The following is a 55,879-nucleotide window of genomic DNA, read 5'->3' as shown; positions in this document are numbered from 1 at the left end:
GCTCCATCGCCTGGCGGATGCCCTGCGCGGACTCGCGCACGGCCAGGCTGAGGCTGGCCGTGTCGTCGCCGCTGTGGTGGTCCAGCCAGTCCAGCGCGAGGCGGTGGGCGAGCAGGGCGGCGCGGTGCATCGCCTCGGCCTGCCGGCGCGCCTCGGTGCCGCGGCGCTGCAAGGCGCCCAGCGCGGCCTGCGCGCCGGTGGCGCGGGCGTGCTGGGCGTCCTGGCTGCGCTGCAGCACGGCGACCCGCTCGCTGGCCAGGCGCACCGCGCCCTCGCTGTCGCGCTGGGTGGCGCCGGCCTGGTCCAGCCCGGCCTGGGCGCGCTCGAGCCGGCGCAGGCCCTGCTGCACGTCGCCGTCCAGCTGCAGCGAGAAGTCGCCGATGGAGCCGGTGACGGTCTCGATCTCGGTGGTGGTCTGCGCGGTCTTCTCGGCCAGCTGCTTGACCTCGTCGGCGACCACCGCGAAGCCGCGGCCGGCCTCGCCGGCGCGCGCCGCCTCGATCGCGGCGTTGAGCGCGACCAGGTTGGTCTGGTGGGCGATCTCCTGCACCGCGCCGGTGAGCTTGCGGATCTGCTCGACCCGCTCGGCCAGCCGGCTCTGGTTGCGGTTCATCGCCGACAGCGCGCTGCGCAGCAGGCGCAGCTGGCCGTCCAGCTCGCTGATGCTGGCGCCGCTGGCGTGGCTGGCCTGGCCGGCGTTGCCCAGCGCGGCGGCGACCTGGGCCAGCGCCGTCGAGATTCCGGCGCTGCCGTCCGTCAAGCGGCCGACGCTGTCGCGGCTTTCCTGCGCCGACTTGTCCAGCGCGGCCTGCTCGCGGGCCAGCTGCCCGGCGGCGTTGAGCACCAGCGCCTGCTGCTCCAGCGCGTGCAGCGCCACGGCGGCCGGGCCGCGCGGGGCGACCGCGGCGAGCAGCGGCGCCAGCGCCCGCGCCGCGGCGGGATGGCGGCGGGTCAGCGCGGCGAGCTGCGCCTCGTCGCCGGCGGCCGCGGCACGGGCGATGGCGGCGATGTGCTGGCTCCAGATCAGGCTCATGCAGGGAAAGGTCTCTGGCTGTGCGGTCCTGCACGGGATCGGCGGCAGGGGGCGAAACTTGAGAAGCAAGGCGTGTGCCATGGGGGCTTTGTCGCGGGGCCTTTTGAATAGTGGTTCTTGCGGCGCCTCCGCACTCGTTCGTCGCCCCGGCGCGGGCCGGGGCCCAGGGCGACATGGCTCGATTGTCGCCTGGCGTTCCGGTTTGCTTGTTCAAGCGCTGCGGCACGGGTCCGCCTTCGGCGGGGTTTCGCCCGCCCGCCTGCCGGCGGGCGGGCTACTTCTCTTTGCTTGCCCACGCGCGCGCTTGGAGCGCGAGCGAACGGCGAAGCCGGCCCGAAGGGCGGAGGGCAGGATGCCCGGAGTAAAGATGCAGTAGCCAAGAGAAAAGGCCCCCCGATGGCGCGCCTCCCGGGCGTCCCCGGATCAAGTCCGGGGCAGGCTCTGCCCGGAAGGTGCGCGGGTGGGCGGCGGGGTTTTTCGACGGGGCTCCTGCCCCGACGAAAAACTGGCCCGCCTCCCTGCGGGCCACCCTCCGGGCTGGTCCGCCGCCCACCCGCCGCGGCATAGGGGCCCCGAAAGAGCAGCGTGCTTCCTTGCGCGCACTCCTCACGCTCGCTGCGCGAGCGAGAAGCGAGGGGTGGGCGGATCAGGGCGGGACTTTCGGATGCGCCGCGCCTTGCCCCCTCTCCCCTCCGGGGAGAGGGCCGGGGTGAGGGGCCGGGTGTGCGACAAACGCTCAAGCCCACCGCCCGCCCGGCCGATATGCCGGCGTGCCCGCACCGCGGGCGATGGAGAGGAAAGGGCATGAGCAGTGCCGCGCTGCTGGACAACGTGGAGCGCCAGACCCGCCTGGCCGGGCACAACCGGGTGGCGATGCTGCTGTTCCGGCTGGGCGACGCGCAGCTGTTCGGCATCAACGTGTTCAAGGTGCGCGAGGTGATGCGCCGCCCGCCGCTGGAGCGCATGCCCGGCGCGCACGCGCTCGTCGCCGGCAGCTGCGACTACCGCGGCCAGACCATCCCGGTGATCGACCTGGCCGCGGCGGTGGGCTACCCGCCGCTGCGCGACGAGCCGGGCGCGCACCTGATGGTCACCGAGTTCAGCCGCTCGGTGCAGGGTTTCCTGGTCGCCGACCTGCAGCGCATGGTGCATTGCGACGGCGACTCGCTCAGCGCGCCGAGCGCGGCGCTGGGCTTCGGCCCGCGGGTGAACGCGGTGACCCGGGTGGACGGCGCGCTGGTCGCGGTGATCGACGTGGAGCACGTGCTGGCCAGCATCGACGCCGCGCCGCGCGAGCTGTCGGCGCAGATGCAGCGCAGCGCCAGCGCGCACCCGCTGCATCCGCGCCGCGTGCTGGTGGCGGACGACTCGCTGATCGCGCGGCGCCAGCTGGTCAACCTGTTCAAGCAGATGAACATCGAGTGCGTGGTGGCGCAGGACGGCCGCGAGGCGCTCGACCGGCTCAACGCGCTGGCCGACGCGCCGGAGGACGAGCGCGTGAACCTGGTGGTGTCCGACATCGAGATGCCCCAGCTGGACGGCTACGCGCTGACCCGCGCGATCCGCGAGACGCCCGCGCTGCGCCGCCTGAAGGTGGTGCTGCACAGCTCGCTGAGCGGGGTGTTCAACGAGGCGATCGTGCGCGAGGTGGGCGCCGACCGCTTCGTCGCCAAGTTCCAGCCGGATGTGCTGGCGCAGGCGGTGATCGAGTTGTTGCCGGTGCCTTCGGATTGATGCTGGTGGGGGGGCCTAGGGTTCGATAGGGCTTGTGCGGGCGGTTTCCGGTGGGCTTTTGGCGCCTGCCGGTGGGGCTTGCCGCGGTTGAGTCGCCTGCGGCGGGTTTCGGTCGCCTGCCGGCGACCCAATCACTCTCGATGGGTTTACGCCGCCGAACGGTGAGTGCCGATGCTTGCGCCCCGCATTCCATGCGAGCGTGCCGCGGCTGGGTCGCCTGCGGCGGGTTTCGGTCGCCTGCCGGCGACCGAGCTACTTTTCTTTGGGCCAGCAAAGCAAGGAAACTCGCTGGCCGGCAGGCCAGCGAAACCCGCCGTAGGCGTCCCAATCGCGGTAGTCCCCATTCAGGGCCGGCCCTGAACCGGCTCCCGAGCGAACCCGGCCCCCGGACGAGCGCGCCGGAAAACCGTCGCCGAGGCGTCACGCCGCCGCCACGGCAACCGCCAGCGCCCGCGCAAAGCGAGGCGCGGCAAGGCCTCGCGGCCCCGTGGCACACAACTTGCTCCAGCCCCCGTGCGGACCGTTATCGGCCACGCGGAGGCAAACATGAGCGCATCCCTCGACAACCTGTTCGGCATCCATACCGCCGCGCTCGACCTGTGGCAGCGGCGCAGCGAGGTGCTGGCCGACAACCTGGCCAACGCCGACACGCCAGGCTACCTCGCGCGCGACATCGATTTCCGCAAGGCGCTGCAGTCGGCGAGCGGGCAGGGCGAGGGGCTGGCGCTGGCCGCGCCGACGTCCGGCCGGACGATCGACCCCGCCGCGCAGGCCGCCGATGCGCTGGCCTGGCGCGTGCCGACCCAGCCGAGCATGGACGGCAACACCGTCGACGCCCAGGTCGAGCAGGCCGCCTTCGCCGGCAACACGGTGCACTACCAGGCCAGCCTGAGCTTCATCACCGCGCAGATCCACATGCTGCGCACGGCCCTGAGCGGAGACCAGTGATGTCCCTGTTCAAGATCTTCGATATCGCCGGCAGCGGCATGGCCGCGCAGTCGCTGCGGCTGAACACGGTGGCCAGCAACCTGGCCAACGCCGACAGCGTGAGCGGCAGCGCCGACACCGCCTACCGCGCCAAGGAGCCGCTGTTCGCCGCGATCCACCGCCGCGAGCTGGGCCAGCCGCGCAGCGAGGCCGAGGCCGAGGCCGGCGACGGCGTGCGGACGGTGGGCATCACCGAGAGCCAGCTGCCGGTGCAGTCGCGCTACGAGCCGGGCAACCCGCTGGCCGACGCCGACGGCTATGTCTACGGCAGCAACGTCAACCCGGTGGACGAGCTGGTGAACATGATCTCCGCCTCGCGCACCTACCAGAACAACGTCGAGGTCATGAACAGCGCCAAGCAGCTCATGCTCAAGACCCTCGACCTCGGCAAGTGAGCGCAGGCGCCATGACCACAGTGAACAACACCACCGGCAGCACCACGGGCAGCGCCGCGAGCGCCACCGCCGCGGCGCTCGGCAGCACGATGAGCCAGGCGGACTTCCTGAAGCTGCTGACCACGCAGCTGCAGACGCAGGACCCGACCAACCCGCTGGACAACTCGCAGTTCGTCTCGCAGCTGGCGCAGTTCAGCCAGCTCGCCTCCACACAGGACCTCAACACCAGCGTCAACAACCTGGCCAGCCAGATCACCAGCGCGCTGCAGACCTCGCAGGTGCTGGGCTCGGCCGGGCTGGTCGGGCGCCAGGTGCTGGTGCCCGCCGACAGCATCGGCTACGCCGGCAGCGCGGTCGGCGGAGCGGCCAGCGTGGTCGACGCGGGCGACGTGCGTGTGGTGATCAAGGACGGCACCGGCAAGACGGTGCGCACGCTGGACCTGGGCGTGCAGCAGCCGGGCCTGGCGCAGTTCAGCTGGGACGGCAAGGACGACGACGGCAACCCCGTCGCCGCCGGCACCTACAGCATGAGCGCGAGCGCCGGCGACGGCGGCAGCGCGCTCTCCACCTACCTCGCCGGCACGGTCAGCGGCGTGGGCTACGGCGGCAGCGACGTGGGCACCTACGTGCAGGTCGCGGGCGTGGGCGGCGTGCCGCTCAGCGCGATCGCGCAGATCAACTGACCACCGCGTCCATCCAACCTTCCGAGGAACCCGAAGCATGGCTCTCAACCAGGCGCTCAGCGGCATCAACGCGGCCCAGTCCGACCTCAACGTCATCGCCAACAACATCGCCAACGCGAACACCACCGGCTTCAAGGGCTCGCGCGCCGAGTTCGCCGACATCTACGCCGTCACCGGCATCAACCTGGGCGCCACCGCGGTGGGCAGCGGCACGCGCCTGGCCGACGTGGCGCAGCAGTTCGCCCAGGGCGACATCGAGACCACCGGCAACAGCCTGGACCTCGCGCTGAGCGGCAACGGCTTCTTCGTGGTGAACACCGGCAACGGCTACGCCTACACGCGCGCCGGCGCCTTCCACCAGGACAACGCGGGCAACGTGGTCACCACCGAGGGCTACAAGCTGCAGGTGTACCCGTACAGCGCGGCCAGCGGCGGCTTCGACAGCAGCACGCTGACCAGCCTGAACCTGGTCACGCCGCAGAGCTCGGCCAAGGCCACCACCGGCGCCACCATCGCCTCCAACCTGCCGGCCGACGCCACCGCGCCGACCAATGCGTTCAGCACCACCGACCCGGCCAGCTACAACAACTCCACCACCTTCACCGTGTACGACTCGCTGGGCACCGCGCACCAGGCCACCGCGTACTACGTGAAGACCGGCACCAACGCCTGGGACGTGCACCTGTACGTGGACGGCCACGACGCCGGCACGCAGGCGCTCACCTTCACCTCCGCCGGCGCGCTGGCCACGCCGGCCAGCGGCAGCCTGGGCTTCGCCAGCGTGGACTACGGCAACGGCGCCGACCCGCAGGCGCTGACCATCAACTTCGCCAAGACCACGCAGTACGGCGCCGACTACGCCGCCGGCACGATCAGCCAGGACGGCTACACCGCCGGCGCGCTGGCCTCGATCGACATCGACAGCACCGGCATCGTCACCGCCAACTACTCCAACGGCCAGAGCAGCAAGATCGGCCAGCTGGCGATCGCCAACTTCCAGAACCTGCAGGGCCTGCGCCAGCTCGGCAACGCCAGCTGGATGTCCAGCACCGAGTCGGGCACCGCGGTGATGGGCACGGCCGGCTCCGGCCAGTACGGCACCATCCAGTCCGGCGCGCTGGAGGAGTCCAACACCAGCGACACCACCGAGCAGCTGGTCAGCATGATCAAGGCGCAGCGCGACTACCAGGCCAACGCGCAGGTGCTGTCCACCGACAACACGCTGGCCTCCACGCTGTTCAACGCCGTCTCCAGGTAAGCGCACGGGTAGCCGCCCATGGACCGTTCCGTCTACATCGCGATGACCGGGGCCACGCAGATCATGCGGGCCCAGGACGTGGTGAGCCACAACCTGGCCAACGCCTCCACCACCGGCTTCAAGAGCGAGCTGGATGCGTTCCGCAGCCTGCCGGTGCTCGGCCCCGGCAGTCCCACGCGCATCAACGCGGTGGCGCAAGGGCTCGGCCGCGACGACGCGCAGGGCTCGATGCAGCACACCGGGCGCGCGCTGGACGTGGCGGTGCGCGGGCCGGGCTGGATCGCGGTGCAGGCGCCCGACGGCAGCGAGGCGTACACCCGCGCGGGCGACCTCAGGCTCACCGCCGACGGCATGCTCACCGACGCCGCCGGCAACCCGGTGCTGGGCAACGGCGGGCCGATCAACATTCCCGACAGCACGCAGATCAGCATCGGCGACGACGGCACCATCTCCACCGTGCCGCTGGGGCAGGGGCCGAACACGCTGACCCAGGTGGACCGCATCAAGCTGGTCAACCCCGACCCGGCGCAACTCGCCAAGGGCGCCGACGGCCTGATGCACCTGGCCGGCGGCGGCGTCGCCGATGCCGACGCCACGGTGCAGCTCGCGCCGGAGACGCTGGAGGGCAGCAACGTCAACCCCTCGTCCGAGCTGGTGCGGATGATCGCCCTGTCGCGCCAGTACGAGATGCAGGTGCGCTCGATCAAGACCGCCGAGGACGACGCCGACGCCGGCGCCAAGCTGCTGCAGGCGAGCTGAGTCCATCCATATCTAGCGGAGCCATCCGATGTTCTCCTCCCTCTGGATCGCCAAGACCGGCCTCGATGCGCAGCAGACGCGCATGGACGCCATCTCCAACAACCTGGCCAACGCCAGCACCACCGGCTACAAGGCCTCGCGCCCGGCGTTCCAGGACCTGATGTACCAGAACAAGGGCCAGCCCGGCGGGCAGACCACCGAGCAGACGCAGTCGCCCTCGGGCCTGCTGATGGGCACCGGCGTGCGCGTGGTGAGCAACGAGAAGCTGTTCACCCAGGGCTCGGTGACGCAGACCGGCAACTCGCTGGACGTGGCGATCCAGGGCCGCGGCTTCCTGCAGGTGTCGATGCCCGACGGCACGGTGGCGTACACCCGCGACGGCTCGCTGCACACCGACTCCAACGGCCAGCTGGTCACCGCCGACGGCTACCCGATCGAGCCGGCGATCACCCTGCCGGCCAACGTGCAGAGCATCACCATCGGCAGCGACGGCACGGTCAGCGCCACCGCCAGCGGCTCCACCACGCCGGTGCAGGTGGGCACGCTGCAGCTGGCCGACTTCGTCAACCCGGCCGGCCTGCAGTCGATGGGCCAGAACCTGTACCTGGAGACCGCCGCCAGCGGCACCGCGCAGACCGGCCAGGCCGGCCTCAACGGCATGGGCACGCTGCTGCAGGGTTCGCTGGAGTCCTCCAACGTCAACGTGGTGGAGGAGATGGTCAACATGATCGAGACCCAGCGCACCTACGAGATGAACTCCAAGTCGATCAGCGCCGTCGACGACATGCTGCAGACCATCACCAACAAGACCTGAGCCCTCGCCATGCGCATCCTTCCAGCGATCATGCGTCTCGCCCTGGCCGCCGCCGCGGCCGCGCTCGCCGGCTGCGCCGGCATGCCGGCGGCGCGCGACGACGCGCAGTGGGCGCCCACGCTGCCCGCCGAGGCCGCCGCGCCGCCGCCGGCCGATGGCGCGATCTACCACGAGGCGCAGAACATGGAGCTGTTCGCCGACCCGCGCGCGCACCGCGCCGGCGACATCCTCACCATCGTGCTGGTGGAGAGCACGCAGGCCAGCAAGAAGGCCAGCACCAGCACCAGCAAGACCGACAAGACCGCGCTGGACGCGCCGACCATCCTCGGCCACACGCTGCACGTGGGCGGCAAGGACGCGGACATCGCCACCGGCGGCGACCGCAGCTTCGACGGCACCGGCTCCAGCAGCCAGAGCAACCAGCTCACCGGCGAGATCACCGTGACCGTGGCGCAGCGCCTGGCCAACGGCAACCTGCTGGTGAAGGGCGAGAAGTGGCTGACCATCAACCAGGGCCAGGAGCTGGTGCGCATCGCCGGCATCGTGCGCCCGCAGGACATCGGCCAGGACAACACCATCGAGTCGACGCGGGTGGCCGACGCCAAGATCACCTACACCGGCCGCGGCACCCTGGCCGACGCCAACACGCAGGGCTGGCTGTCGCGTTTCTTCAACTCCAAGTGGATGCCCTTTTGAATGAAGCTCCCTAGGACAAAGCTCCATAGGACCATTCCGCTCATGGGCGCGTGGGAGCCGGAGCGTGCGAACCCGCACGGCGCGTTCGCCCCTTCTCCCCGCCGGGGAGAGGGTTGGGATGAGGGGGCGCCCTCGCGCGGCCCCGCTTCCGCTCCCTTTCCCCTGCGGGGAGAGGGCCGGGGTGAGGGGCCGGTCGTCGCGTCCGGTCCCACTCTCGCGCGTCGCGCTTTTCCTTCCCCCTTGCGCCGCCTGTCCGACCTCTTGCGCAAGCGCCGCCCCTCGGCCCAGCCCGCTCCCCGCAGGGGAGAGGGCGCAAGGCGCGCGGCGGCGCTGGCGCTGTGCGCGCTGCTCGCCGGCGCCGCCCACGCCGACAAGATCCGCGACCTCGCCTCGGTCGGCGGCGTGCGCAGCAACCAGCTGATCGGCTACGGCCTGGTGGTGGGCCTGGACGGCTCCGGCGACCAGACCACGCAGGCGCCGTTCACCACGCAGAGCCTGGAGAACATGCTGCAGCAGTTCGGCATCACCGTGCCGGCCAGCGCGCGGCCGCAGCTGAAGAACGCCGCCGCGGTGACCATCACCGCCGAGCTGCCGCCGTTCGCCAAGCCGGGGCAGGTGATCGACGTCACCGTGGCCTCGATCGGCAACGCCAAGAGCATCCGCGGCGGCGAGCTGCTGATGGCCCCGCTGCGCGGCGCCGACGGCAACGTCTACGCCATCGCGCAGGGCAGCGTGGTGGTCGGCGGCGTCAGCGCGCAGGGCAGGAGCGGCTCCAGCGTGCAGGTGAACATCTCCGCCAGCGGGCGCATCCCCAACGGCGCCACGGTGGAGCGCAGCGTGCCGTCCTCCTTCGCCGGCGGCGGCGACCTGACGCTCAACCTCAACACGCCCGACTTCACCACCGCCGCGCGCGTGGCGCGGGCGATCAACCAGGCCTACGGCGCCGGCACCGCGCAGGCGGTGGACGGCGCCACCATCGCCGTGCGCGGCCCGCAGGACCCGGCGCAGAAGGTGGCCTGGCTGGGCGCGATCCAGGACCTGGACGTGACGCCGGGCGAGGCCCCGGCGCGCGTGGTGGTCAACTCGCGCACCGGCACGGTGGTGATCGGCTCGGACGTGCGGGTGACCGCCGCCGCGGTGGCGCACGGCTCGATCCAGGTCTCGATCAGCGAGCAGCCGCAGGTCAGCCAGCCGGCGCCGTTCTCGCGCGGGCAGACCGCGGTGGTGCCGAGCAGCGACGTGCAGATCAGCGAGAACGGCGGCCACATGTTCAAGTTCGGCCCCGGCGTGAGCCTGGACACCATCGTGCGCGCGGTGAACCAGGTGGGCGCCGCGCCCAGCGACCTGATCTCGATCCTGCAGGCGCTCAAGCAGGCCGGCGCGCTGCACGCGGAGCTGGTGGTGATCTGACGATGGCCACGCCGCTGGACAGCGCCCTGCAGAACGTCGGCACCTGGACCGAGCTGTCCGGGTTCAATGCGTTGCGCGGCGCCGCCCGGAACGACGGCCAGGCCGCGCTGCCGGCGGTGGCCAGGCAGTTCGAGTCGATCTTCACCCAGATGATGCTCAAGTCGATGCGCGAGGCCAACGCGAGCTTCGGCGACGGCATCGGCGACAGCCAGGCCGGCGACGCCTGGCGCGACATGTTCGACCAGCAGCTCGCGCTCAACCTGTCCGGCGCCGGCAAGGGCCTGGGCATCGCCGAGATGCTGGTGCGCCAGCTCGGCGGCAAGGTGGCCGGCGCGCTGGGCGGCCAGGACGGCGCCGCCGGCGCCCCGGTCGCCGCGTCCGGCACGTCCGCCTCCGGTGGCGCGGCGGCGGACGGCGACGACGGGCTCGGCGACCTCGACGCCATGCCGGCCAGCGCCGACCAGTTCCAGCGGCGCCTGGCCGCGGTGGTCGAGGCCGGCAAGGCGGTCGGGCAGAGCGCGATGAAGTGGCTGCCGCAGGACGCGCAGGAGTTCGTGCACGCGCTGGCGCCCTACGCGCAGATCGCGGCGAGGAAGCTCGGCCTTTCCGTGCGCACGGTGCTGGCGCAGGCCGCGCTGGAGACGCAGTGGGGCAAGCACATGCCGCGCGCGGCCAACGGCGCCACCAGCTTCAACCTGTTCGGCATCAAGGCCGGCGGGAGCTGGGACGGCAAGAAGGTGAGCGTGCCCACGGTGGAGTTCGAGGACGGCGTGGCGGTGCGCCGGCGCGCGCAGTTCCGCGCCTACGACTCGCCGGCGCAGGCCTTCGCCGACTACGCCGAGCTGATCGGCTCCAACCCGCGCTACGCGCAGGCGCGCGGCCACGGCGACGACGTGCGCGGCTTCGCCCACGCGCTGGTCAGGGGCGGCTACGCCACCGATCCGGCCTACGCCGAGAAGATCACCGCCATCGCCAACAGCGATGCCATGCGCGAGGCGCTGGCCTCGCTCAAGGACGCTTCGCTCAAGAACGCGGCCGGCCTGCCGACCGAGTGACCGTCACCCGAGGAATCCCCTTCGCATGTCCAGCCTGTTCAGCATCGGCACCTCCGGCCTCACCGCCGCGCAACTGGGCCTGAAGACGGTGGGCAACAACATCGCCAACGCCGGCACCGACGGCTACAGCCGGCAGAGCATCGTGCAGGTGGACCGCCTCGGGCAGAGCAACAGCCGCTACACCATCGGCAGCGGCGTCGACGTGGTCGCGGTGCAGCGCGCCTACAGCCAGTACCTCACCACCGCGCTGTGGAGCGGCAACAGCAGCCTGCAGGGCGCCACCACCTACAACGACCTCGCCACCACGCTCAACGGCCTGCTGAAGAACAGCGGCGACCTGCAGGGCGCGCTGGACGACTTCTACGCCGGCTTCAGCGACGTGGCCAACGCGCCCAGCGACAAGGGCTCGCGCCAGGCGCTGCTCGGCGACGCGGCCGCGGTCTCGATGGTGTTCAACACGCTGGGCAGCCAGCTCGACCAGCAGCGCGGGCAGATCAACACGCAGATCGCCAGCACCATCGACGGCATCGACACCACGGTCAAGCAGATCGCCGCGCTCAACCTGAAGATCAGCCAGGCCGGCGGCACCTCGCCGAACGACCTGCTCGACCAGCGCGACAGCCTGGTCAAGCAGCTGGCCGGCTACGTCGGCATCACCACCGCCAGCCAGCCCGACGGCACCCTCAGCGTCTACGCCAGCTCCGGCCAGGTGCTGGTCAGCGGCGGCTACTCTTACGGCTTCCAGGCCGGCACCGACCCCTACGACGCCAGCCGCACGGTGGTGCTCGACCCGAACGGCAACGACATCTCCGCCCGGCTCAGCGGCGGCACCCTCGGCGCGCTGCTGGACTACCGCAGCAACGTGCTGGACCCGGCGCAGAACAAGCTGGGCCAGGCGGCCATCGCGCTGGCCGGCAGCGTCAACGCGCAGCAGGCCAGGGGCCTGGACCTCGACGGCAACCAGGGCGGCGCGATCTTCGGCGTGCCCGCGCCGCAGGTCGGCGCCGCCAGCGGCAACGCCGGCAACGCGACGGTCGGCGCGGCGATCAGCGACATCGGCGCGCTCACCGGCGCGGACTACGTGCTCAGCTACACCGGCAGCACCACCGCGCCCTCGGCCAACGGCTGGACGCTGTCCACCACCGGCGGGCAGAGCGTGGCGCTGACCGCCAACCCCGACGGCACGCTGTCCGCCGACGGCCTCACCCTGACCGTGTCCGGCACGGCCCAGGTCGGCGACAGCTACCAGATCCGCCCCACCCGCGGCGCCGCCGGCGGGCTGGCGGTGACGATGACCGACCCGTCCGGGATCGCCGCCGCCGCGGCGCTGAAGGCCGGCGCCGCGAGCGGCAACGCCGGCAGCGCCGCGGTGGCCGCGGTGGGCGTGCAGGACGGCGGCGACGCCGACCTGTTCGCCGGCGCCACCATCGCCTTCACCTCGGCCACCGACTACACGATCACCGACGGCGCGGGCAACACGGTCAGCGGCACCTACGCCAGCGGCACGCCGATCGTCTTCGACGGCTGGAGCCTCACCCTCACCGGCACGCCCGCCGCCGGCGACGGCTTCACCGTGGGCAGGAACAGCGACGGCCTCAACGACAACAGCAACGCGCTGGACCTGGCCGCGCTGGCCGACCAGGGCGTGCTGGACGGCGGCAAGACCTCGGTGGTGCGCGCCTACGCCGACCTCACCAACCAGATCGGCACCGCCGGCAGCATCGCCAGCAGCAACCTCGCCACCCAGACCAGCCTGTACGACCAGGCCGCCGGCGCGCAGCAGAGCGCCGCCGGCGTGAACCTGGACGAGGAGGCCGCCAGCCTCATCAAGTACCAGCAGGCCTACCAGGCCTCGGCGCAGGTGATCGCCACCGCGCAGACGCTGTTCGCCAGCCTCATCACCGCGATCCAGGGGTAACGCGCATGATCCGCCTGTCCACCAGCTGGATGTACCAGCAGTCGCTGACCACCATGCTCGGCCAGCAGAGCGCGGTGAACGCCACGCAGAACCAGGTGACCAGCGGCAAGCGCATCGACCTGGCCTCGGACGATCCGGGCGGCGCCGCGCAGGTGGTCTCGCTCGACCACGTCATCGCCAGCACGGCGCAGTACTCGGCCAACATCGATGCCGCCAACACGCGGCTGTCCACCGAGAGCAACACGCTCACCTCGTTCAACGCGCTGCTCGACCAGGCGCGCTCGCTGGCGGTGCAGGGCATCAACGGCACGCTGTCGGCCTCCGACCGCAAGGACATGGCCACCCAGCTCACGCAGATCCGCGCGCAGCTGGTGCAGCTGGCCAACACCACCGACGCCAGCGGCATCGCGCTGTTCGCCGGCACCAGCAGCACCACCCAGCCGTTCGTGCTCAACGCCGACGGCACGGTGAGCTACGTGGGCAACGGCACGGCGCAGATGAGCGCGATCGGCAGCGGCCTGCGCCTGCCCAACAGCGATCCGGGCGACGCGCTGTTCATGGACCTGCCGATGGGCAACGGCGCCTTCGTCGCCGGCGCGGCCGCCGGCAACGCCGGCACCCTGCTGGTGGGCGCCACCAGCGTGAGCGACAGCGCCGCCTGGCAGGCCGCCAGCGCGGCCGGGCCGGTGGACTACCAGATCAGCTTCGATGCCGCCGGCAACTGGACCGCCACCGACGCCAACAACGGCAACGCGGTGGTCGCCAGCGGCAGCTACCAGGACGGCGGCAGCATCAGCTTCAACGGCCTGTCCATCGCGCTCAGCGGCACGCCCGCCGCCGGCGACACGGTGAGCGTCGAGTCCGGGCAGACCCAGGACGTGTTCGCCACGCTGGGCAACATGATCGACGCGCTCAACGACGACAGCCTGGGCAACACCCAGCTCAGCAACGCGATGAGCCGGCAGATCGAGTCGATCGACCGCGCGCAGGACAGCGTGCTCGCCGCGCAGACCGACATCGGCGGCCGTCTGGACCGGCTGAGCCAGCAGAAGAGCACCTACGCCGACCTCACGCTGACCTACCAGACCACGCTCTCCAGCGTGCAGGACACCGACATGGCCAGCGCCATCAGCAGCCTGATGCTGCAGTCCACGGCGCTGCAGGCCTCGCAGCAGACCTTCGCGAAGGTGCAGTCGACGAGCCTGTTCGATTACCTGAAGTGATGGGGACCGCATGACGAGCGCCGCCAGCCTCCCCGATGCCGTCCGTGCCGCCGCGCCGCTGCCGGACGTCGTGCCGGTCAACGATCTGGGCCGCCACATCGCGCCCTTGCGGCCGTGCCTGCAGGAAGCCGCCGGGCAGGTGATCGCCAGCGGCCATTTCGTGCTGGGGCCGCAGGTCCGCGCCTTCGAGGCGGCGTTCGCCGACTACTGCGGCGTCGCCGAGGTCGTCGGCGTGGCCAACGGGACCGATGCGCTCGAGCTGGCGCTGCGCGCGCTCGGCGTCGCCGGAGGCGACAAGGTGCTCATGGTTGCCAACGCCGGCATGTACGGCGCCACCGCGGCGCTGGCCTGCGGCGCGGCGCCCTGCTACGTGGACGTGGATGCGGCGACCGCGACCATGAGCCCGCTGCATCTGGAGCAGCGGTTGCGGCGGGGTGGCGACAGGCCGGCGGCGATCGTCGTCACCCACCTGTACGGTCGCCTGGCCGACATGCCGCGCCTGCTCGACGTGGCGCGCGCCTACGGCGTTCCCGTGGTCGAGGACTGCGCGCAGGCGCACGGCGCCCGGGGCGAGGACGGCCGCCGCGCCGGAAGCTACGGCGACGCGGCCTGCTTCAGCTTCTATCCGACCAAGAACCTCGGCGCGCTCGGCGACGGCGGCGCCGTCGCCACGAACGACCCGGCCCTGGCCGGGCGCGTGCGCCGGCTGCGCCAGTACGGCTGGTCGTCGAAATACCGCAACGAGCTGGGAGGCGGGCGCAACAGCCGGCTCGACGAGCTGCAGGCGGCCTTCCTGCGCGTGATGCTGCCCCTGCTGGACGGCTGGAACGCCCGCCGCCGGGGGATCGCGCAGGCGTACTCCCGCGGCATCGTCCACCCGGAGATCCAGGTGCCGGCCATCGATGGCCCCGGCCACGTCGCGCACCTGTACGTGGTGCGCTGCGCCCGGCGCGCGGAACTCCAGGCGCATCTCGCGCGCTGCGGCGTCGCCAGCGAGGTGCATTACCCGCTCGCCGACACGCAGCAGGCGGTGCTGGCGCATGCCGGGCCGATGCCGGCGCTGCCGGCCACCGAGGCGCTGTGCGGCAGCGTGCTGTCGCTGCCCTGCTTTCCCGAGCTTGACGACGCGGAAGTGGCGAAGGTGATCGAGGCCTGCAACGCCTGGTGAGGGCGGCGGGTCGCCCGCGGGCTCCCCGGCTAGCGGAGCAGGCGGCGGAAGACGTGCTCGGCCTTGCCGTACTGGTAGCCGAGCTTTTCCCAGGACCGGATCACGGCGTTGTTGGTGGCCTGCGTGACGAGGAAGGCGTGCTCCGCGCCGATCCCGCGCAGGTGATGGTTCACTTCCGCGATCAGCCGCACGTACCAGCCGCGGTGCCTCGGCGCCACGACGCTGAGCACCGGCTGCGCGAGCCGCAGGCCCCAGCCTTGCCAGTGTTCGCGGTGGTAGCGGACCGTGCAGAACGCCTCCGGCGACGCCACGTCGGGCACCAGCGTGGCGTCGGCGAACCCCCCGGCGATCGACGCGCGGACCCAGGTTTCCATCAGGCGGTCCGCGTCCTCGGGCGGAATCGCCGGGTCGGCGTGGAAGCGGTCGAACGGGTTCACGGTGTCGCGCGCGGCGCGGGCGAGCGAGGGCATGTCGGCCGGCGTGGCCAGCCGGGCGGGGTGGCGGTCGCCTTGCCAATCGGCCAGGGCGAGGTGGTAGTGGCAGCGGGTTTCGATCAGCTCGAAGCCGCTGGCGCAGAGGCTGCGGATGCCGGGCAGGTCGCGGGCATCCACCGTGCCGAACACGTAATCGATGCCGTGCTGCGCCGCCAGCGCCAGCGCGGCGCCGATGGCCGCGACCGCCGCGCCGGTGTCGGCCCGCGGCGGCGTGGGGCCGCGCGGGTCCACGCAGGCATGCAGGCGGGCCACCCCGCGGCCGAAGAACGCCGAGTCCCAGGGCAGGCGTTCCAGCAGCACCCAGCGTTCGTCGGCGCCCTTGCCGTGGCCGATGCGGAAGTCGTCGCGCGCATCCAGCGGACGCAGCAGGTGGTCGAGGTGCACGGCCAGGTCGTAGCGCCTGTCCACCTGCCGGATGAATCCATGCGGGGGCTCCAGGCCCGCGCGTTCGAGCCCCGCGCGGACCCCGGCGGCATCGCGCCTCTCCAGCAGCCGGCTCATGCGGCCGTGCTCCGGGAGGCGCCCGCCAGCCGCATGAACTCCCCGTAGTCGCGGATGTAGTCGTCCGGGTCGTAGTACTCGGAGGCGAACACGAGCAGCACCGCGTCGGCGGAATACTTGTACTGGATGCCCCAGACGCGCGGCGGCAGGTACAGCCCTAGCGACGGATCGTCGAGCAGGAATTCCTCGCGGTTGGCGCCGTCGTCGGCCACGATGCTGCAGCGGCCGCGCGCGCAGATCAGGAACTGCTTGCAGCGGTGGTGCGCGTGCTCGCCGCGCACCTCGGCGTTGGGCACGCCGAACACCATGAAGTAGCGCTTGGGCCGGAACGGCAGGTCGCGCTCGAATTCGCCGACCGTGAGGTTGCCGCGCAGGTCGATGACCTTGGGCAGGCGGTGCAGCGTGACGCCGTCCACGTGCGAGGCGAATGCGCCGGCTTCCGGCGCGGGCCGCGCGCCGGAAGCGGCGGGCGGCTCCGATGCGTGGACGAGGGTGTAGCCGGTGATCTGCGCCGGATTCCCCGACACGATGGCATGGGCGGGCACCGGGCGCAGGATGGTGGTGCCGGCCTGGATCAGCGCGCCGCGCGCGACGGTCACCGGCGCCAGGATCGACGCCGTGGCCGAGACGCGCACGTGCGGTTCGAGCACGATGGGCCGGTCCCCGTCGCTGCTTTCCAGCACCACGCCCGCTCCCAATGTGCAGTGGTCGCCGATGTGGCAGGGGCCGAGCACGATCGCGCCCGCCCCGATGCGCACGTGGTCGCCCAGCGTGACCCGGTCCCCGACGATGGCGCCCGGGGAGATGGCGCATTCGCGGCCGATGGCGGCCTGCGGTGAGACGATGGCGTCGCGGCTGATCATGCGGGCATCCAGGCATTGAGCCAGTCGTTGAGGTGGGCGCCGGCGAGCATCCAGTCGCGCCGCACCGCCTCGCGCAGCGCGTCGCCCATGCGCGCGGTGGCGTCCAGGTCGGCCAGGTGCATGCGGATGGCGTCCACCCACTCCTTGTAGCGGTTGCGCACGCGCGTCACCGGCAGCCCGCCGCGGTAGCAGACGATGTCGCTGCACACCACCGGGAAGCCGCAGGCGCCGTATTCGAGCAGGCGCAGGTTGCTCTTGCAGGCGTTGAAGACGTTGTCCTCCAGCGGCGCCAGCGCGAGGTCGAGGTCCAGCGAGGCCAGCTTGGCCGGGTACTGCCCGATCGGCACGCCCTCGTGGAGCTCGTGCACGTAGGGGCGCAGCTTCTCCGGGCACATGCCCAGGAACACCCACTCGACCTCGCCGGCGAGGTCGCGCACCACGTCGGCGATCAGCTCCAGGTCGCCGCGGTGGCCGCTGCCGCCGGCCCAGCCCACGCGCGGCCTGGCCGACCCGCGGCGGCGGCTGGCCGGCTGGCCCCACCAGTCCACCGGGAGGCGGTTGGCGACCACGCGGATGTCGGGGTGCATGTCCGCGAACTGCTCGGCCAGCGGCGCGGTGGAGACCACGAAGCGGTCGGTCAGCGCGACCGCCTGGCGCAGCGACTTCAGGATGTCCTTGGGCAGCCGGCTGCGGTGCACGCTCTTGAGCGGCAGGTTCGGCAGGTAGTCGTCCAGCTCGTAGACCTTGAAGGCGCGGCTGAAGTCGCGGTAGTTGCGCATGGCCGCAAGCTGGCCGTCGCCGAGCTGGCGCTGCAGCACGATCGATGACGGCGCGAAGCGCTCCATCGGGACCGGCAGCAGGTGCGCGGGGGCGATCATGCCCTCGGCCAGCCCTTCCCGCTGCATGGCGAGGAAGGGCTGCCGGATGCGGTAGTGGCCGCAGCCCTGCGCGTCGGCGGCCACGCAGAACATCCGCGGCAGCAGCGGCTGCTCGAACGGCTGCCAGGCCTGCTGCGGGAGCGGGTCCAGGTCGAAGCCGCCGCCGTCCAGGCTGAGGTTGCGGTTGTAGGCCGGGTCGCGCGCCAGCAGCGGCAGCCACTTGGCGTACATGGCCCGCTGCTCGCCCTCGAAGCGCTTGCGCTTGGCCTCCTGCGCGGTCCGGTCCACCTTGCGCTGGCTGACGCTGCCCTCGTGCATCAGCCGCGCGTAGGGCGTCCACACGGTGAGGTAGCCGGCCCGGTGCACCTTCAGGCACAGGTCCACGTCGTTGTACGAGACCTTGAAGTTCTCCTCGTCCAGGCCGCCGACCTCCTCGTACACCGACTTGCGGATCATCAGGCAGGCGGCGGTCACCGCGGTGTAGTTCTGGTCCACCTGCAGGCGGTGCATGTAGCCGGGCGCGTCCATCGGATCGCCGATGAAGGGATGGTCGGCCGGCCCGCGCAGGCCCAGCACCACGCCGGCGTGCTGGATGCGCCCGTCCGGGTAGTGCAGCTTGGCGCCGACGATGCCGACCTCCGGCCGCTGCGCGTGGTTGAGCAGCGCCTCGATCCAGTCCTCGTGCAGCACCGCGGTGTCGTTGTTGAGCAGGACCAGGTACTCGCCGCGCGCCTGCGCGGCGGCGAAGTTGTTGATCGCCGAGTAGTTGAACGGGTGCGGCCAGCGCAGCACGCGCAGCTGCGGGTTGTTCAGCCGCTCGATGCCGTCGAGGTAGGCGCAGGCGGCCGGGTCGCGGCTGTCGTTGTCGACGATCAGCAGCTCGTAGTTCCTGTAGCGGGTCTTGGCGAGCAGGCTGTCGATCAGGCCGTTGAGCATCGGCAGCTGGTCGCGGGTGGGGACGATGATCGAAACGGCCGGCTCGGCCTCGTGCAGGTAGGTGATGCGGTTGGAGCCGGCCAGCGCTCCCGGCTGCATGCGGTGGGGCACGCCGAGACGGTCGAGGTGGGCCGAGACCACCGCGCCGCTCAGGGCGGCGACCTCGGGGGTGGCGAGCCAGGCCGCGAAGGGCACCGCGGCGCGGTAGACCACTTCGGCCAGGTGCCCCACGGTGTGCAGGCCGAACCGCTCGACGCAGCGGAACAGGTGGTCGCAGTGGGCGAGGGCGCCGGCCTCCGCGCGCAGTCCGCCCGCCGCCAGCAGGGATTCGCGCCGCATCGCCAGCGTGCGGCCGATGTACGGGTAGCTACGCAGGAGATCGAGGTTCATGTCGGGCTTGAAGACCGGCTGCGCCGGCCCGTCGGGCAGCCACGCATCCTCGTCTGCATAGCAGCACGCCAGGTCGGGCTGTGCGGCGAACAGGCCGGCCAGCAGAAGCAGCGCATCGGCGTCCAGCGCGTCGCCCGCGTATAGCGGCAGCAGCCAGTCGGCGCTGGCGGTGGCGGCGACCGCGTTGAGCGCGGTCGCCCAGTCTCCGGCCAGCGGATGCGTTGCGATGCCACCGGGCAGCGCCTGCCGCACGTCGCTCAGCACGGTCACGGCCGTCGCCGGATGCGATTGCCGGTCCAGCGACTGCAGCGTATGCGCCAGCCGGTCCGCATCGCCGTCGGCGTCGACGACCAGCACGTGGAACGTGGCCGGCGCGGCGATGCGGCTCCGCGCCAGAGCGGCGCGTTCGGTGGACAGCCGCCGCGGCGCCAGCCAGTGCCGGTATTGCTCGTCGGGGGAAAGGGCGCGCACCACCAGGCCGGTGGTGCCGAGCTTGTCCAGCCGCTGGGCCGCCTCGAGGTTGTCGGCCAGCTTGCCCAGCAGCACGTCGAGCAGTTCCACGCGGTGCGCCGCGGTGGCCTCGTCGAGCTCGATGCGGGGCAGGCGCGCGGCGCGCTCGTAGAGCGCCTCGACCTGCGCCTGGAAGTGCGCGTCGCCATGGCACAGCCGCAGCATGCCGGCCATGAGCCGGCCGCGTTGCGCGCGCAGCGCCGGCGAGCCGATCAGCGCGCGCAGCTCCTGCCGGTAGCCGTCGGCGTCGTGCGAGACGTAGAGCGGCAGGGGCACCGCGTCCATGTCCATGGCGAAGCCGCACTCGCCCCACGCGGCCGGGCTGAACTTGAGCGCCGGCTTGCCGGCCGCGATCGCCTCGCACAGCGCCGTGCTCGACGAGGTGGGCACCGCGTCGAGGTAGATGTCGCAGGCGGCGTAGGCGGCGTGCAGCGCGTCCTGCTGGAGGTAGCCGGCCAGGTGCACGCGGCCCGGGTAGTCCGCGGCGAGGCTGGTGCCGGCCGGATCGCGGGCGAGCCCGACCAGCAGGACATGGACGCCGGGGTGTTCCTCGAGCACCGGGGCCAGCAGGTCGGCCATGGACAGGCCGTCGATCGGCATGAACTTGTATGCCGACCCGCAGGACAGCAGCAGCACGGCGTCGTCCGGAATGCCGTACCGGGCGCGGATGTCGACGGCCGGCGCCGCGTCGAGCGAGGTGAAGTCGAGCGGGATCGGGAGCCAGCCGATGTGCGGGCGCGCCACGCCGCGGCGTGTCACGGCGATGCGGGTGCCGTCGTCGTGCAGCGAGACGAGCAGGTTGCTTACGCTGGCGCCGATCCAGAACACGTGGTCGGCATGGTTCTCGAACAGCACGGGGGGCGGCGAGGCCATGCCGGCCAGCGCCACCACGGGCAACGGGTCGTTCGGATGGGTGTGCAGCACCGCGCGGTCGGCGGCGCCGAGCAACCGGCGCAGCCTTGCCGCGCGTTCCAGCAGGGAGTCGTCGTCGAGCGTCACCAGCTGGACCCGTCCGCTTTCGGCCAGCGCCTCGACCATCGGCGGGAGCGGCGCGTCGCCTTGCCGGGTGAGCACGAGCGTGTGGACCGATTGCGTGTCCAGCGCCATCCAGCGGCAGGCCAGCCGCGTGTGGCCGCCGATGGCGTGCGCCGAAGTCATCACGGTGAGCACCCGGCGCCGCTCGTCGGCGCGCGGGGCGGCTTCCGCGGCCTGGGGCAGCGCATGGCCGATGCGTGCCAGCAGGGCCTCCAGCCGGGGCGAGGAGAAGATGCCGCAGCCTTTCAGCCAGGCGATGGACGCGGCGGCCTGGGCAAGCTCGATCGCGGCATCCGGCTTGCCGTCGCCGATGGCCTTTTCCATGCGGTCGAGCCGTGCCTGGAATTCGGCGTGGTTCTGCGCGAGGCGCTCTTCTGTCTGCATCGATGAGGGGTTCCGGATGCGCCCGCCGGCGCGCTGCGAAAGCGTGGCGCCGCCGGTTTTTTGTCGCCGCGGCGCCTGTCCGGGGTGGAAGCAGCAAGGTTGGTGCCAATGGACGGGCCGCCGGGCCGGACGCCGCCGCGCGCGATCCGGCACGCCGGCCGGCTACGGTTGTCCGGCCGTTTGCCGATACCCGGGGCGGCGCATCGCGCACGCCGCGCCAATGTCAAGCGTTTCCCCGGAAATATTGCTCAAGAAATGTCCGAGGGCGCCGAAAAGCTCCCCGAGGCGGTTGGCACTCCGGTCTGGAGCACCGCCGGAATGAACATCCGACAGCTTCAAGACCGATTCTTAGGAGACACCCATGTCACTGGTCATCAACACCAACGTTTCCTCGCTGAACGCGCAGAACAACCTGTCCAAGTCGCAGAGCGCGCTGGCCACCGCCACGCAGCGCCTGTCCTCGGGCCTGAAGATCAACAGCGCCGCCGACAACGCCGCGGGCTTTGCGATCTCGCAGCGCTACACCACGCAGATCGGCGGCCTGAACCAGGCCAGCGCCAACGCCTCCGACGCCATCAACCTGGCGCAGACCGCCGGCTCGGCGCTGGACCAGGTGACCGCCAACCTGCAGGCGATCCGCGACCTGGCCGTGCAGGCCGCCAACGGCACCTACACCGATTCGGACCGTTCCTCGATCGACCAGGAAGTGCAGCAGCGCCTGGCCGAGATCACCCGCATCGCCAACCAGACCACCTTCAACGGCTCCAAGGTGCTGGACGGCTCGCTGGGCACCAAGAGCTTCCAGGTCGGCGCCGACGTGGGCCAGACCATCAGCGTGAGCCTGGGCACCAGCGTGAAGTCCGCCGACATCGGCAAGATCGCCCAGGTGGAGACCACCAACCTGAGCGGCGCGTTCGTCGACGCCAGCGGCAACGCCACGACGGTGGACCTGAGCAAGATCGCCATCACCGGCACCGACGGCAAGGCCGTCACGCTCGCCGGCACGGCCAGCAGCGCCCAGGACCTGGCCGACAAGATCAACGCGGCGGGCATCACCGGCGTCAGCGCCGCGGTGGACGGCAAGGGCGGCATCAGCCTGTTCGCGGCCGGCAGCTTCAGCATCAACGACTCGGGCTCGATCGCCTCGGGCTCCGTGCTCGGCTCCGGCGCGATCACCGACAGCGCCTACAAGAACGGCGCCTCCACCGCCAGCGACATCGGCTCGGGCACCATCGACACCGCCGGCTCGCTGGAAGGCTCCGACGTGCTGACCGTCAACAACGCCAACGCGCTGATCTCCCGCGTGGACGTGGCCCTGAAGACGGTGAGCGACTTCGCGGCGCAGCTGGGCGCGGTGCAGAACCGCTTCCAGTCCACCATCTCCACGGTGGCGGCGCAGACGACCAACCTGCAGTCCTCGCAGTCGACCATCCAGGACGCGGACTTCGCGGCCGAGACGGCGGCGCTGAGCAAGGCGCAGGTGCTGCAGCAGGCCGGCATCTCGGTGCTCGCCCAGGCCAACTCCAACCCGCAGCAGGTGCTCAAGCTGCTGCAGTGACGAGGCCGCAGGGGACCGCCCGCGGGCCGGTCGCGCCGCGGACGGTTCCCGCTTCTTCCGGCGACGGCGCCCCTCGCGGGCGCCGTCGTCGTTTTGCCGGGCGGGCCGCCCGCGCGGGGCGCCCGGCGGATCGCGGGTCCGCGCGCCTGCCGTCCGGTATCCCGCCGGTGCCGCCGCGGCGCTCAAGCTGGCGCCGCCGCGGCGCTCAAGCTGGCGCCGTCGCGGCCGATCCAGTAGGGGCCGGGCGCGGGAGCGTCCGGCTTCGGGAACAGGGGTCCCTCCGCGGTGGCGGCCGTTGCGGCCGCCATCGTGGCGGGGATTCCGGGCAAGCCCATGCGGTTGGCGCGGGATTTGCCTGCAATGTCCCGGCCCCGGTCCCGGGGCAACGGACCACCATCGGACGCCGCGACATGACCACGATCTCCAGTCTCAACAGCACGACGACGGGCACGTCGAATTCTTCGGGCAGCTCGACTTCGTCCAGCTCGTCCAGCAGCGCCGTCCTCAGCTCCGCCGGCATCGGCTCGGGCCTGGACGTCGACGCCATCGTCACCGCGCTGGTCAACGCCAAGAAGGCCGGCCCGTCGCAGCAGATCAGCAACCAGACCACCCAGCTGCAGGCGCAGGAGGCCGGGCTGACCGCGCTCGGCAGCGCGCTCAACTCGCTGCAGTCCACGCTGGACAAGCTGGCCAGCAGCATCACCTACAACACCTACTCGGCGACGCTGTCGGACACCGCGCTGGGCACCACCAGCACGCTGCCCAACGCGCAGCCGGGCACCTACAAGGTGGTGGTGGACCACCTGGCCACCGCGCAGAAGCGCGCCAGCGACGCTTATCCGGCGGGCAGCACGGTCGGCGCCGGAACCTTGACGATCAGCGTCGGCGGCAAGTCGATGGACCTCGCCGTCTCCGGCACCGACTCCCTCGGCAGCCTCGCCACGGCGATCAACCAGTCCGCCGACAACCCCGGCGTGCAGGCCACCGTCGTCAACGGCGCCAGCGGCGCGCAGCTGCTGCTGACCTCGACCAAGACCGGCGTGGCCAACGCCTTCACGGTAAGCGCCAGCGCCGACAGCGACAGCGGCCTGTCCGCGCTGGCCGCCAGGCTGGATGCGGCGGGCGACAACGAGGCCAGGGACGCCAGCCTGAGCATCGACGGCATCGCGGTGACCAGCGCCAGCAACTCGGTGAGCGGCGTGCTCAACGGCGTGACCCTCAACCTGGCCGCCACCGGCAGCGCCACGCTGACGGTGAGCCAGGACACCAGCGCGGTGGAGAGCGCGCTCGACGACTTCGTCAGCGCCTACAACAGCTACGCCTCCACGGTGTCCACGCTGAGCAGCTACGACCAGGACAGCAAGACCGCCGGCGTGCTGCTCGGCGACACCACGCTGCTGTCGATCCAGCGGCAGATCAACAGCGTGCTGAGCGGCAAGGTGGCGGGCAACGCCATCGGCTCGCTGGCGGCGCTGGGCGTCACCCGCAACGCCGACGGCACGCTGTCGCTGGACAGCGGCAAGCTGGGCGACGCGCTCAAGGACAACCCCGGCGCGGTGCAGGACCTGTTCGCCGGCGCCAACGGCTACGCCACCCGGCTCAACAGCGCGCTGGACGGCTTCACCGCCAGCGACGGCATCATCGCCACGCGCACGGCCAGCATCGAGAAGCAGCTCACCAGCCTGAGCAAGAAGTCGGCCGACCTGGACGCGCGCATGAGCGCGTACGAGGCGCAGCTGCGCCAGCAGTACACCGCGCTGGACACGCTGATGTCCTCGCTCAACAACACCAGCAGCTACCTCACCAGCGCGCTCAAGCAGCTGGAGGACAGCTACACCTCTTCGGACAACTGACGGGGAACCCGCCATGACCTACGGCTACATGCGCCAGGCCAGCGCGATGTACCAGCAGACCCGCGCGCAGGGCAGCGTCGAGGGCGCCGACCCGCACCAGCTCACCGCCATGCTGCTGGACGGGGCCATCGAGCGCATCACCCAGGCGCGCGGCCACATCCGCCACCGCGACGTGCCGGCCAAGGGCGCGGCCATCTCCAAGGCCATCGCCATCGTCGGCGAGCTGCGCGCCAGCCTGGACCACCAGGCCGGCGGCGACCTCGCGCGGCGGCTGGACTCGCTGTACGACTACGTGACCCGGCGCCTGCTGTTCGGGCAGCTGCACGACGACGACCGCGCGCTGGCCGAGTGCGTCGACCTGCTGGAGCCGGTGCGGGAAGGCTGGCGCGGCATCCGCGCCGAGTATCTCGCCGGCCGCGCCGGCAGCGCGGCATGAGCGCCGCCGGCCACGCCGCGCTGGAGCAGGCGCTGGCGCTGAGCGACTCGATGCTCGCCGCCGCGCGCGAGGACCGCTGGGACGCGGTGGTGGAGCTGGACGGCCGGCGCCAGCCGCTGCTGCACGCCGGGCATCCGCGCGACCCGCGCAGCGGCAGCCTGCTCAGGCAGCTGCTCGAACGCAACACGGAACTGCTGGCGCTGGCCGGCCGCGCCCGCGAGGCCGCCGCCGCGGCGCTGGGCCGGCACAGCCACGCCCACCGCGCGCTGCGCGCCTACGTCGGCCTGGCCGGCTAGCCGGCCGCGCCGCCGCTGGCCCTGGCGCGCGCCGGGGCCGAGAATGCGCCAGACCACGCCCGGGAGCGCCGCCATGTCCATGCCCGTCCGGACCGAATTCGCCCAGCGGATGGCCTTCGAGGGCCGCCTGCACGTCCGCTTCGAGGCCGCCGCCGCCGCGCCGGACGACGCGCAATTGCAGGCGCTGGCCGAGCGCAACGCGCACCTGCTCGGCGCGATCGCCCTGCTGGAGGAGCGCCGCGCGGAGCGCGAGCGCGACGAGGACGGTGCCATGGCGCAGGAGCTGGCGCGCCTGGACGCCAAGCTCAGCCTGCTGATCGAGATCGTCAACCGCCTGCTGGCGCCGGCCGCCTCGCTGCCGCCGCGCCAGCCCGTGCGCTTCAACGGGCTGGGCGCGGAAGTGCCCGCCGCCCTGGTGCCCGCCGATGCCGCGCAGGGCCGGCTGCTGCTGCATTTCGACGCCTGCCCGGCGCTGCCGCTGGAGCTGGCCTGCCGCGTCGAGATGGCGGCGGAAACGGCGTTCCTCGCCTTCGTGCAGGCCGGCGAGGCGGTCGAGGAGGGACTCGACCGTTTCGTTTTTCGTCACCATCGGCGCAAATTGGCCGATGTGCGTCAGTCGACAGCTTGAGGCGTCGATTTCCTCACGCCACGACGTGTGAGGTGGATCACATTTTGCGTGTGAAGCGCTGCGCATCTCGAAACTTTTCCGACGCCGCCATTTTTCCGTTGCGGCGGCCGCCTGCCGCGCAAGGGCACCCGTCCCGACCTTCCGCACGGTTCGCGCAAGCCCGTGGGGAAAACGTTTCCACGCCGCCCCCTGCGCCGCCCTCCGCGGACGCATCGTCGCGATGTGACGCGGCAGGTCCATTCCGGCGCCGGCGCCGCGACGCGGCGCTGGCACGCGCCATGCTCCCTGTTCCGCGACGACCGGCGACGGAAAGCCGGCACGCCAATCGCCAGTCCCGGCGGGAGTCGCCGGGACGGCACGGAGAAGCAGGGGTAGAGCAAATGAGCAAGATCGATTTCCTGGTTATCGAGTCGGATGCCGCACGCGCTGAATCGGTGGTCGCAGCATTGCAGTTCCTCGGTTACCACCCGCAGCGCGGCGAGGAATGCCTGGTGGCGGAGGAATCGACCCATGCCTGGCGCGCCGTGTACGTCGGCGGCGTCGCGGACGCGGCGGAGGCCGAGCGCCAGTTCGCCCTGCTGGGCGCCGCCGCGGCGCAGGTGCCGCTGCTGGCGGCCGCGGACTCGCCGTGGGCCGCGCGCCTGGGCGCCGCCGGCTCGCCGTTCGCGCAGCGCATGGCCACCATCGCCTTCCCGCTGCGCTACGAGGCGCTGGCCGAGGCGATGCGCGGCCTGTACGCGCGCCTGCTCGGCAGCCGTCGCGGCGAGCTGCGCTTCGTCGGCGAGTCCGCGCCGATGGCGCGCGTCAACGCGCTGATCCGCCAGGTGGCGCCGTTCGACTCCAGCGTGCTGGTGCTGGGCGAGTCGGGCACCGGCAAGGAGATGGTGGCGCGCACCATCCACGAGTGCTCGCCGCGCCGCGACAAGCCGTTCGTGGCGATCAACTGCGGCGCGATCCCCGCCGAGCTGCTGGAGAGCGAGCTGTTCGGCCACGAGAAGGGCGCCTTCACCGGCGCGATCAGCGCGCGCAAGGGCCGCTTCGAGCTGGCCGAGGGCGGCACGCTGTTCCTCGACGAGATCGGCGACATGAGCCTGCCGATGCAGGTGAAGCTGCTGCGCGTGCTGCAGGAGCGCGTGTTCGAGCGCGTCGGCGGCACCCGCAGCCAGCGCTGCGACGTGCGCATCATCGCCGCCACCCACCGCAACCTGGAGCAGGCCATCGCCGAGGGCCGCTTCCGCGAGGACCTGTACTACCGCCTGAGCGTGTTCCCGCTGGAGCTGCCGGCGCTGCGCGAGCGGCTGGACGACCTGCCGGTGCTGATCGACGAGTTCAACCAGCGCCTGGCGCGCCGCGGCCTGTCCTGCGTGCGCTTCGGCGCCAGCGCGCTGCAGGCGCTGGCCGGCTATCCCTGGCCGGGCAACGTGCGCGAGCTGAGCAACCTGGTCGAGCGCCTGGCCATCCTGTACCCGCAGGGCGAGGTGCGCGCGGCCGACCTGCCGGAGAAGTACCGCGGCCAGCCGCAGCCGGAGGAAACGCGCGGCGCCGCGCTGCTGGCGATGATGGACGCGCGCGCCCCGGCCGCGGCCGTCGCGCCGGCCCCGGCGCCGGCGCACGACGCCACCCTGCTGCCGGAGGGCGGCATCGACCTGAAGGACCACCTGGCCGACATCGAGGTGGGCCTGATCCGCCAGGCGCTCGACGCCACCGGCGGCGTGGTCGCGCACGCGGCCAAGCTGCTGCGCATGCAGCGCACCACGCTGGTGGAGAAGCTGCGCAAGTACGGCATGCAGGGAAGCCTCGCGGCGTGATCCCGCCCCCTGCCCGTCATTCCGGCGCAAGCCGGAATCTGGTCCGGATGCGTCGTGCGAAGCACTCGAAACAGGTTTTGCGTGCTTCGCACCCGTACTTGACTGGATCCCGGCCTTCGCCGGAATGACGGCGGGGGAAGGCGGGGCGGGGGGCGGCCATCCCGCGCCCGTGCACCGCCTGATCCGCGATGGCACACCTCGTGCTTCTACCCCTTCGCAAGCCCGCCACGCGCTGGAAAACCGACATGAGCCAGATCGACGTCAACAACCTGCTGGGCCAGCTGCGCCAGCTCTCGGCGCAGGTGCGCATGCCGGAGACCGCGCTGAAGTCCGCCGCGCCCGCGCAGGCGGATTTCGGCGCGCTGCTGAAGCAGTCGCTCGCCGCGGTGGGCGACAGCCAGCAGCAGGCCGGCCAGCTGGCCGCCGCGTTCGAGCGCGGCGATCCCGGCGCGGACCTGGGCCGCACCATGGTGGCGATCCAGAAGGCCGACCTCTCGCTCAACGCGATGGTGCAGGTGCGCAACCGGCTGGTCGACGCCTACAAGGACATCATGAACATGCCGGTCTGACCGGCGCCACGCACGAAGCACACGGATAACGAGCGCACTCCATGGCCGACAACGCCATCGCGACCACCGACGAGAAGGGCTCCGCGCAGCGGTTCGACCTCAGGCAGCTCGCGCGCAGCCCGGCGACGCGCCAGCTGCTGCTGCTGGTCGGCATGGCCGCGGCGGTGGCGCTGGGCGTGGCGGTGGTGCTGTGGTCGCGCGGCCCCAGCTACGGCCTGCTGTACGCCGGGCTGGACCAGAAGGACGCCGCGGCGATCGCGCAGGCGCTGCAGGCGTCCAGCACGCCCTACCAGCTCGGCGCCGACGGCAGCTCGATCATGGTGCCGGCGGCCGACCTGGCCGCGGTGCGCCTCAAGCTCGCCGCGCAGGGCCTGCCGCAGGGCAGCGCCGCCAGCAGCGCGGTGCCGGCGGCGGACTCGCCGTTCGGCATGAGCGACCTGGCCGAGCGCACGCGCTACCAGCAGATGCTGGAGACCGACCTGGGCAACACCATCGGCAGCCTGCAGGGCGTGCGCGCCGCGCGCGTGCACCTGGCGCTGCCCAAGCCCTCGGCCTTCGTGCGCGACAGCCGCCAGGCCAGCGCCTCGGTGCTGCTCACGCTGTACCCCGGCCGCCAGCTCGACGCCGGCCAGGTGGCGGCGATCGTGCACCTGGTCGCCGCCAGCGTGCCGGACCTCGACGCCGGCCAGGTGTCGGTGGTCGACCAGCAGGGCCAGCTGCTCACCAGCAGCGGCCCGGACAGCCTGGCCGCGGTGGGCGACAGCCGCCTGCGCCTGGCCACGCGCATCGAGAACACCTACGCGCAGCGCATCGAGGAGCTGCTGACCCCGCTGGTCGGCCCCGGCAAGGTGCGCGCGCAGGTCTACGCCGACCTCGACTTCAGCCAGACCGAGAAGGCCACCGAGACCTACGGCCACGACCATCCCGCGCTGCGCAGCGAGCAGGTGAGCAGCGAGCAGCACAGCGGCGCCGCGCAGGGCGGCGGCGTGCCGGGCGCGCTCAGCAACCAGCCGCCGAACACGGTGGCGCAGCCCACCGCGGCGCAGCCGAACGCGGGGCAGGGCGCCGCCGCGGCCAAGCCGGCGGCCGGCGCCGCAGAGGGCACCGCGCAGGCGGCCACGCCCACCGACAGCTCCAGCAGCGCCACGCGCAACTACGAGCTGGACCGCACCATCAGCCACGTCAGCGACCCGGCCGGCCGGCTGGCCCGGCTCACCGTCGCGGTGGTGGTGGACAACAAGCTGGTGCACGGTCCCAAGGGCGACGCCAGCGAGCCGTTCAGCGCGCAGGAGCTGGCGCACTTCACCGAGCTGGCGAAGAACGCGGTGGGCTTCGACGCCAGCCGCGGCGACAGCGTCAGCGTGGTCAACCAGCCGTTCCACCAGGCGCCCGCGGCGGACGCCCCGGCCGAGCTGCCGCTGTGGCAGCGCCCCGGCATGCTCGACCTGATCAAGCAGGGTGCCGGCGTGCTGATCGCGCTGCTGGTGGCCTTCGGCCTGCTGCGCCCGCTGCTCAAGGGCCTGCTGCGCGGCCCCGCGCCGGCGCAGGCGCTGGCGGTGGCCGGCGGCGGCGCGATGCCGAGCGTGTCGGTGCGCATCGACGACGAGCCGGAGCCGGCGCCCGACCGCAGCCGGCTGGGCGCGCCGCAGAACCTGGGCTACGAGCAGCGCATCGGCATCGCGCGCCGGATGGTCGCCGAGAACCCCAAGCAGGTCGCGCAGGTGGTCAAGAACTGGGTGAGCGAAGATGGCAACTGATCACTCGCACATCACCGGCGCGCAGCGCGCCGCGATCCTGCTGCTCACCCTGGGCGAGCAGGACGCCGCCGAGGTGCTCAAGCACCTGTCCGCGCGCGACGTGCAGGCGGTGGGCTCGGCGATGGCCGGCCTCACCAGCGTCTCGCGCGAGCAGGTCACCCAGGTGCTGGACAGGCTCAGCGAGGACATGGGGCGGCACACCTCGCTGGGCGTGGGCACCGAGGAGTACATCCGCAAGATCCTGGTCAACGCGCTGGGCGAGAGCAAGGCCGGCGGCCTGATCGACCGCATCCTGCTCGGCCGCTCCAGCAAGGGGCTGGAGTCGCTCAAGTGGATGGAGAGCCGCGCCATCGCCGAGATGATCAACCAGGAGCACCCGCAGATCATCGCGCTGGTGCTGGCGCACCTGGAGCCCGACCAGGCCGCCGAGGTGATCGGCTACCTGCCGCCGCGCGTGCGCTCGGACGCGGTGATGCGCATCGCCACGCTCGACGGCGTGCAGCCGCACGCGCTCAACGAGCTGGACGAGATCATGGAGCGCCAGTTCAACGGCACCACCAACAAGCTCAAGTCGGCCAACGTGGGCGGCCTGAAGGCCGCGGCCAACATCCTCAACGCGATGGAGACCAGCCGCGAGGCCGAGCTGATGGCGGCGATCCGCAGCCAGGACCCGAACCTCGGCGGGCGCATCGAGGAGCTGATGTTCGTGTTCGACGACCTCGCCGACATCGACGACCGCAGCATGCAGACGCTGCTGCGCGAGGTGCCCAGCGCGCGCCTGATCGTGGCGCTGAAGGGCGCCGAGCCGGGCGTGCGCGAGAAGATCTTCGCCAACATGTCCAAGCGCGCCGCCGACATGCTGCGCGACGACCTGGAGGTGGCCGGCCCGGTGCGCCTGTCCGAGGTCGACGCGGCGCAGAAGGAAGTGCTCGCCATCGCGCGCCGGCTGGCCGACGCCGGGCAGATCACGCTGTCCGGCACGGGTGACGAACTGGTCACATGAGCGGCGTGCTGAACCGCGAGGAGGTGGCGGCCTTCCAGCGCTGGGAGCTGCCGCTGGTGGGCGAGGCGCCGGCGCCCGAGCCGTCCGGGGAAGCGCCGCGCCCCACCGTCAGCGAGCTGGAGGCGCTGGAGCGCCAGGCGCGCGAGGAAGGCTACGCCGCCGGCCGCCGCGAGGGCCTGGCCGACGCGCAGCGCGAGCTGGCCGCGCGGCTGGCGCGCCTCGACGCGCTGCTGGCCGCCGCCGCGCGCCCATTGGAGGCGCTCGACGCCGCGGTGGAGCAGGAGCTGGCGCGGCTCGCCCTGGTCGCCGCGCGGCAGGTGCTCGCGCACGAGCTGAAGACCGACCCGGCGCTGGTGGTGCACGCCGTGCGCCAGGCCGCGCTGGCGCTGCCGGCGGCCACGCGCGAGCTGCGCGTCCACCTGCACCCGGACGACCTGGCGTTGCTGCGCTCGCTGGACGCCGCCGAGCCGCACTGGCGGCTGCTGCCCGACCCCGCGCTGGCGCGCGGCGACTGCCGCATCGAGAGCGAGAGCTCGCGGCTGGACGCGCGCGTGGAGGCGCGCCTGGCCGCGGTGATCGACGCCGTGCTCGGTGCCGGCGAGGACGACGACGGCGCCGGGGAGGCCGGCGCGTGAACGCGGCGCCGCGCCCGCTGCGCTGGAGCGAACAGCTGGCGCGCCGCCGCCAGCGCGCCGAGCGCGCGCGCACGCTGGTGGTGGAGGGCCGGCTGCGCCGCGTGGTCGGCCTCACGCTGGAGGCCGAGGGCTGCGAGGCGCCGCTGGGCGCGCGCTGCCTGGTCGACGCCGCCGACGGCACGCTGCTGGACACCGAGGTGGTCGGCTTCGCCGACGAGCGCCTGCTGCTGATGCCGGTGGGCGAGATGCACGGCGTGCTGCCCAACGCGCGCGTGCGCCCGCTGGCGCACGCCGGCGGCCTGCCGGTGGGCGAGCACCTGCTCGGCCGCGTGGTCGGCGCCGACGGCCTGCCGCTGGACGGCCTGGGGCCGCTGGACGCCGCCGAGCACGCCGCGCTCAAGCGCGAGCCGATCAACCCGATGGCGCGCAAGCCGATCGACACGCCGCTGGACACCGGCGTGCGCGCGATCAACGCCCTGCTCACCGTGGGCCGCGGCCAGCGCCTGGGCCTGTTCGCCGGCTCCGGCGTGGGCAAGTCCACGCTGCTGGGCATGATGACCCGCTACACCGACGCCGACGTGGTGGTGGTCGGCCTGATCGGCGAGCGCGGCCGCGAGGTCAAGGAATTCGTCGAGCACACGCTGGGCGAGGAAGGCCGCCGCCGCGCGGTGATCGTGGCCGCGCCGGCCGACGCGCCGCCGCTCAAGCGCCTGCGCGGCGCGCAGTACGCCACCGCCATCGCCGAGTGGTTCCGCGACCGCGGCCAGCGCGTGCTGCTGCTGATGGACTCGCTGACCCGCTACGCGCAGGCGCAGCGCGAGATCGCGCTGGCGATCGGCGAGCCGCCGGCCACCAAGGGCTACCCGCCCTCGGTGTTCGCCCTGCTGCCGGCGCTGGTGGAGCGCGCCGGCAACGACGCCCAGGGGCGCGGCTCCATCACCGCCTTCTACACCGTGCTCACCGAGGGCGACGACTACCGCCACGACCCGATCGCCGACGCCGCGCGCGCGATCCTGGACGGCCACGTCGTGCTCTCGCGCGACCTCGCCGAGGCCGGCCACTACCCGGCCATCGACATCGAGGCCTCGATCAGCCGCGTGATGCCGGCGGTGGCCACGCGCGAGCACGTTCGCGCGGCGCAGCGCTTCCGCCAGGTCTATTCGGCCTACCGCCAGCAGCGCGACCTGATCGCGGTGGGCGCCTACCAGAAGGGCTCCGACCCGCAGGTGGACCAGGCCATCGCGATGTGGCCGAAGCTCCGGGCGTTCCTGCAGCAGGAGGTGGACGAGCCGGTGACGCTCGCCGCCGGCATCGCGGCCCTCGCCGCGCTCGCCGAGGAGGCCGGCACATGAGCGATCGCGCCGAACGCCTGCAGCCGGCCGCCGACCAGGCCCGGCAGCGCAGCGAGGACGCCGTGCAGCGGCTGGCCGAGCAGCAGCAGGCGCTGATCAAGGCCGAGCGCCAGCTCGCCGAGCTGCGCGGCTACCGGCAGGAATACGCGCTGGACGAGGGCGGCGGGGGCCTGAGCGTGGCCGCGCTGCTCAACCGCCAGCAGTTCGTCGAGCGCATCGACCGCGCGATCGCGCAGCAGCAGCGCGAGATCGAGCGGCAGCGGCGCATGCTCGAGCACGCCCGCGCGCAGTGGCGCGAGGCGCACGCCCGCGAGGCGGCGCTGGACAGCGTGATCGGCCGCTACCGCGAGGAGGAGCGCAAGCGCGAGGAGCGCCGCGAACAGAACGAGGTGGACGAGCGCGCGCAGCGCCGCCGCCCGCCCGGCGAGCGCTCGCCATGACGACCTTTCGTGTCCAGCCCGCGCGCGGCGCCGCGCGCGATCCGTCGAGGAACCCGCCATGCCCGCACCATTGACGGCCAGCCTGCCCATGCCCGCCACCAGCGCCCCCTCGCCCCTGCCGCCCGCCGCCCACGACGGCGGCGACGCGCGCGCGGCGGGACGCGCGCCGGACGAGTTCGGCCGGCAGTTCCAGGCGGCGCGCCGCCAGCAGGCCGGCCCGCAGGAGCGCCGCGAGGCGCCCGCGCCGTCCGCATCGTCTGCTGCGGCCGCGGCGCCGGCCGACGGCGCGGATGCCGGCGACGCCGCGGCGGTCGCTTCCGCCGCGGCGCCGGTTCCGGCGGCGGGCGACGGCGATCCGTCCGCGGCCACCGCGACCCGCCCCGCCGGCAAGGACGGCGATGGCGACGATGCGTCGCCCGACGCCGGCGCCGCCGGCACGCTGGCGGCCGGCATGCTCGCGCTGCTCGGCCGCACGCCGGCGGCGGCGATCACCCCGGTGGCCGGCGGCGTCTCCAAGCTGCTGGCCGCGGCGATGCGCACGCCGGCGAAGGACGCCGCCGCGCCGCTGGCCGCGGATGCCTTGCCGGCCGACGCGGCTGGCGCGGTCGACGGCGCCGGCGGCGACGGGTCGGTGGCGACGGTGGCAACGCCCGACGTCGCCGGCGCTTTCGCCGCGGCGGCGGGCCTGGCCGGCGGCGCGCCTGCCGGGGCGGACGCCGCTGGCGTCACGCCGCTGCGCAAGCAGGCGCCCGGCCTGGCCGCCGACGCCAATGCCGCCCTGGCCGCCCTGGCGCCGGCGCCGCATGCCGCCGCCGCGCCGGCATCGGTACACACGCTCAGCGTGGCCAGCCCGGTCGGCACGCCGGCGTTCGCGCAGGAGCTGGGCCAGCAGGTGGCCTGGCTGGGCGGGCAGGACATCAAGCAGGCACGCATCCGCCTGCATCCGGAGGAACTGGGCCAGGTCGACGTGAAGGTCAGCGTGCAGCACGGCGGCCAGGTCGACGTGAGCTTCGCCGTGCAGCACCCCGGCGTGGTGCACGCGCTGCAGCAGACCCTGCCGCAGCTGGACACGCTGCTCGCACAGCACGGCCTGTCGCTGGGGCAGGCGCAGGTGGGCCACCAGCAGCAGGGCGGGCGCGAGGGCTCCTACGCCGCGCTGGCCGGCGGCGCGTCCGCCGATGTGGGCGAGGCCGAGCCGGCGGGCGCGGCTTCCGCGCTGCAGCCGTTGGGCAGCGGGTTGCTCGACGCCTTCGCCTGAGCGCGGGATGCCGCGCCCATGATCATCGCGGCCGGTGGCCGCTCCCACAGGGCTTGCGGCGGCCTTGCGGAAGCGGCCCCCGGCCGCGGGGCCCCGTCGGTTTCCGGACACCCGCCAGCGCGGCGTCGCGCCGGCCGCCGGTCGCGCGTCAAGAAAGCGCCGCCGCCGCGCGCCGATCCAGCGGGGACAAGGCCCGCGGGCCATGGCACGCCGCTTGCTAAACAGGTTCCGTAACCGCGGCGAGGCCATCCCGCCGCGCCGGACATCGCAAGCGCAAGAGGTCGGTGCATGGCTCAGACGGAACAGGAAGTGGCGCAGGCGGCCCCGAACAGGCGGGGCTCGCTGCTGGTGATCGTGCTGCTGGTGGCGCTGGTCGCGGCGCTGGGCGTGAGCGGCTACGCGCTGTTCGCCCTGCGCAGCCACGCCCCGGCGGCGGCCGCCGCCGAGGCCGAGCCGCCGAAGTCGAAGCAGGAGCTGTACCTGCCGCTGGACCCGGCCTTCGTGGTGAATTTCCGCGACGACCAGTCGATGCGCTTCCTGCAGGTCGGGGTGAGCCTGATGTCGCACGACCAGGCCGCGCTGGACGCCGCCAAGGCGGCCGACCCGGTGATCCGCGACGCGCTGGTCAAGCTGTTCAGCAGCCAGGACTACGCCATCCTCAGCGACGCCGCCGGCAAGCAGAAGCTGCAGGCGCAGGCGCTGGAGGCGGTGCGCCGGATCGTCGCGGCGCGCTACGGCAAGCCCGGCATCGAGGCGCTGTACTTCACCTCCTTCGTGATGCAGTGAGCGCCGGAGCGAGGCCATGAGCGACCTGCTCTCCCAGGAAGAAATCGACGCGCTGCTCGCCGGCGTCAACGGCGGCGAGGTCGAGACCAGCACCGACGAGCCGGTGCCGGTCGAGGCGGTGCGGCCGTACGACTTCACCCAGCAGGACCGCATCGTGCGCGGCCGCCTGCCCACGCTGGAGATGGTCAACGACCGCTTCGCGCGCTACTTCCGCACCTGCGTGTTCAACGTGCTGCGCAAGACCTGCGAGGTCTCGGTGCTGGGCGTGAAGATGGTGAAGTTCGCCGAGTACGTGCACGGCCTGGTGGTGCCGACCAACCTGAACCTGGTGAAGATCAAGCCGCTGCGCGGCACCGCGCTGGTGGTGTTCGAGCCGCGCCTGGTGTTCAGCGTGATCGACAACTTCTTCGGCGGCGACGGCCGCTTCCACGCGCGCATCGAGGGCCGCGACTTCACCGCCACCGAGAACCGCGTGATCCAGATCATGCTGGGCGAGCTGTTCGGCGCGATGGTGGAGGCGTGGGCGCCGGTGCTGCCGCTGGAGTTCGAGTACCTGAACTCCGAGATCAACCCGCAGTTCGCCAACATCGTCAGCCCCACCGAGACGGTGGTGGTGTCGCGCTTCCACGTCGAGCTGGACGGCGGCGGCGGCGAGATCCACCTCACCCTGCCTTACGCGATGGTGGAGCCGATCCGCACCCTGCTCGACGCCGGCGTGCAGAGCGACCGCGTCGAGCGCGACGACCGCTGGGCCGAGCTGCTGCACGAGGAAGTGCTCGACGCCGAGGTCGAGCTGACCGCGCTGCTGCTGGAGACGCGCCTGTCGATCGGCGAGTTCCTGCACCTGCGCCCCGGCGACGTGATCCCGGTGCAGCTGCCCGAATTCACCACGGTGTTCGCCGAGGACGTGCCGGTGTTCCGCGCCCGCTACGGCCAGGCCAACGGGCGCAACGCCGTGCGCTACCACGCTCCCACCGGCCGGCGCGAAGTGCGCCTGTCCGGCGACCTGACCCTGGAGAGGAAACCCGCATGACCGCCAACGATGCCACCGCCGACGCCTCCGCGCGCGTCCAGTTCGACACCTTGAGCGGCGCCGCCGGCGAGACGCCGGAGGTGAACCTGGACATGATCCTCGACGTGCCGGTGACGCTGGCCATGGAGGTCGGCCGCACCCGCATCAGCATCCGCAACCTGCTGCAGCTCAACCAGGGCTCGGTGGTGGAGCTGGACCGCGCCGCCGGCGAGCCGCTGGACGTGTTCGTCAACGGCACGCTGGTGGCCCACGGCGAAGTGGTGGTGATCAACGAGAAGTTCGGCATCCGCCTGACCGACGTGATCAGCCCCGCCGAGCGCGTGCGCAAGCTGCGCTGACGCCATGCCCGTGCTGCTCGCCTTCGCCCCCGCCGCAGCCGCGCCCGACTTCAGCGTCGGCGGCGAGCTGCTGCGCGTGCTGCTCAGCCTGGCCGGCATCGTCGCGCTGATCTTCGCCGCCGGCTGGCTCAGCCGCCGCCTGCAGGCGCGCACCGCGCCGGGCGGGCGGCGCATCCGCTGCGTGGAGAGCTTCGCGGTCGGCGCGCGCGAGCGCATCCTGCTGATCGACGCCGACGGCAAGCGCCTGCTGGTGGGCGCCGGGCAGGGCGGGCTGCGCATGCTGCATGTCTTCGAGGGCACGGCTCCGGCGCCGGAGCCGGCCGCGCCGGCCACCGCGCCGGGTTTCGGCGAGCTGCTGGCGCGCCTGCGGGGGCGGCCATGAGCGCGCGCCTGGCCACGCTCGCGCGCCGCCTGCTGCTGGCCGCGCTGCTGTTGCTGCCGCTGGCCGCGAGCGCCGCGCCGCAGGCGGCCGCGCCCGCCACGCCGGCGGCGGGCACGGCCGCACCGGCGCAGCCCGCGGCCGGCATCCCGGCGCTGACCGTGCGCGCCGCGGCCGGCGGCGGGCAGACCTGGACGCTGTCGCTGCAGGTGCTGGCGCTGATGACGGCGCTCACCCTGCTGCCGGCGATCCTGCTGATGATGACCTCGTTCACGCGGATCATCATCGTGCTGGGCTTCCTGCGCCAGGCGCTGGGCACGCAGGGCACGCCGCCCAACCAGGTGCTGCTGGGGCTGGCGCTGTTCCTCACCCTGTTCGTGATGTCGCCGGTGCTGAACAAGGCCTACGTGGAGGGCGTGAAGCCCTACATGGACGGCCGGCTCGCCGCCGAGCAGGCGCTGCCGGCGGCGGCCGCGCCGTTCAAGCGCTTCATGCTGGACCAGACGCGCGAGGGCGACCTGCAGCTGTTCGCCAAGCTGGCCAACGAGAAGCCGTTCGCGGACAAGGACGCGGTGCCGTTCCGCGTGGCGCTGCCGGCCTTCGTCACCTCGGAGCTGAAGACCGCGTTCCAGATGGGCTTCCTGCTGTTCATCCCGTTCCTGATCATCGACCTGGTGGTGGCCAGCGTGCTGATGTCGATGGGCATGATGATGGTGTCGCCGACGATCATCGCGTTGCCGTTCAAGATCATGCTGTTCGTGCTGGTGGACGGGTGGACGCTGCTGGTCGGCACGCTGGCCGGGAGCTTCTACACATGACCCCCGCCACCCGCTTTTCTCCCTCTCCCCTTCGGGGAGAGGGCCGGGGTGAGGGGCCGTTCTTGCGTCACCCTCCCGTTCTCGTCGCCCCGGCGCAGAGCCTGCCCCGGACTCGATCCGGGGCCGGGGCCCAGGGCGACGCGGCTCGGTTGTCGCCTGGCGCTCGGCGTATTCGTTTTTCCTGGCATTGCGATGGTCGGGTCCGCCTTCGGCGGGGTTCCGCCCGCCTGCCGGCGGCCGGGCTACTTCTCTTTGCTTGCCCACGCCCGCGCCTGGAGCGCGGGCGAACGGCGAAGCCGACCCGAAGGGCGGAGGGCAGGATGCCCGAAGTAAAGAGAAGTAGCCAAGAGAAAGGGCACCCCGATGGCGCGCCTTCCGGGCCTCCTGCCCGGAAGGTGCGCGGGCGGACGGCGGGGTTTTTCGACGGGGCATCCCGCCCCGACGAAAAACTGGCCGGCATCCTGCCGGCCACCCTTCGGGCTGGTCCGCCGCCCGCCCGCCGCGCCATAGGGGCCCCGAAGAGCGGCGCGCTTCCTGCGCGCACTTCTTGCACCCGCTGCGCGGGCGAAAGCCGAGAAGCGAAAAGTGCGGGGCGAGGAATGCGGGGCTTGCGGTATCCCCTTGCTCCCTCTCCCCGTCGGGGAGAGGGTTGGGGTGAGGGGGCAAGGCTTGCGGCGGCGCGGCTTCGTGCGGCGACCCCGCGCCTGGTTCTTTTCGCCACTTCCACGAACGGGCGCATTCGCAAGTACCGGCCCCTCACCCCGGCCCTCTCCCCGGCGGGGAGAGGGAGCAAAGGCGCGCGGCGCGAGGTTTTGGCATGACGCCCGAATCCGTCATCCAGTTCGGCCAGCACGCGCTGTACGTCGCCATGCTGGTGGCGATGCCGCTGCTGCTCACCGCGCTGGTGGTGGGCCTGCTGATCGGCGTGGTGCAGGCGGCCACGCAGATCAACGAGATGACGCTGTCGTTCATCCCCAAGCTGGTCGCGATGGCGCTGGTGGCGCTGATCGCCGGGCCGTGGATGCTGCGCACGCTGGTGCAGTTCACGCGGCAGCTGATCGAGGGGCTGCCGGGAGCGATCAAGTGACGCCGCAGCCGCTCGCGCTCGACCCCGCGCTGCTGCAGCCGTGGATCGGCGCGCTGCTGTGGACGCTGGCGCGGGTCGGCGGGCTGTGCCTGGTGGCGCCGGTGCTGGGCGCCGCGGTGATTCCCGCGCGCATCCGCGTCGGCGTGGCGGTGCTGCTCACGCTGGTGCTGCTGCCGCTGGCGCCGCCCAGCGCGATCGACCCGTTCGGCGCCGCCGGCGTGGCGGCGATGGCCGGGCAGCTGCTGCTCGGCGCGCTGCTCGGCTTCGTGCTCAGGCTCGCCTTCGAGGCGGTGGCCTTCGGCGGGCAGCTCGTCTCGCAGAGCATGAACCTGGGCTTCGCCGAAGTGGTGAACCCGACCGAGGGCGGCAGCACGCCGGTGCTCAGCCAGTTCCACACGGCGATGGTGACGCTGCTGTTCCTGGCGCTGGACGGCCACCTGCAACTCATCGCATTGCTGGCCGACAGCTTCCGCCTGCTGCCGCCGGGCACGGACGCGGTGAGCGCGGGCGGCGTGCACGCGGTGGTGGCCTTCGGCGGCCACCTGTTCGCCGGCGCGGTGCGCGTGGCGCTGCCGGCGATGACCTCGCTGCTGGTGGTGAACCTGGGCTTCGCCGCGATCAGCCGCGCCGCGCCCGCGATGAACCTGTTCGCGGTCGGCTTCCCGATCACCCTGACGCTGGGCCTGGTGGTGCTGTGGCTGGCGCTGCGCAGCCTGCCCGGCGCGTTCGCCGCGCTGCAGGACGACGCCTGGGCGCTGATGCGCCAGCTCGCCGGAGGTTGAGCCGTGGCCGGGCACGACGACGAGCAGGAACGCACCGAACAACCTTCCGAAAAGCGCCTCCGGGAGGCGCGCGAGAAGGGCGACGTCCCGCGCTCGCGCGACCTCTCCGGCGCGCTGGTGGTGCTGGCCGCGGTCGCGGCGCTGCTGTCCACCGCGCCCGGCGCCTACGTGCACGCGCAGCGCATCTACGCGCTGGGGCTGGGCTACGGCCGCGAGGCGCTGTTCTCCGACGCGCTGCCCGCGCGCGTGCTGGGCTTGGCGCTGCGCGAGGCGCTGCTGCTGTTCGCGCCGGTGGCGGCGGCGACGATGCTGGCGAGCTTCGCCGGCCCGGTGCTGCTGGGCGGGCTGAACTTCAGCGGCGAGGCGCTGCAGCCCAAGCTGGAGCGGCTCGACCCGCTGGCCGGCCTCGGCCGCATCTTCGCGCTGCGCGGGCTGGTGGAGCTGGGCAAGTCGCTGCTCAAGCTCGCCCTGATCGGCGCCGCGCTGGCGCTGCTGCTCCGGCACTGGGAGGGCGATCTGATGGCCACCGGCCGCGGCGCGGTGGCGGCCGGCATCGCGCAGTCGCTGGGCCTGCTCGGTCGCGCGGCGCTGATCTTCGGCGGCATGCTGGCGCTGATCGGCGGCGTCGACGCGCTGTACCAGAAGTTCGACCACGCCAGGCGCCTGCGCATGACCCGGCAGGAGCTGAAGGACGAGGCCAAGGAGACCGAGGGCAACCCGGAGATCAAGGGCCGCGTGCGCCGCGTGCAGTACGAGATGTCGCGCCGCCGGATGATGCAGGAGCTGCTCAGGGCCGACGTGGTGGTGACCAACCCCACCCACTTCGCGGTGGCGCTGCGCTACGACGAGGGCAGGAGCGGCGCGCCGCGGGTGATCGCCAAGGGCGTGGACGTGCTGGCCCAGCAGATCCGCCAGGTGGCCGCCGCGCACCGCATCCCGCTGGTCGAGGCGCCGCCGTTGGCACGCGCCTTGTATGCCACCACGGCGCTGGGACGGGAAATCCCCGTCGCGCTGTACGTGGCGGTGGCGCAGGTGCTGGCCTACGTCTACCAGCTGAGGCAGGCCGCCGCGCGCGGCGACGCGCCGCCGCCGGCGCCCAGCCCCGAGGTCGATCCGGACCTGATGGGTCCCTACAAGCCGTAACCGCCGGAAGGAACACGCATGGCCGCCACCACCAGCACCCTGGACAACCTCAAGCAGCTCGGCCGCCGCGGCGTCGGCGCGCCGGTGATGATGCTGGCCGCGCTGGCGATGGTGATGCTGCCGCTGCCGCCGTTCCTGCTGGACATGCTGTTCAGCTTCAACATCGCGCTGTCGCTGGTGATCCTGCTGGCGGTGATCTACGTGATGCGGCCGCTGGAGTTCGCCGCGTTCCCCACCGTGGTGCTGGGCGCCACGCTGCTCAGGCTGGCGCTCAACATCGCCTCCACCCGCGTGGTGCTGCTGCACGGCCACGACGGCCCCGGCGCCGCGGGCAAGGTGATCGAGGCGTTCGGCGAGTTCGTGATCGGCGGCAACTTCGCCGTCGGCCTGGTGGTGTTCGCCATCCTCACCATCATCAACTTCGTGGTGGTGACCAAGGGCGCCACCCGCGTGTCGGAGGTGACCGCGCGCTTCACCCTGGACGCGATGCCCGGCAAGCAGATGGCGATCGACGCCGACCTCAACGCCGGCCTGCTCACCCAGGAGCAGGCGCGCGAGCGCCGCCAGGAAGTGCGCGAGGAGGCGGACTTCTACGGCTCGATGGACGGCGCCTCCAAGTTCGTGCGCGGCGACGCCACCGCGGGCATGCTGATCCTGTTCATCAACATCGTCGGCGGCTTCATCGTCGGCGTGATGCAGCACGGCCTGTCGGCCGCCGAGGCGGGGCGCACGTACACGCTGCTCAGCATCGGCGACGGCCTGGTGGCGCAGATCCCCTCGCTGATGCTCTCCATCGCCACCGCGGTGATCGTCACCCGCGTGTCGCGCGCGCAGGACATGGGCAAGCAGGTGGTCGGCCAGGTGTTCGGCCAGCCGCGCGCGCTGGCGGTGGCCGGCGTGGTGCTGGGCGTGATGGGGCTGATCCCGGGCATGCCCAACATCGCCTTCCTGCTGCTCGGCGGCGCGCTGGGCGGCGCGGCGTGGCTGCTGCTCCGGCGCGAGCGCGAGACGCGCGAGAAGCTCGCCGCGCCGGCCGCCGAGGCGCCCGCCGCGGCGGCGCCGGCCGAGCGCATGGAGCTGGGCTGGGAGGACGTGGCCAGCGTCGACCCGCTGGGCCTGGAGGTGGGCTACCGGCTGATCCCGCTGGTGGACGTGCACCAGGGCGGCGAGCTGATGGGGCGGATCAAGTCGGTGCGCCGCAAGCTGTCGCAGGAGCTGGGCTTCCTGGTGCCGGCGGTGCACATCCGCGACAACCTCGACCTCGGCCCCAGCACCTATCGCATCACCCTGATGGGCGTGCCGATGGGCGAGGCCGAGGTGCACGGCGACCGCCTGCTGGCGATCAACCCCGGCCACGTGCACGGCCCGCTCAGCGGCATCGCCACGCGCGACCCGGCGTTCGGGCTGGAGGCGGTGTGGATCGAGCAGGGCCAGCGCGAGACCGCGCAGAGCCTGGGCTACACCGTGGTCGACCCGGCCACGGTGATCGCCACGCACCTGTCGCACATCCTCGGCAACCACGCGCACGAGCTGCTCAGCCACCAGGACGCGCAGCAGCTGCTCGACCGCCTGGCGCAGACCGCGCCCAAGCTGGTGGAGGACCTGGTGCCCAAGCGGCTGTCGCTGGGCGTGGTGGTCAAGGTGCTGCAGAACCTGCTGGCCGAGCGGGTGCCGATCCGCAACATGCGCACCATCGTCGAATCCTTGGCGGAGCACGCGGGGCAGAGTCAGGATCCCGGCGTGCTCACCGCCGCCGTGCGCGTGGCGCTGGGCCGGCAGATCGTGCAGGAGATCAGCGGCCTGGGCACCGAGATCCCGGTCATCACGCTGGCGCCGGAGCTGGAGCAGATCCTGATGAACTCGCTGTCCGGCGGCGGCATGGCCGGCGCGGCGGTGGAGCCGGGCCTGGCCGACCGCCTGCAGCAGGGCGTGGCCGAGGCCGCGCGCAAGCAGGAAATGAGCGGCGAGCCGGCGGTGCTGCTGGTGCCGCCGCAGCTGCGCCCGTGGCTGGCGCGCTTCACCCGCCACGTGGCACAGAACCTGCACGTACTCGCCTACAACGAGGTGCCCGACAACCGCCGGGTGCGGCTGGTGCAGGCGCTGGGGCGTTGAAACGTTGAGGTGAAGCAGATGACTCAGACGAAGCGGGAACGGGGAATGGGGAACGGGGAACGCGGAGGCGGTCGCAAGGTCGGCGCGCCGGTTCTCCCCGCCGCCTTCGTTCCCCGTTCCCTGTTCCCCGTTCCCGGCTTGCGGAGCAGGCAACCATGAAGATCAAGCGATTCGTAGCGCAGGACATGCGGCAGGCCATGCGCCTGGTGCGCGAGGAGCAGGGGCCGGATGCGGTGATCCTGTCCACCCGCCGCCTCGACGACGGCATCGAGATCATCGCCGCGGTCGACTACGACGAGGCGCTGGTGCGCGAGGCCGCCCGCCACGGCGCGCCGCTGCCGGCCGCGCCGCGCCAGGCCGAGGCGCCGGTGGTCGAAGGTTCCGCGGCGGGCGCCGGCGAGGCGCGGTTGCAGGATCGCGGCCGGAGGCCGCTCCCACCGGGCCGCGACGACGTGGCGGGAGCGACCTCGGTGGGAGCGGCCTCCGGCCGCGATCGCCCCGACGCCACCCCCCACCGCGCCGCCAACCCGACGCCGCCCGCCGACATTCCGGCATCGCCCGCCGCCGTGCCGTCGCGCGCCCGCACCGCGGAGGCCGCCGCGCCCAACGTCACCCGCATGGACAACGCCCGCGCCGCCGCCCCGGCGAAGCCGGCCGCGCCGGCCAGGCCCGCCGCCGCGCCCGGCGAGCCGGCACAGGTGCTGATGCACCCGCTGATCGAGCGCGCCGCCGCCGACACCCGCCGCCTGCGCGCCGAGCTCAACAGCATGCGCGAGATGCTGGAGCTGCAGCTGTCCAGCCTGGCCTGGAACGACATGGAACGCCGCCACCCGCTGCGCGCCCGCGTGCTGCGCGAGCTGACCCGCCTGGGCATCGACGCCGACGTCGCCCGCCGCCTGGCCGACGAGCTGCCGCAGGAGATCAACCCCGAGCAGGCGCGCTACCTGCCGCTGGGCCTGCTCAGCCGCGCGCTGCCGGTCGGCCTGCGCGGGCGCGGCGAGGAGGGCGGCGTGCTCGCCCTGGTCGGCCCCACCGGCGTGGGCAAGACCACCACCCTGGCCAAGCTGGCCGCGCGCGCGGTGCGCCGGCACGGCCCCGGCCAGGTCGCGCTGGTCAGCACCGACCACTACCGCATCGGCGCCGCCGCGCAGCTGGAGCACTACGGCCGCCTGCTCGGCGTGCGCGTGTACCCGGCCGACGACGCCGCCAGCCTGCGCCAGGTGCTGCGCATGCTGGAAGGCAAGCACACCGTGCTGGTCGACACCGCCGGGCTGGCCGGCAGCGACCCGCGGCTGGAGCAGCAGATGGACGTGCTCAACGAGGTCGCCCACGGCGGCGACACCGGGCTGCACGCCTGCGTGGTGCTGGCCGCCAACGCGCAGTCGCAGTCGCTGGACGAGGCGGTGCGCGCCTACCTGCCGCTGGAGCCGCACGCCTGCATCCTCACCAAGCTGGACGAGGCGCCCTGCCTGGGCGGCGCGCTGTCCGCGCTGATCCGCCACCGCCTGCCGCTGGACTACACCACCGACGGCCAGCGCGTGCCGGAGGACATCGCCGTGGCCGACGCGCGCGCGCTGGTGTGCCGCGCCGCCAAGGCGCTCAGGAGCAACGCGCCGGCCGAGGACGACCTGATGGCCGAGCGCTTCGGCTTCGCGGTGGCCCAGGCATGAGCGGGGCGGTCGCGATCAACCAGGCCTGGGGCCTGATGAACCTGTTCGCCGGCCCGGCCGGCCCGGCCGCCTGCCCGGCGGACCAGGCGGGCGCGCCCGCCGCCGCGGCGCGCCGGCCGTGCCGCGCCATCGCGGTGGCCGGCGGCAAGGGCGGCGTGGGCAAGACCACGGTGGCGGTGAACCTGGGCATGGCGCTGGCCATGGCCGGCCACGACACCATGCTGCTGGACGCCGACATGGGCCTGGCCAACGTGGACGTGCTGCTGGGCCTGACCCCCACCCGCCACCTCGGCCACCTGCTCGACGGCAGCGCCACGCTGGAGGAGCTGGTGATGGAGGCCCCGCACGGGCTGAAGGTGATCCCCGCCGGCTCCGGCGCGCGCCGCCTGGCGCAGCTGGGCAACGGCGAGCACGCCGCGGTGATCCGCGCCTTCGACGAGCTGGCGCGGCCGCCGGAGTTCCTGCTGGTCGACACCGCGGCGGGGCTGTCGGACAACGTCTCGATGTTCGCCGCCGCGGCCGACGAGGTGATGCTGGTGGTCTGCGACGAGCCGGCCTCGCTCACCGACGCCTACGCGGTGATGAAGGTCTTAAGCCGCGACTTCGGCGTGCGCCGCTTCCGCATGGTGGCGAACATGGTGCGCAACGCCGGCGAGGCGCGCTCGCTGCACCAGAAGCTGGCGCGGGTGTGCGACCGCTTCCTCGACGTGGTGCTGGATTTCGCGGGCCTGGTGCCGCACGACGAGCGGCTGCGCCAGGCGATCCGCCGCCAGGGGGCGGTGGTGGACCTGTGGCCGGCCAGCCGGTCGGCGCAGGCATTCAAGCAATTGGCGGGTGCGGCCGATACATGGGGCGAACCCGCGCGCGCGGGCCGGGGCCGCATCGCCTTCTTCGGCGGCCGGGCCGCACCGGTGGCGGGGTGGTGAGATGAGCGTGGCATCGGAATACCTGCAACTGCAAAAGCAGAGCGCGGACGAGCTCGTGCGCCAGCACGCGCCGCTGGTGCGCCGCATCGCCTACCACCTGATGGGCCGGCTGCCGCCCAGCGTGGACGTGGGCGACCTGATCCAGGCCGGCATGATCGGCCTGCTGGAGGCGGCGCGGAACTACGCCACCGACCGCTCGGCCAGCTTCGAGACCTACGCCGGCATCCGCATCCGCGGCGCCATGCTCGACGAGCTGCGCAAGAGCGACTGGACCCCGCGCTCGGTGCACCGCAAGGTGCGCGAGATGGCCGAGGTGGTGCGCCAGATCGAGATCGAGACCGGCGCCGACGCCGACGACGCCGAGGTGATGAAGCGGCTCGGCATGTCGCCGGAGGAATACCACGCCGCGCTGGCCGACGCCGCCAGCGCGCGCCTGCTCAGCCTCACCGCGCCGGACGACGGCGAGGGCGCCGCCGCGCTGGACGTGGCCGACCAGAACAGCCTGGGGCCGCAGGACAGCATCGAGCAGGAAGGCCTGCGCGAGGCGCTGATCGAGGCGATCGGCTCGCTGCCCGAGCGCGAGCAGCTGGTGATGTCGCTGTACTACGAGCAGGAGCTGAACCTCAAGGAGATCGGCGCGGTGCTCGGCGTGACCGAGTCGCGCGTCTGCCAGATCCACGGCCAGGCAATCGTGCGCCTGCGCGCGCGCCTGGGCGACTGGCGTGACGATGGAGGGAGTAGGGAATCGGGAACAGGGAACAGGAAAGGCCGTTCCCGCGAAGCTTCCGGTCCCTCCCGACGCTGACCGATTCCCCATTCCCGATTCCCTATTCCCCTTCAATCCCCGAGGAAACATGGACAAGAACATGAAGATCCTCGTGGTGGACGACTTCTCCACCATGCGGCGCATCGTCAGGAACCTGCTGGTGGAGCTGGGCTTCAGCAACCCGCTCATCCAGGAGGCCGACGACGGCAACAGCGCGCTGGCCATGCTGCGCGCGCAGCCGTTCGACCTGGTGGTCACCGACTGGAACATGCCCAACATGACCGGCATCGACCTGCTGCGCGCGATCCGCACCGAGCCCGCGCTCAAGGCCCTGCCGGTGCTGATGGTCACCGCGGAGAACAACCGCGACCAGATCATCGCCGCCGCCCAGGCCGGCGTGAACGGCTACATCGTCAAGCCGTTCACCGCGGTCACCCTGCAGGAAAAACTCACCAAGATCTTCGAGCGGCTCGCCGCCAGCGGAGCCACCGCATGAACGCCGTACTGCCCAGCATCGACCACGCCAACCTTCCGCCGGAAGTCCACGCGCTGCTCAACAGCACCGACGGCGCCGCCTTCGAGGCCGCGCTGGACAGCCTGGTGCGCCAGCGCGAGCAGCGCCTGTTCCGCGCGCTCGGCCTGCTCGCCCGCGACCTGCACGACGCGGTGCGCCGGCTCGGCAGCGAGCTCGCCCACGAGGGCGTGCCCGGCAGCGTCGCCGACGCGCGCAAGCACCTCAACGACGTGCTGGAGATGAGCGCGCAGGCCGCCCACCGCAGCATCGACTTCGCCGAGCGCATGCGCCCGGAGGCCGAGGCGCTGGCCGCCAACGCCAACGAGGTGCTGGCCTTCACCAGCAGCCCCAGCGACCCGGCCGCGGTGCTGGCGCGCCAGGCCGGCGACTTCGCCGACCGCTGCAGCCACGGCCTGGCCGACATGGTGATGGCGCAGTCCTGGCAGGACCTGTCCGGCCAGCGCATCAAGAAGGTGGTCAACTTCATCGAGAGCGTGGAGTCCTCGCTGCTGGAGCTGGTGCACCTCACCGGCGCGCTGGCCGGGCGCGAGCCGCCGCCGGCGGTGGAGAAGATCTCCAGCCAGGACGAGGCCGACCGCCTGCTCAGCGAATTCGGCTTCTGAGGGAGCCCTGCCGGCATGGACCCGACGCTGGACAGCGAGCTGCGCGACGATTTCCTGGTCGAGGCCGGGGAGCTGGTGCAGCGCCTGGGCGAACAGCTGGTGGCGCTGGAGGCGTCGCCGCGCGACGTCGAGCTGCTCAACGCGGTGTTCCGCGCCTTCCACACCGTCAAGGGCGGCGCCGGCTTCCTCGGCGTGGAGCCGATGGTGCAGCTGTGCCACCACGCCGAGGACCTGCTCAACGAGGCGCGCAACGGCGCGCTGCTGATCGACACCGCGCGGATGGACGCGCTGCTGGAGGCGCTGGACCTGCTCAACGCGATGATGGCCGCGCTGGCCGCCGGCGCGCCGCTGGCGATGCCGCCGGGCGCGCTGCTGGCGCGCCTGCGGCCGGGCGCCGCGCGCGCGCCGGCCCCCGCGCCGGCGCCGGTCCCCGCGCCCGCCGCGCCGGCGGACGGCGAGGCCGGCACCATCGACGACAGCGAGTTCGAGGCGCTGCTCGACACGCTCTATGGCACCGCCGCGCCCGGCACGGTGGAGCCCGCGCCGCTGCCGCCCGGCATGGCGCCGAAGGGCGAGGCCATCAGCGACGACGAGTTCGAGGCGCTGCTGGACGAGCTGCACGGCAAGGCCGCGCCCGGCGCCGCGGCGGCCCCGCCGCCGGCCGGCGGCGGCATCGACGACGGCGAGTTCGAGGCGCTGCTCGACCAATTGCACGGCAAGGGCGGCGCGCCTGGCCAGGCGCCCGCCGCGGCGCCCGTTCCCGCGCCAGCACCCGCCGCCGCGCCGGCCCGCGCCGCCGCGCCGGCCGCGCCGGAAGCCACCGTGCGCGTGGACACCGGCCGCCTCGACGCGCTGGTCAACCACGCCGGCGAGCTGCTGCTGGTGCGCAACCGCCTGCAGCTGCTCGCCGCGCGCAGCGGCGACGAGAGCCTGGCCGCCGCCGCCGGCGAGCTGGACCGCGTGGCCGACGAATTGCAGGGCGCCGTGCTCGGCATGCGCATGCAGCCGGTGGGCCGGCTGTTCCAGCGCTTCCCGCGCATCGTGCGCGACCTCGCGCGCCAGCTCGGCAAGGAGGTGGAGCTGGTGCTGGAAGGCGAGAGCACCGACCTCGACCGCAGCCTGGTCGAGGCGCTGGCCGACCCGATGGTGCACCTGATCCGCAACGCGCTCGACCACGGCCTGGAGACGCCGGAGGAGCGCGCGCGCGCCGGCAAGCCGCGCAAGGGCGTGGTGCGCCTGTCCGCCGCCCAGCGCGGCGAGCGCATCGTGATCGCGGTGGCCGACGACGGCCGCGGCATGAACCCCGAGGTGCTCAGGCGCAAGGCGGTGGAGAAGGGCGTGATCGACGAGGCCCAGGCCGCGCGCCTCACCGAGAGCGAGTGCTACGAGCTGATCTTCCGCCCCGGCTTCTCCACCGCCGCGGCGATCTCCGACATCTCCGGCCGCGGCGTCGGCATGGACGTGGTCAAGACCCGCGTCGCCGAGCTGGGCGGCACGCTGCAGGTGCGCTCGCGGCTCGGCCACGGCAGCGAGCTGGAGCTGGCCGTGCCGCTCACCCTGGCGATCCAGCGCGTGCTGATGGTGCGCGTGGGGCCGCGCCTGCTCGCGCTGCCGCTGTCCAACGTGGAGGAAGTGTTCGAGCTGGCCGCCGGGCAGGACAGCCTGCTCGACGGCCGCATGGTCGCCGCGCACCGCGGCCGCGCGCTGCCGCTGGGCGACCTCGCCGGCTGGGCCGGCGTGGCCGGGCCGCGCGGGCGCCACGTGGCGGTGCTGCACATCGGCCACCTGCGCCTGGGCTGCCTGGTGCACGAGGTGATCGGCCGCGAGGACGTGATGGTCAAGCCGCTCGGCCACCTGTTCGACGGCGTGCCCGGCGTGGCCGGCGCCACCGTCACCGGCGACGGCCGCCTCGCGCTGGTGCTGGACCTGGCCGGCCTCGCCGACGCCGGCGGCCAGCTGCTGCCCACCCTGAGGATCTCCGCCTGACATGGACATCGTGAGTCTCATCGGCACGATCCTGGCCTTCCTGGTCATCATCGTGGGCACCATCCTCAAGGGCTCCTCGGTGGACGCCCTGCTGAACCCGGCCGCGTTCGTCATCGTGTTCTGCGGCACCTTCGCCGCGCTGCTGGTGCAGACCCCCGGCAAGGTGCTCAAGCGCGCGCTGGCGATGCTGCCGATGGTGTACAAGCCGCCCAAGTTCCATCCCGACGACCTGATCAGCCGCATCGTCGGCTGGAGCGAGATCTCGCGCCGGCAGGGCCTGCTCGGGCTGGAATCGCAGATCGAGGCCGAGCCCGACCGCTTCGTCGGCAAGGGCCTGCAGCTGCTGGTCGACGGCGGCGAGCCGGAGGCCATCCGCAGCGTGATGGAAGTGGAGATGGAGGCGCGCGAGCACAGCGACATCGCCGCCGCCAGGGTGTTCGAGAACGCCGGCACCTACTCGCCCACCATGGGCATCATCGGCGCGGTGATGGGCCTGATGGCGGTGATGCAGAACCTGGCCGACCCGAGCAAGCTCGGCCACGGCATCGCCGCCGCCTTCGTCGCCACCATCTACGGCGTCGGCCTGGCCAACCTGCTGATGCTGCCGATGGCCTCGCGCCTGAAGGCGCTGGTGCACAAGCAGACGCAGATGCGGGTGATCCTGATCGAGGGCCTGGTGGCGATCGCCCAGGGCGACAACCCGCGCCAGATCGAGGCGCGCCTGCAGGGCTACCTGCCATGAGCAGGCGCAAGCGCCGCGAGGAGCACATCAACCACGAGGCGTGGGCGATCCCCTACGCCGACCTGATGACGCTGCTGCTCGCCTTCTTCGTGGTGATGTACGCGGTGTCGGTGGTCAACGAGGGCAAGTACCGCGTGATGTCCGAGTCGATCATCGAGGCCTTCAACGGCTCCAGCCACGTGATCGCGCCGATGCCGCCCAAGCCGACCAAGCCGAAGAACGTGGACCCGGCGCTGGCCGCGCCGCAGGGCCAGCCGGGCGCCGCGGTGACGCCGGTGGCGCTGCCGATCCCGCAGCGCCCCGCGCCGAGCCGGCAGCCCGACGCGCTCCGGCCGGCCCCGGTGTCCGCGCAGCAGCAGAACCTGGCGCGCATCCAGGACCAGGTGCAGCGCGCCATGCAGCCGCTGATCGACCGCAACCTCATCGTGGTGCGGCGCTCGCAGAACTGGCTGGAGATCGAGATCCGCACCGACATCCTGTTCCCCAGCGGCGTGGCGCAGCTGTCGGCGCAGGCCGGCGCGGTGCTCGACAGCCTGGCCGGCATCCTCGCGCCGTTCTCCAACCCGCTGCGGGTGGAGGGCTACACCGACGACAAGCCGATCAACACGGCCGTCTATCCGTCCAACTGGGAACTGTCCGCCGCGCGCGCCGCCAGCGTGGCGCGGCTGTTCGCCGAGCACGGCGTGGAGCCGAGCCGGCTGGGCATCATCGGCTGGGGCGAATACCGCCCGGCCGCCGACAACGCCACCGCCGAGGGGCGCAACCGCAACCGCCGCGTGCTGGTGGTGGTGCTCAGCGACGACAAGGCGCCGGCGCGCTTCTACAGCGACCCGGACAAGCCCACCTCGCCGGGCGAGCCGGCGCCGCCGCAGGTGGCGCAGGCGGGCGCCGCGCCCGCGCCGGCATCCGCATTGCCTGGCGCCACGCCGCCGGCCACGAACGCGCTGCCCGCTGCCGTCGCCGCCGCGCCGGGAGCGGCCGCGTCGCACGTCGTGACCCCGGACGCCGCCGGCCCCGCCGACGGCGGCAGCGCCGTCTCGTCGGCGCTGCCCAGCGTGCCGCTGATCCGCCGCGCCGCCCCGGCCGCCGAAACGCCGGCCGCCGCCGCGCCGGCGGTGGCGTCGCCGCTGGGCAGCGCCACGCTGGTCGTCACGCCGGACGGCGCGCATTGAGCGCCGCGTCCGGCCAGCCGCAGGAGAACCGCGCATGAGCCCCGCCACCCCGCTTCCCGTCGACGCCGCGCAGCGCTGGTTGTCCTTCCGCCTTGCCGGCCAGCGCTACGCCGCGCCGCTGGCGCAGGTCAGCGAGGTGATCCGCGAGGGCGAGCTCACCCCCGTGCCCGGCGCCGCCGGCGACCTGCTCGGCATCCGCCACCTGCGCGGCCGCATCGTGCCGGTGATGGACGGCCGCCTGCGCCTGGGCCTGCCGCCGCTGGAAGAGGGCGGCCACGGCGCCGTGCGGCTGGTCATGCTCAGCCACGAGCAGCACCTGATCGGCCTGCGCGTGGACGCCATCGGCGAGCTGCTCGACGTCGCGCCGGAGGCCATCGCCCCGCCGCCGCCCGACCGCGCCAGCCGCAGCGACGACCCGGTGCGGGGCGTGTTCGCCGTGCCCGGCGGCTTCGTCGCGCTGCTCGACGTGCCGCGGCTGTGCCGCGTGCCGGAGGCATCCCGGGCGTGAGCCGGCGCGCAGCGGCCCGCGGACGCCGCAGCGTCGGTGGGAACGGGCAAGCCGTCCAGGGGCGATAGGCCGGCGCGGCGGGACGGGACCGGGCCGTCGCCATTTCTGCCATCGGACGAAAGAGCAGGGCACGCGGGACCGGACGCCTCGCGCACCGCGCTGGCCTTGCCGGCAGCGCGCGGCCGGCTTCTACGTGCCGCCTTTCCCCGGCCCGGCCTTCTGCACGGCCTCCACCAGGAAGGACCCCGCGATCAGCAGCGTGCCGATGAGGCCGAGCCACTGGAACCAGGGATTCTTGAAGACCTCGTCCGTCAGGTCGCTGCCCTGCGCGATCTGCAGCCGCAGCAGCCGCACTTCCTGCGCGAGGTCGGCCTGGCGGTCCCGCGGCCCCGCGCCCAGGCCGGCCGGGTCCAGCGCGCTGCGGATGGCGGCGATCTGCTGCGCCCGCTGGGCCTGTTCGTGCTGCTCGATGCCGACCGCGTAGACGCTGGCGACCAGGATCAGCATGGTCCCGATGCAGCGCAGCAGCGGCGGCATCCAGTCGCGGGCGTCGCGCATCGGCGGCTCCTCGTCATTGCGCTGCCGGGCGGGTTCCGGTGCGCGGCGCGGGGGTGCGGTTCGCGCGGCCTCGTCCATGCGACGGCCTCCCGGAATCGCTCAGAACCGCCAGGTCAGGCCGAGCAGCGGCCCGCCGATGCGCACGTCGTGCACGTGGCCGCCGTCGCGGTAGTCGGTGGACACCATGCGGTAGCCGGCCGAGAACATCCAGCGGCGGCCGAGCGCGCGGTTGTACAGGGCGAGCCACTGCCAGCTCCGCTTCGCGCCCACGCCGAAGCCGCCCAGGTCGGCGTACAGCAGCATCTCGTCCTTGGTCGTGAAGGCGCGGCGGTAGCGCGCGGCGAGCACCGGGTCGATCCACTGGAAGCGGTCCGCCATCGACAGCACCGGGGTGCCGCCCAGCCTGGCCGAGACATGGCTCCTGACCCGCCACCACCGCGCGCCGCCGTACACGTCGAAGGACTGCTGCGCATCCTCGTGCAGCCGGTAGCCGCTGAGCGCCAGCAGCGTGGTCTGGCTGAAGCCACCGCGCGCGGTCAGGCCGGGCATCACGGGGATCGTGCCGCTGTCCGAGGACGAGGTGTGGTTCAGGTCGCCCAGCAGTACCCACCGGCCGCGCCGGGCCATCGCGTTGACGAACAGCGATGCGTCCAGGTTGTCCCAGACCTCGCTGAAGGACTTGTCGATGGAGACCGCCGGCGCCTGCCGCATCGGGCGGACCTGGCCGGAAAAGCCCGCCAGCCAGGCATAGGTGGAAACCGTGGCGCGCCAGGCAGGCGGCGATCCCGACTCGGGAGCATCGACGCCCACCGGGGCGTCCTCCGCCGCCGGTGCCTGCTGCGCCCGGGCCTGGTGGCCGCCGGAAGCGAGTCCCAGGGCCGTCAGTACGGCTGCGACGCGGTAGCGGAGCATCGGCTGTCCTTACCGGAGTGGCTGGCCCCACGATACACCGCCCGCGCGCCGCTGGCACTGCATGCCGCATCCCCGGTGGAGTACAGTCGCCCGGAACCAGCCCAAGGGGACGCGACCATGAACTTGCGTGACCGGATGAGGAACTGGGCGGCGGGCGTCGCGCTCGCCGTGTTGGCCGCGGCGGCCGTGCCCGCCGGCGCGTGCACCCGCGTGGTCTACCTGGGCGCGAACGGCGACGTCATCACCGCGCGCTCCATGGACTGGAAGGAGGACGTGGGCACCAACCTGTGGGTGTTCCCGCGCGGCATCCACCACAACGGGCAGGCCGGGCCGAACTCCGTCGAGTGGACCTCGAAGTACGGCAGCGTCATCGCCTCGGGCTACGACATCTCCACCACCGACGGCCTGAACGAGAAGGGCCTGTCCGCGCAACTGCTGTGGCTGGTGGAGAGCCAGTACCCCGCCTACCGCAAGGACAAGCCGGCGCTGGCCCTGTCGCTGTGGGCGCAGTACGTGCTGGACAACTTCGCCACGGTGGACGAGGCAGTGGCGGCACTGGGGAAGGAGCCCTTCTTCGTGGTCACCGCCAACGTGCCCGGGCAGGACCGGCTGGCGACGCTGCACCTGTCGATGTCCGACGCCAGCGGCGACAGCGCCATCGTCGAGTACATCGGCGGCAGGCAGGTGATCCACCACGGCCGCCAGTACCAGGTGATGACCAACTCGCCGACCTTCGACCAGCAGCTGGCGCTCGACGCCTACTGGAAGCAGGTCGGCGGCACGGTGATGCTGCCCGGCACCAACCGCTCGGCCGACCGCTTCGCGCGGGCCTCGTTCTACGTCAACGCCATCCCCAAGAACGAGGACCCGGTGGAGGCGCTGGCCAGCGTGTTCAGCGTGATCCGCAACGTGTCGGTGCCCTACGGCATCAACACGCCGGAGGAACCCAACCTCTCCTCCACGCGCTGGCGCACGGTCGCCGACCACAAGCGCATGCTGTACTTCTTCGAGTCCGCGCTGACCCCCAACACCTTCTGGGTGGACCTGAAGAAGCTCGACTTCGGCGCCGACACCGGCAAGGTGATGAAGCTCGACCTGGGCAAGGACCAGCGCAACACCTTCAGCGGGGAGGTCAGTGCGGATTTCAAGGTGGCGAGGCCGTTCAAGTTTCTTGGGGTCTAGCTGTGATCTCTCAGTAGGTTGTTCATCCGGGGCATCTCTGGAAGATGGGGGTTACCAAGCCAACCCAGCCCCCAGGAGCCCCGGATGAACCTGCATAAACATGCCCGTCTTAGCCCTCGCGGTCGAGCCCTGCTCGTGGACCGAGTCCTTGTTCACGGCCTTCGGGTGGAAGAAGCGGCGCATGCGGCGGGCGTCAGCGTGCGAACCGCGTACAAGTGGCTGAAGCGGTTCCGGGAGGAAGGACAGGCGGGTTTGGCCGACCGCACCTCCCGGCCGCATACCTGCCCCTATGCCACGGCCCCGGCCCTGGTGGAGCAGGTGCTGGCACGAGGGCGTTCGCGCCAGACCTACCGGCAAATCGCCCAGCAGGTGCCCGTGGCACCCAGCACCATTGCCCGGGTGCTGCGCCGTGCAGGCCTGCACCGGTTGGCCGAACTGGAGCCGGCAACGCCGGAGAACCGCTACGAATACGCCCGGCCCGGACAACTGCTGCATCTGGACATCAAGAAACTGGGACGGATCGGTTCGCCGGGCCATCGCGTCACCGGCGACCGTTCGCACCGCCATCGCGGCATCGGCTGGGAGTACGTCCATCGGGCCATCGACGATCACTCGCGCGTGGCCTTCGGCTCCATCGAATCGGACGAACGTGGGATCAGCGCCTGCAAGGCCCTGATCCGCACGGTTCGCTACTACCGGGGCTTGGGTGTGCACTTCGAAAAACTGCTGACCGACAACGGCGCCTGCTACAAGTCACGTCGCTTCCGCCGCCTGGTTCGGCGGCTCGGCATGCGTCACCTGCGCACCCGGCCCTATACCCCGCGCACCAACGGCAAGGCCGAGCGCCTGGTGCAGACCAGCCTGCGGGAGTGGGCTTACGCATGCTCCTACGACAACTCCGAGCAGCGCGCCAACGCCCTCACTCACTGGCTGCACCACTACAACTGGCATCGTCCGCACGCCAGCCTTGGTTACAAGCCGCCCATCTCCCGCATCCCGCTGAACAACGTACTGGGTTTACACAGCTAGGTGTGGAGCTTCAATAGGTTGTTTTGATCAAGCGTCAGTCGAGCCATGGGTGTCTGACCACCAAGTGCGCTGTGCGGACGGTGGCAGTTGTAGTGG

At 72.5% G+C, this 55,879-nt stretch carries 52 protein-coding genes (1 of these 52 cut by a window edge); 46 read left to right on the top strand and 6 right to left on the bottom strand.

The genetic code is table 11. From position 1 onward, the window contains the following. A protein-coding gene (locus tag C7456_RS14815) for a methyl-accepting chemotaxis protein (protein WP_109724582.1) crosses the window boundary here: on the bottom strand, nt 1-1,033 show its 5' portion. 278 nt of this gene lie to the left of the window's left edge; the window shows 1,033 of its 1,311 coding nt (coding positions 1-1,033); it begins with the start codon at nt 1,031-1,033; its stop codon lies off the left edge, out of view. A gap of 804 nt (nt 1,034-1,837) precedes the next feature. On the opposite strand from C7456_RS14815, the gene C7456_RS14810 reads away from it, so the two are divergent. From C7456_RS14810 to C7456_RS14750, 13 genes are all read left to right on the top strand, one after another. Continuing rightward, nucleotides 1,838-2,767 (top strand): chemotaxis protein, encoded by a 930-nt coding sequence (locus C7456_RS14810; protein ID WP_109724581.1) that lies wholly within the window; start codon nt 1,838-1,840, stop codon nt 2,765-2,767. A gap of 546 nt (nt 2,768-3,313) precedes the next feature. Beyond that, nucleotides 3,314-3,715 (top strand): flagellar basal body rod protein FlgB, encoded by a 402-nt coding sequence (gene flgB, locus C7456_RS14805; protein WP_109724580.1) that lies wholly within the window; start codon nt 3,314-3,316, stop codon nt 3,713-3,715. Then, nucleotides 3,715-4,149 carry a flagellar basal body rod protein FlgC gene (gene flgC / locus C7456_RS14800; RefSeq protein ID WP_109724579.1) on the top strand — a complete coding sequence of 145 codons (435 nt, stop codon included), beginning with the start codon at nt 3,715-3,717 and terminating at the stop codon, nt 4,147-4,149. The genes flgB and flgC overlap by 1 nt, the downstream gene beginning before the upstream one ends. Nucleotides 4,150-4,160: 11 nt before the next feature. Beyond that, nucleotides 4,161-4,832, top strand: coding sequence for a flagellar hook assembly protein FlgD (locus C7456_RS14795; protein WP_109724599.1), 672 nt, complete (start codon nt 4,161-4,163; stop codon nt 4,830-4,832). 37 nt (nt 4,833-4,869) lie between these two features. Continuing rightward, nucleotides 4,870-6,090 (top strand): flagellar hook protein FlgE, encoded by a 1,221-nt coding sequence (gene flgE, locus C7456_RS14790; protein ID WP_109724578.1) that lies wholly within the window; start codon nt 4,870-4,872, stop codon nt 6,088-6,090. 18 nt (nt 6,091-6,108) lie between these two features. Beyond that, complete coding sequence (flgF, locus tag C7456_RS14785; protein ID WP_109724577.1) at nt 6,109-6,849, top strand: flagellar basal-body rod protein FlgF; 741 nt, start codon at nt 6,109-6,111, stop codon at nt 6,847-6,849. A gap of 28 nt (nt 6,850-6,877) precedes the next feature. Further along, nucleotides 6,878-7,663 carry a flagellar basal-body rod protein FlgG gene (gene flgG, locus C7456_RS14780; RefSeq protein WP_109724576.1) on the top strand — a complete coding sequence of 262 codons (786 nt, stop codon included), beginning with the start codon at nt 6,878-6,880 and terminating at the stop codon, nt 7,661-7,663. A 9-nt stretch (nt 7,664-7,672) separates the two neighbouring features. Further along, entirely contained in the window at nt 7,673-8,359 is a 687-nt protein-coding gene (gene flgH, locus C7456_RS14775) for a flagellar basal body L-ring protein FlgH (RefSeq protein ID WP_109724575.1), read from the top strand. Between the two features lie 330 nt (nt 8,360-8,689). Continuing rightward, nucleotides 8,690-9,769, top strand: coding sequence for a flagellar basal body P-ring protein FlgI (locus C7456_RS14770; protein WP_109724598.1), 1,080 nt, complete (start codon nt 8,690-8,692; stop codon nt 9,767-9,769). A 2-nt stretch (nt 9,770-9,771) separates the two neighbouring features. Continuing rightward, complete coding sequence (gene flgJ, locus C7456_RS14765) at nt 9,772-10,824, top strand: flagellar assembly peptidoglycan hydrolase FlgJ (protein ID WP_109724574.1); 1,053 nt, start codon at nt 9,772-9,774, stop codon at nt 10,822-10,824. A gap of 25 nt (nt 10,825-10,849) precedes the next feature. Continuing rightward, entirely contained in the window at nt 10,850-12,742 is a 1,893-nt protein-coding gene (gene flgK / locus C7456_RS14760; RefSeq protein ID WP_109724573.1) for a flagellar hook-associated protein FlgK, read from the top strand. A 5-nt stretch (nt 12,743-12,747) separates the two neighbouring features. Then, complete coding sequence (flgL, locus tag C7456_RS14755) at nt 12,748-13,965, top strand: flagellar hook-associated protein FlgL (RefSeq protein ID WP_245889890.1); 1,218 nt, start codon at nt 12,748-12,750, stop codon at nt 13,963-13,965. A gap of 58 nt (nt 13,966-14,023) precedes the next feature. After that, nucleotides 14,024-15,133 carry a DegT/DnrJ/EryC1/StrS family aminotransferase gene (locus C7456_RS14750; RefSeq protein ID WP_109724596.1) on the top strand — a complete coding sequence of 370 codons (1,110 nt, stop codon included), beginning with the start codon at nt 14,024-14,026 and terminating at the stop codon, nt 15,131-15,133. A gap of 29 nt (nt 15,134-15,162) precedes the next feature. On the opposite strand, the gene C7456_RS14745 is transcribed toward C7456_RS14750, so the two are convergent. The 3 genes from C7456_RS14745 to C7456_RS14735 are packed head-to-tail and all read right to left on the bottom strand — an operon-like array spanning nt 15,163 to nt 21,124. After that, entirely contained in the window at nt 15,163-16,128 is a 966-nt protein-coding gene (locus tag C7456_RS14745; protein WP_109724572.1) for a GNAT family protein, read from the bottom strand. After that, nucleotides 16,125-16,991 carry a WxcM-like domain-containing protein gene (locus C7456_RS14740; protein WP_109724571.1) on the bottom strand — a complete coding sequence of 289 codons (867 nt, stop codon included), beginning with the start codon at nt 16,989-16,991 and terminating at the stop codon, nt 16,125-16,127. The genes C7456_RS14745 and C7456_RS14740 overlap by 4 nt, the downstream gene beginning before the upstream one ends. Continuing rightward, on the bottom strand, nt 16,988-21,124 hold the full coding sequence (locus tag C7456_RS14735; protein WP_109724570.1) for a glycosyltransferase: 4,137 nt from the start codon (nt 21,122-21,124) through the stop codon (nt 16,988-16,990). Before C7456_RS14735 ends, C7456_RS14740 begins: the two co-directional genes overlap by 4 nt. 361 nt (nt 21,125-21,485) lie before the next feature. Between C7456_RS14735 and C7456_RS14730 the strand changes: the two genes are divergently transcribed. The 31 genes from C7456_RS14730 to C7456_RS14580 all read left to right on the top strand — a co-directional run bounded on the left by C7456_RS14730 (nt 21,486) and on the right by C7456_RS14580 (nt 52,102). Beyond that, nucleotides 21,486-22,682: a flagellin N-terminal helical domain-containing protein gene (locus tag C7456_RS14730; RefSeq protein WP_109724569.1), complete on the top strand. Its 1,197-nt coding sequence runs from the start codon at nt 21,486-21,488 to the stop codon at nt 22,680-22,682. 410 nt (nt 22,683-23,092) lie between these two features. Then, the gene (gene fliD, locus C7456_RS14725; protein WP_109724568.1) at nt 23,093-24,535 is read left to right on the top strand and encodes a flagellar filament capping protein FliD; all 1,443 of its coding nucleotides are present in this window, start codon (nt 23,093-23,095) and stop codon (nt 24,533-24,535) included. A gap of 13 nt (nt 24,536-24,548) precedes the next feature. Beyond that, nucleotides 24,549-24,971, top strand: a complete 423-nt coding sequence (gene fliS / locus C7456_RS14720; protein WP_109724567.1) for a flagellar export chaperone FliS — start codon at nt 24,549-24,551, stop codon at nt 24,969-24,971. After that, nucleotides 24,968-25,267, top strand: coding sequence for a flagellar protein FliT (gene fliT / locus C7456_RS14715; RefSeq protein ID WP_109724566.1), 300 nt, complete (start codon nt 24,968-24,970; stop codon nt 25,265-25,267). The genes fliS and fliT overlap by 4 nt, the downstream gene beginning before the upstream one ends. Before the next feature lie 73 nt (nt 25,268-25,340). Then, nucleotides 25,341-25,895: a PilZ domain-containing protein gene (locus C7456_RS14710; RefSeq protein ID WP_170120229.1), complete on the top strand. Its 555-nt coding sequence runs from the start codon at nt 25,341-25,343 to the stop codon at nt 25,893-25,895. A 380-nt stretch (nt 25,896-26,275) separates the two neighbouring features. After that, nucleotides 26,276-27,703 carry a sigma-54 dependent transcriptional regulator gene (locus tag C7456_RS14705; RefSeq protein WP_109724564.1) on the top strand — a complete coding sequence of 476 codons (1,428 nt, stop codon included), beginning with the start codon at nt 26,276-26,278 and terminating at the stop codon, nt 27,701-27,703. Nucleotides 27,704-27,948: 245 nt separating this feature from the next. Further along, nucleotides 27,949-28,272, top strand: a complete 324-nt coding sequence (fliE, locus tag C7456_RS14700; RefSeq protein ID WP_109724563.1) for a flagellar hook-basal body complex protein FliE — start codon at nt 27,949-27,951, stop codon at nt 28,270-28,272. A gap of 41 nt (nt 28,273-28,313) precedes the next feature. Continuing rightward, nucleotides 28,314-30,029 (top strand): flagellar basal-body MS-ring/collar protein FliF, encoded by a 1,716-nt coding sequence (gene fliF, locus C7456_RS14695; protein WP_109724562.1) that lies wholly within the window; start codon nt 28,314-28,316, stop codon nt 30,027-30,029. Nucleotides 30,030-30,039: 10 nt separating this feature from the next. Then, a complete protein-coding gene (gene fliG, locus C7456_RS14690) occupies nt 30,040-31,032 on the top strand; it encodes a flagellar motor switch protein FliG (RefSeq protein WP_211306335.1) in 993 nt (330 codons plus the stop codon). Then, nucleotides 31,029-31,667 (top strand): FliH/SctL family protein, encoded by a 639-nt coding sequence (locus C7456_RS14685; RefSeq protein WP_109724560.1) that lies wholly within the window; start codon nt 31,029-31,031, stop codon nt 31,665-31,667. The genes fliG and C7456_RS14685 overlap by 4 nt, the downstream gene beginning before the upstream one ends. Continuing rightward, nucleotides 31,664-33,019 carry a flagellar protein export ATPase FliI gene (gene fliI, locus C7456_RS14680; protein ID WP_109724559.1) on the top strand — a complete coding sequence of 452 codons (1,356 nt, stop codon included), beginning with the start codon at nt 31,664-31,666 and terminating at the stop codon, nt 33,017-33,019. The genes C7456_RS14685 and fliI overlap by 4 nt, the downstream gene beginning before the upstream one ends. Further along, entirely contained in the window at nt 33,016-33,459 is a 444-nt protein-coding gene (gene fliJ, locus C7456_RS14675) for a flagellar export protein FliJ (RefSeq protein ID WP_109724558.1), read from the top strand. The genes fliI and fliJ overlap by 4 nt, the downstream gene beginning before the upstream one ends. Nucleotides 33,460-33,517: 58 nt before the next feature. Further along, nucleotides 33,518-34,717, top strand: coding sequence for a flagellar hook-length control protein FliK (locus C7456_RS14670; RefSeq protein ID WP_146203586.1), 1,200 nt, complete (start codon nt 33,518-33,520; stop codon nt 34,715-34,717). Between the two features lie 288 nt (nt 34,718-35,005). Beyond that, the gene (locus C7456_RS14665; RefSeq protein WP_109724556.1) at nt 35,006-35,503 is read left to right on the top strand and encodes a flagellar basal body-associated FliL family protein; all 498 of its coding nucleotides are present in this window, start codon (nt 35,006-35,008) and stop codon (nt 35,501-35,503) included. Nucleotides 35,504-35,519: 16 nt separating this feature from the next. Next, nucleotides 35,520-36,536 carry a flagellar motor switch protein FliM gene (gene fliM, locus C7456_RS14660; protein ID WP_109724555.1) on the top strand — a complete coding sequence of 339 codons (1,017 nt, stop codon included), beginning with the start codon at nt 35,520-35,522 and terminating at the stop codon, nt 36,534-36,536. Further along, nucleotides 36,533-36,874: a flagellar motor switch protein FliN gene (gene fliN, locus C7456_RS14655; RefSeq protein ID WP_109724554.1), complete on the top strand. Its 342-nt coding sequence runs from the start codon at nt 36,533-36,535 to the stop codon at nt 36,872-36,874. The genes fliM and fliN overlap by 4 nt, the downstream gene beginning before the upstream one ends. Nucleotides 36,875-36,878: 4 nt before the next feature. Beyond that, on the top strand, nt 36,879-37,256 hold the full coding sequence (gene fliO, locus C7456_RS14650) for a flagellar biosynthetic protein FliO (RefSeq protein WP_109724553.1): 378 nt from the start codon (nt 36,879-36,881) through the stop codon (nt 37,254-37,256). After that, on the top strand, nt 37,253-38,071 hold the full coding sequence (fliP, locus tag C7456_RS14645) for a flagellar type III secretion system pore protein FliP (RefSeq protein WP_109724552.1): 819 nt from the start codon (nt 37,253-37,255) through the stop codon (nt 38,069-38,071). The genes fliO and fliP overlap by 4 nt, the downstream gene beginning before the upstream one ends. 817 nt (nt 38,072-38,888) lie before the next feature. Then, a complete protein-coding gene (fliQ, locus tag C7456_RS14640; protein ID WP_109724551.1) occupies nt 38,889-39,158 on the top strand; it encodes a flagellar biosynthesis protein FliQ in 270 nt (89 codons plus the stop codon). Beyond that, the gene (fliR, locus tag C7456_RS14635) at nt 39,155-39,940 is read left to right on the top strand and encodes a flagellar biosynthetic protein FliR (protein ID WP_109724550.1); all 786 of its coding nucleotides are present in this window, start codon (nt 39,155-39,157) and stop codon (nt 39,938-39,940) included. The genes fliQ and fliR overlap by 4 nt, the downstream gene beginning before the upstream one ends. Nucleotides 39,941-39,943: 3 nt before the next feature. Next, nucleotides 39,944-41,083, top strand: a complete 1,140-nt coding sequence (gene flhB / locus C7456_RS14630) for a flagellar biosynthesis protein FlhB (RefSeq protein WP_109724549.1) — start codon at nt 39,944-39,946, stop codon at nt 41,081-41,083. Between the two features lie 18 nt (nt 41,084-41,101). Next, complete coding sequence (gene flhA, locus C7456_RS14625) at nt 41,102-43,195, top strand: flagellar biosynthesis protein FlhA (RefSeq protein WP_109724548.1); 2,094 nt, start codon at nt 41,102-41,104, stop codon at nt 43,193-43,195. A gap of 155 nt (nt 43,196-43,350) precedes the next feature. Further along, on the top strand, nt 43,351-44,865 hold the full coding sequence (flhF, locus tag C7456_RS14620) for a flagellar biosynthesis GTPase FlhF (protein ID WP_109724547.1): 1,515 nt from the start codon (nt 43,351-43,353) through the stop codon (nt 44,863-44,865). After that, on the top strand, nt 44,862-45,791 hold the full coding sequence (locus C7456_RS14615) for a MinD/ParA family protein (protein WP_109724546.1): 930 nt from the start codon (nt 44,862-44,864) through the stop codon (nt 45,789-45,791). The genes flhF and C7456_RS14615 overlap by 4 nt, the downstream gene beginning before the upstream one ends. A gap of 1 nt (nt 45,792) precedes the next feature. After that, nucleotides 45,793-46,596, top strand: a complete 804-nt coding sequence (locus tag C7456_RS14610) for an RNA polymerase sigma factor FliA (RefSeq protein ID WP_109724545.1) — start codon at nt 45,793-45,795, stop codon at nt 46,594-46,596. Between the two features lie 49 nt (nt 46,597-46,645). Beyond that, nucleotides 46,646-47,053 carry a chemotaxis response regulator CheY gene (gene cheY, locus C7456_RS14605; protein WP_109724544.1) on the top strand — a complete coding sequence of 136 codons (408 nt, stop codon included), beginning with the start codon at nt 46,646-46,648 and terminating at the stop codon, nt 47,051-47,053. Further along, the gene (locus C7456_RS14600; RefSeq protein WP_109724543.1) at nt 47,050-47,694 is read left to right on the top strand and encodes a protein phosphatase CheZ; all 645 of its coding nucleotides are present in this window, start codon (nt 47,050-47,052) and stop codon (nt 47,692-47,694) included. Before cheY ends, C7456_RS14600 begins: the two co-directional genes overlap by 4 nt. Before the next feature lie 15 nt (nt 47,695-47,709). Then, a complete protein-coding gene (locus C7456_RS14595) occupies nt 47,710-49,680 on the top strand; it encodes a chemotaxis protein CheA (RefSeq protein ID WP_109724542.1) in 1,971 nt (656 codons plus the stop codon). A gap of 1 nt (nt 49,681) precedes the next feature. Beyond that, entirely contained in the window at nt 49,682-50,422 is a 741-nt protein-coding gene (locus tag C7456_RS14590; protein WP_109724541.1) for a flagellar motor protein, read from the top strand. Continuing rightward, nucleotides 50,419-51,594, top strand: coding sequence for a flagellar motor protein MotD (gene motD, locus C7456_RS14585; RefSeq protein WP_109724540.1), 1,176 nt, complete (start codon nt 50,419-50,421; stop codon nt 51,592-51,594). The genes C7456_RS14590 and motD overlap by 4 nt, the downstream gene beginning before the upstream one ends. A 34-nt stretch (nt 51,595-51,628) precedes the next feature. Continuing rightward, the gene (locus C7456_RS14580) at nt 51,629-52,102 is read left to right on the top strand and encodes a chemotaxis protein CheW (protein WP_109724539.1); all 474 of its coding nucleotides are present in this window, start codon (nt 51,629-51,631) and stop codon (nt 52,100-52,102) included. Between the two features lie 189 nt (nt 52,103-52,291). Here the strand turns inward: C7456_RS14580 and C7456_RS14575 are convergent, their stop codons facing one another. Together C7456_RS14575 and C7456_RS14570 are read right to left on the bottom strand one after the other, a co-directional pair. Then, nucleotides 52,292-52,660: a hypothetical protein gene (locus C7456_RS14575; protein ID WP_139942985.1), complete on the bottom strand. Its 369-nt coding sequence runs from the start codon at nt 52,658-52,660 to the stop codon at nt 52,292-52,294. Between the two features lie 99 nt (nt 52,661-52,759). Continuing rightward, a complete protein-coding gene (locus C7456_RS14570; RefSeq protein ID WP_139942986.1) occupies nt 52,760-53,572 on the bottom strand; it encodes a hypothetical protein in 813 nt (270 codons plus the stop codon). A 117-nt stretch (nt 53,573-53,689) separates the two neighbouring features. Here C7456_RS14570 and C7456_RS14565 point away from each other — a divergent pair, with 117 nt between their 5' ends. Together C7456_RS14565 and C7456_RS14560 are read left to right on the top strand one after the other, a co-directional pair. Continuing rightward, nucleotides 53,690-54,754 carry a linear amide C-N hydrolase gene (locus C7456_RS14565; RefSeq protein ID WP_245889888.1) on the top strand — a complete coding sequence of 355 codons (1,065 nt, stop codon included), beginning with the start codon at nt 53,690-53,692 and terminating at the stop codon, nt 54,752-54,754. Nucleotides 54,755-54,838: 84 nt separating this feature from the next. Beyond that, nucleotides 54,839-55,783 carry an IS481 family transposase gene (locus C7456_RS14560; RefSeq protein WP_109724535.1) on the top strand — a complete coding sequence of 315 codons (945 nt, stop codon included), beginning with the start codon at nt 54,839-54,841 and terminating at the stop codon, nt 55,781-55,783. The last annotated feature ends 96 nt before the right edge of the window (nt 55,784-55,879 follow it).

Origin of the sequence: Fulvimonas soli, assembly GCF_003148905.1 — a bacterium.
Taxonomy (GTDB): Bacteria; Pseudomonadota; Gammaproteobacteria; order Xanthomonadales; family Rhodanobacteraceae; genus Fulvimonas; species Fulvimonas soli.
The sequence above is the reverse complement of the archived record's forward strand: the minus strand, read 5'-3'. Positions and strand labels throughout refer to the sequence as shown.

What these genes read in the sequence shown, in the direction of transcription:
- C7456_RS14810 (WP_109724581.1), top strand. Translation starts at nt 1,838, where the DNA reads ATGAGCAGTGCCGCGCTGCTGGACAACGTGGAGCGCCAGACCCGCCTG.
- flgB (WP_109724580.1), top strand. Translation starts at nt 3,314, where the DNA reads ATGAGCGCATCCCTCGACAACCTGTTCGGCATCCATACCGCCGCGCTC.
- flgC (WP_109724579.1), top strand. Translation starts at nt 3,715, where the DNA reads ATGTCCCTGTTCAAGATCTTCGATATCGCCGGCAGCGGCATGGCCGCG.
- C7456_RS14795 (WP_109724599.1), top strand. Translation starts at nt 4,161, where the DNA reads ATGACCACAGTGAACAACACCACCGGCAGCACCACGGGCAGCGCCGCG.
- flgE (WP_109724578.1), top strand. Translation starts at nt 4,870, where the DNA reads ATGGCTCTCAACCAGGCGCTCAGCGGCATCAACGCGGCCCAGTCCGAC.
- flgF (WP_109724577.1), top strand. Translation starts at nt 6,109, where the DNA reads ATGGACCGTTCCGTCTACATCGCGATGACCGGGGCCACGCAGATCATG.
- flgG (WP_109724576.1), top strand. Translation starts at nt 6,878, where the DNA reads ATGTTCTCCTCCCTCTGGATCGCCAAGACCGGCCTCGATGCGCAGCAG.
- flgH (WP_109724575.1), top strand. Translation starts at nt 7,673, where the DNA reads ATGCGCATCCTTCCAGCGATCATGCGTCTCGCCCTGGCCGCCGCCGCG.
- flgJ (WP_109724574.1), top strand. Translation starts at nt 9,772, where the DNA reads ATGGCCACGCCGCTGGACAGCGCCCTGCAGAACGTCGGCACCTGGACC.
- flgK (WP_109724573.1), top strand. Translation starts at nt 10,850, where the DNA reads ATGTCCAGCCTGTTCAGCATCGGCACCTCCGGCCTCACCGCCGCGCAA.
- flgL (WP_245889890.1), top strand. Translation starts at nt 12,748, where the DNA reads ATGATCCGCCTGTCCACCAGCTGGATGTACCAGCAGTCGCTGACCACC.
- C7456_RS14745 (WP_109724572.1), bottom strand. Translation starts at nt 16,128, where the DNA reads ATGAGCCGGCTGCTGGAGAGGCGCGATGCCGCCGGGGTCCGCGCGGGG.
- C7456_RS14740 (WP_109724571.1), bottom strand. Translation starts at nt 16,991, where the DNA reads ATGATCAGCCGCGACGCCATCGTCTCACCGCAGGCCGCCATCGGCCGC.
- C7456_RS14735 (WP_109724570.1), bottom strand. Translation starts at nt 21,124, where the DNA reads ATGCAGACAGAAGAGCGCCTCGCGCAGAACCACGCCGAATTCCAGGCA.
- C7456_RS14730 (WP_109724569.1), top strand. Translation starts at nt 21,486, where the DNA reads ATGTCACTGGTCATCAACACCAACGTTTCCTCGCTGAACGCGCAGAAC.
- fliD (WP_109724568.1), top strand. Translation starts at nt 23,093, where the DNA reads ATGACCACGATCTCCAGTCTCAACAGCACGACGACGGGCACGTCGAAT.
- fliS (WP_109724567.1), top strand. Translation starts at nt 24,549, where the DNA reads ATGACCTACGGCTACATGCGCCAGGCCAGCGCGATGTACCAGCAGACC.
- fliT (WP_109724566.1), top strand. Translation starts at nt 24,968, where the DNA reads ATGAGCGCCGCCGGCCACGCCGCGCTGGAGCAGGCGCTGGCGCTGAGC.
- C7456_RS14710 (WP_170120229.1), top strand. Translation starts at nt 25,341, where the DNA reads ATGTCCATGCCCGTCCGGACCGAATTCGCCCAGCGGATGGCCTTCGAG.
- C7456_RS14705 (WP_109724564.1), top strand. Translation starts at nt 26,276, where the DNA reads ATGAGCAAGATCGATTTCCTGGTTATCGAGTCGGATGCCGCACGCGCT.
- fliE (WP_109724563.1), top strand. Translation starts at nt 27,949, where the DNA reads ATGAGCCAGATCGACGTCAACAACCTGCTGGGCCAGCTGCGCCAGCTC.
- fliF (WP_109724562.1), top strand. Translation starts at nt 28,314, where the DNA reads ATGGCCGACAACGCCATCGCGACCACCGACGAGAAGGGCTCCGCGCAG.
- C7456_RS14685 (WP_109724560.1), top strand. Translation starts at nt 31,029, where the DNA reads ATGAGCGGCGTGCTGAACCGCGAGGAGGTGGCGGCCTTCCAGCGCTGG.
- fliJ (WP_109724558.1), top strand. Translation starts at nt 33,016, where the DNA reads ATGAGCGATCGCGCCGAACGCCTGCAGCCGGCCGCCGACCAGGCCCGG.
- C7456_RS14670 (WP_146203586.1), top strand. Translation starts at nt 33,518, where the DNA reads ATGCCCGCACCATTGACGGCCAGCCTGCCCATGCCCGCCACCAGCGCC.
- C7456_RS14665 (WP_109724556.1), top strand. Translation starts at nt 35,006, where the DNA reads ATGGCTCAGACGGAACAGGAAGTGGCGCAGGCGGCCCCGAACAGGCGG.
- fliM (WP_109724555.1), top strand. Translation starts at nt 35,520, where the DNA reads ATGAGCGACCTGCTCTCCCAGGAAGAAATCGACGCGCTGCTCGCCGGC.
- fliN (WP_109724554.1), top strand. Translation starts at nt 36,533, where the DNA reads ATGACCGCCAACGATGCCACCGCCGACGCCTCCGCGCGCGTCCAGTTC.
- fliO (WP_109724553.1), top strand. Translation starts at nt 36,879, where the DNA reads ATGCCCGTGCTGCTCGCCTTCGCCCCCGCCGCAGCCGCGCCCGACTTC.
- fliP (WP_109724552.1), top strand. Translation starts at nt 37,253, where the DNA reads ATGAGCGCGCGCCTGGCCACGCTCGCGCGCCGCCTGCTGCTGGCCGCG.
- fliQ (WP_109724551.1), top strand. Translation starts at nt 38,889, where the DNA reads ATGACGCCCGAATCCGTCATCCAGTTCGGCCAGCACGCGCTGTACGTC.
- flhA (WP_109724548.1), top strand. Translation starts at nt 41,102, where the DNA reads ATGGCCGCCACCACCAGCACCCTGGACAACCTCAAGCAGCTCGGCCGC.
- flhF (WP_109724547.1), top strand. Translation starts at nt 43,351, where the DNA reads ATGAAGATCAAGCGATTCGTAGCGCAGGACATGCGGCAGGCCATGCGC.
- C7456_RS14615 (WP_109724546.1), top strand. Translation starts at nt 44,862, where the DNA reads ATGAGCGGGGCGGTCGCGATCAACCAGGCCTGGGGCCTGATGAACCTG.
- C7456_RS14610 (WP_109724545.1), top strand. Translation starts at nt 45,793, where the DNA reads ATGAGCGTGGCATCGGAATACCTGCAACTGCAAAAGCAGAGCGCGGAC.
- cheY (WP_109724544.1), top strand. Translation starts at nt 46,646, where the DNA reads ATGGACAAGAACATGAAGATCCTCGTGGTGGACGACTTCTCCACCATG.
- C7456_RS14600 (WP_109724543.1), top strand. Translation starts at nt 47,050, where the DNA reads ATGAACGCCGTACTGCCCAGCATCGACCACGCCAACCTTCCGCCGGAA.
- C7456_RS14595 (WP_109724542.1), top strand. Translation starts at nt 47,710, where the DNA reads ATGGACCCGACGCTGGACAGCGAGCTGCGCGACGATTTCCTGGTCGAG.
- C7456_RS14590 (WP_109724541.1), top strand. Translation starts at nt 49,682, where the DNA reads ATGGACATCGTGAGTCTCATCGGCACGATCCTGGCCTTCCTGGTCATC.
- motD (WP_109724540.1), top strand. Translation starts at nt 50,419, where the DNA reads ATGAGCAGGCGCAAGCGCCGCGAGGAGCACATCAACCACGAGGCGTGG.
- C7456_RS14580 (WP_109724539.1), top strand. Translation starts at nt 51,629, where the DNA reads ATGAGCCCCGCCACCCCGCTTCCCGTCGACGCCGCGCAGCGCTGGTTG.
- C7456_RS14575 (WP_139942985.1), bottom strand. Translation starts at nt 52,660, where the DNA reads ATGCGCGACGCCCGCGACTGGATGCCGCCGCTGCTGCGCTGCATCGGG.
- C7456_RS14570 (WP_139942986.1), bottom strand. Translation starts at nt 53,572, where the DNA reads ATGCTCCGCTACCGCGTCGCAGCCGTACTGACGGCCCTGGGACTCGCT.
- C7456_RS14565 (WP_245889888.1), top strand. Translation starts at nt 53,690, where the DNA reads ATGAACTTGCGTGACCGGATGAGGAACTGGGCGGCGGGCGTCGCGCTC.
- C7456_RS14560 (WP_109724535.1), top strand. Translation starts at nt 54,839, where the DNA reads ATGAACCTGCATAAACATGCCCGTCTTAGCCCTCGCGGTCGAGCCCTG.